The sequence below is a fragment of the Burkholderia sp. ABCPW 11 genome (assembly GCF_001523445.1).
Classification (GTDB): Bacteria; Pseudomonadota; Gammaproteobacteria; order Burkholderiales; family Burkholderiaceae; genus Burkholderia.
The window spans coordinates 1-56863 of record NZ_LOVM01000088.1; the positions used below are offsets into that span (position 1 = coordinate 1).

The 56863-nt window shown below is 68.3% G+C and carries 49 protein-coding genes (1 of these 49 cut by a window edge); 37 read left to right on the plus strand and 12 right to left on the minus strand.

The features are described 5' to 3' along the window. Window positions 1-77: 77 nt before the first annotated feature. From WS61_RS28640 to WS61_RS28655, 4 genes are read left to right on the plus strand one after another with little or no spacing between them, the layout of a single operon-like run. Window positions 78-530, plus strand: a complete 453-nt coding sequence (locus WS61_RS28640) for a DoxX family protein (RefSeq protein ID WP_059505597.1) — start codon at window positions 78-80, stop codon at window positions 528-530. Window positions 531-556: 26 nt separating this feature from the next. Further along, complete coding sequence (locus WS61_RS28645; RefSeq protein ID WP_059505599.1) at window positions 557-1471, plus strand: VOC family protein; 915 nt, start codon at window positions 557-559, stop codon at window positions 1469-1471. Then, window positions 1468-2166 carry a YoaK family protein gene (locus WS61_RS28650; protein ID WP_059505600.1) on the plus strand — a complete coding sequence of 233 codons (699 nt, stop codon included), beginning with the start codon at window positions 1468-1470 and terminating at the stop codon, window positions 2164-2166. Before WS61_RS28645 ends, WS61_RS28650 begins: the two co-directional genes overlap by 4 nt. After that, window positions 2163-3701, plus strand: a complete 1539-nt coding sequence (locus WS61_RS28655; protein ID WP_059505696.1) for an alginate export family protein — start codon at window positions 2163-2165, stop codon at window positions 3699-3701. Before WS61_RS28650 ends, WS61_RS28655 begins: the two co-directional genes overlap by 4 nt. A 102-nt stretch (window positions 3702-3803) precedes the next feature. Here the strand turns inward: WS61_RS28655 and WS61_RS28660 are convergent, their stop codons facing one another. Continuing rightward, the gene (locus WS61_RS28660; RefSeq protein WP_059505602.1) at window positions 3804-5390 is read right to left on the minus strand and encodes an acid phosphatase; all 1587 of its coding nucleotides are present in this window, start codon (window positions 5388-5390) and stop codon (window positions 3804-3806) included. A 223-nt stretch (window positions 5391-5613) separates the two neighbouring features. On the opposite strand from WS61_RS28660, the gene WS61_RS28665 reads away from it, so the two are divergent. From WS61_RS28665 to WS61_RS28675, 3 genes are all read left to right on the plus strand, one after another. Further along, window positions 5614-6963, plus strand: a complete 1350-nt coding sequence (locus tag WS61_RS28665; protein ID WP_059505604.1) for a cytochrome-c peroxidase — start codon at window positions 5614-5616, stop codon at window positions 6961-6963. 125 nt (window positions 6964-7088) lie between these two features. After that, window positions 7089-7475: a hypothetical protein gene (locus WS61_RS28670; RefSeq protein ID WP_059505606.1), complete on the plus strand. Its 387-nt coding sequence runs from the start codon at window positions 7089-7091 to the stop codon at window positions 7473-7475. Between the two features lie 11 nt (window positions 7476-7486). Beyond that, window positions 7487-7957 (plus strand): NUDIX hydrolase, encoded by a 471-nt coding sequence (locus WS61_RS28675; RefSeq protein WP_059505608.1) that lies wholly within the window; start codon window positions 7487-7489, stop codon window positions 7955-7957. Between the two features lie 137 nt (window positions 7958-8094). Here the strand turns inward: WS61_RS28675 and WS61_RS28680 are convergent, their stop codons facing one another. After that, the gene (locus tag WS61_RS28680) at window positions 8095-9804 is read right to left on the minus strand and encodes a glutamine--tRNA ligase/YqeY domain fusion protein (protein WP_059505610.1); all 1710 of its coding nucleotides are present in this window, start codon (window positions 9802-9804) and stop codon (window positions 8095-8097) included. 254 nt (window positions 9805-10058) lie between these two features. Between WS61_RS28680 and WS61_RS28685 the strand changes: the two genes are divergently transcribed. Further along, window positions 10059-10268, plus strand: a complete 210-nt coding sequence (locus WS61_RS28685) for an ornithine acetyltransferase (protein WP_006497729.1) — start codon at window positions 10059-10061, stop codon at window positions 10266-10268. A 185-nt stretch (window positions 10269-10453) separates the two neighbouring features. Then, on the plus strand, window positions 10454-11002 hold the full coding sequence (locus WS61_RS28690) for an alpha/beta hydrolase (protein WP_059505612.1): 549 nt from the start codon (window positions 10454-10456) through the stop codon (window positions 11000-11002). Window positions 11003-11095: 93 nt separating this feature from the next. Here WS61_RS28690 and WS61_RS28695 read toward each other — a convergent pair whose 3' ends face one another. Next, the gene (locus WS61_RS28695; protein ID WP_059505614.1) at window positions 11096-12316 is read right to left on the minus strand and encodes a CaiB/BaiF CoA-transferase family protein; all 1221 of its coding nucleotides are present in this window, start codon (window positions 12314-12316) and stop codon (window positions 11096-11098) included. Between the two features lie 243 nt (window positions 12317-12559). On the opposite strand from WS61_RS28695, the gene alaS reads away from it, so the two are divergent. Beyond that, window positions 12560-15184, plus strand: coding sequence for an alanine--tRNA ligase (alaS, locus tag WS61_RS28700; protein WP_059505616.1), 2625 nt, complete (start codon window positions 12560-12562; stop codon window positions 15182-15184). Between the two features lie 141 nt (window positions 15185-15325). On the opposite strand, the gene WS61_RS28705 is transcribed toward alaS, so the two are convergent. Then, window positions 15326-16240 (minus strand): LysR family transcriptional regulator, encoded by a 915-nt coding sequence (locus WS61_RS28705; protein ID WP_059505618.1) that lies wholly within the window; start codon window positions 16238-16240, stop codon window positions 15326-15328. A gap of 123 nt (window positions 16241-16363) precedes the next feature. Here WS61_RS28705 and WS61_RS28710 point away from each other — a divergent pair, with 123 nt between their 5' ends. The 10 genes from WS61_RS28710 (at window position 16364) to WS61_RS28755 (ending at window position 25369) form a co-directional block, all read left to right on the plus strand. Beyond that, a complete protein-coding gene (locus WS61_RS28710; RefSeq protein ID WP_059505698.1) occupies window positions 16364-17611 on the plus strand; it encodes a YbfB/YjiJ family MFS transporter in 1248 nt (415 codons plus the stop codon). A gap of 121 nt (window positions 17612-17732) precedes the next feature. After that, window positions 17733-18269, plus strand: a complete 537-nt coding sequence (locus WS61_RS28715) for an NUDIX domain-containing protein (RefSeq protein WP_059505619.1) — start codon at window positions 17733-17735, stop codon at window positions 18267-18269. 148 nt (window positions 18270-18417) lie between these two features. Further along, window positions 18418-18855 (plus strand): thioesterase family protein, encoded by a 438-nt coding sequence (locus WS61_RS28720; protein ID WP_059505621.1) that lies wholly within the window; start codon window positions 18418-18420, stop codon window positions 18853-18855. A 9-nt stretch (window positions 18856-18864) separates the two neighbouring features. Next, window positions 18865-19800 (plus strand): branched-chain amino acid ABC transporter permease, encoded by a 936-nt coding sequence (locus WS61_RS28725; protein ID WP_059505623.1) that lies wholly within the window; start codon window positions 18865-18867, stop codon window positions 19798-19800. Next, complete coding sequence (locus WS61_RS28730; RefSeq protein WP_059505625.1) at window positions 19793-21022, plus strand: branched-chain amino acid ABC transporter permease; 1230 nt, start codon at window positions 19793-19795, stop codon at window positions 21020-21022. Before WS61_RS28725 ends, WS61_RS28730 begins: the two co-directional genes overlap by 8 nt. Then, complete coding sequence (locus WS61_RS28735; RefSeq protein WP_059505627.1) at window positions 21019-21771, plus strand: ABC transporter ATP-binding protein; 753 nt, start codon at window positions 21019-21021, stop codon at window positions 21769-21771. Before WS61_RS28730 ends, WS61_RS28735 begins: the two co-directional genes overlap by 4 nt. Next, window positions 21768-22472 carry an ABC transporter ATP-binding protein gene (locus WS61_RS28740; RefSeq protein ID WP_059505629.1) on the plus strand — a complete coding sequence of 235 codons (705 nt, stop codon included), beginning with the start codon at window positions 21768-21770 and terminating at the stop codon, window positions 22470-22472. Before WS61_RS28735 ends, WS61_RS28740 begins: the two co-directional genes overlap by 4 nt. A 200-nt stretch (window positions 22473-22672) precedes the next feature. Further along, window positions 22673-23419, plus strand: a complete 747-nt coding sequence (locus WS61_RS28745; RefSeq protein WP_059505631.1) for an SDR family NAD(P)-dependent oxidoreductase — start codon at window positions 22673-22675, stop codon at window positions 23417-23419. Between the two features lie 262 nt (window positions 23420-23681). Continuing rightward, window positions 23682-24908: a beta-ketoacyl synthase N-terminal-like domain-containing protein gene (locus tag WS61_RS28750; protein WP_059505632.1), complete on the plus strand. Its 1227-nt coding sequence runs from the start codon at window positions 23682-23684 to the stop codon at window positions 24906-24908. A 53-nt stretch (window positions 24909-24961) separates the two neighbouring features. Then, complete coding sequence (locus tag WS61_RS28755; RefSeq protein WP_059505634.1) at window positions 24962-25369, plus strand: YbgC/FadM family acyl-CoA thioesterase; 408 nt, start codon at window positions 24962-24964, stop codon at window positions 25367-25369. Between the two features lie 61 nt (window positions 25370-25430). Here WS61_RS28755 and WS61_RS28760 read toward each other — a convergent pair whose 3' ends face one another. The 5 genes from WS61_RS28760 to iolC all read right to left on the minus strand — a co-directional run bounded on the left by WS61_RS28760 (window position 25431) and on the right by iolC (window position 31788). After that, entirely contained in the window at window positions 25431-25925 is a 495-nt protein-coding gene (locus WS61_RS28760) for a heme-degrading domain-containing protein (protein WP_059505636.1), read from the minus strand. Window positions 25926-26028: 103 nt separating this feature from the next. Beyond that, the gene (iolB, locus tag WS61_RS28765; RefSeq protein WP_059505638.1) at window positions 26029-26847 is read right to left on the minus strand and encodes a 5-deoxy-glucuronate isomerase; all 819 of its coding nucleotides are present in this window, start codon (window positions 26845-26847) and stop codon (window positions 26029-26031) included. Window positions 26848-26903: 56 nt separating this feature from the next. Next, on the minus strand, window positions 26904-27833 hold the full coding sequence (gene iolE / locus WS61_RS28770; protein WP_034207061.1) for a myo-inosose-2 dehydratase: 930 nt from the start codon (window positions 27831-27833) through the stop codon (window positions 26904-26906). 66 nt (window positions 27834-27899) lie between these two features. Continuing rightward, window positions 27900-29783: a 3D-(3,5/4)-trihydroxycyclohexane-1,2-dione acylhydrolase (decyclizing) gene (gene iolD / locus WS61_RS28775; protein ID WP_059505639.1), complete on the minus strand. Its 1884-nt coding sequence runs from the start codon at window positions 29781-29783 to the stop codon at window positions 27900-27902. Window positions 29784-29829: 46 nt separating this feature from the next. Continuing rightward, complete coding sequence (gene iolC / locus WS61_RS28780; RefSeq protein ID WP_059505640.1) at window positions 29830-31788, minus strand: 5-dehydro-2-deoxygluconokinase; 1959 nt, start codon at window positions 31786-31788, stop codon at window positions 29830-29832. A gap of 315 nt (window positions 31789-32103) precedes the next feature. Between iolC and WS61_RS28785 the strand changes: the two genes are divergently transcribed. From WS61_RS28785 to WS61_RS28820, 8 genes are all read left to right on the plus strand, one after another. Further along, window positions 32104-33030, plus strand: coding sequence for a sugar ABC transporter substrate-binding protein (locus WS61_RS28785; RefSeq protein ID WP_059505642.1), 927 nt, complete (start codon window positions 32104-32106; stop codon window positions 33028-33030). A gap of 68 nt (window positions 33031-33098) precedes the next feature. Continuing rightward, window positions 33099-34673 carry a sugar ABC transporter ATP-binding protein gene (locus WS61_RS28790; RefSeq protein ID WP_059505644.1) on the plus strand — a complete coding sequence of 525 codons (1575 nt, stop codon included), beginning with the start codon at window positions 33099-33101 and terminating at the stop codon, window positions 34671-34673. A 27-nt stretch (window positions 34674-34700) separates the two neighbouring features. Further along, window positions 34701-35726, plus strand: a complete 1026-nt coding sequence (locus tag WS61_RS28795; RefSeq protein ID WP_034207066.1) for an ABC transporter permease — start codon at window positions 34701-34703, stop codon at window positions 35724-35726. 44 nt (window positions 35727-35770) lie between these two features. Continuing rightward, window positions 35771-36685: a sugar phosphate isomerase/epimerase family protein gene (locus WS61_RS28800; RefSeq protein ID WP_059505646.1), complete on the plus strand. Its 915-nt coding sequence runs from the start codon at window positions 35771-35773 to the stop codon at window positions 36683-36685. A 74-nt stretch (window positions 36686-36759) separates the two neighbouring features. Continuing rightward, window positions 36760-37773, plus strand: a complete 1014-nt coding sequence (locus WS61_RS28805; RefSeq protein ID WP_059505647.1) for a Gfo/Idh/MocA family protein — start codon at window positions 36760-36762, stop codon at window positions 37771-37773. 73 nt (window positions 37774-37846) lie between these two features. Further along, the gene (locus WS61_RS28810; RefSeq protein WP_059505649.1) at window positions 37847-38773 is read left to right on the plus strand and encodes a TIM barrel protein; all 927 of its coding nucleotides are present in this window, start codon (window positions 37847-37849) and stop codon (window positions 38771-38773) included. 65 nt (window positions 38774-38838) lie between these two features. After that, window positions 38839-40011, plus strand: a complete 1173-nt coding sequence (locus tag WS61_RS28815; RefSeq protein WP_059505651.1) for a Gfo/Idh/MocA family protein — start codon at window positions 38839-38841, stop codon at window positions 40009-40011. A gap of 284 nt (window positions 40012-40295) precedes the next feature. Further along, window positions 40296-41180, plus strand: a complete 885-nt coding sequence (locus tag WS61_RS28820) for a MurR/RpiR family transcriptional regulator (RefSeq protein WP_059505653.1) — start codon at window positions 40296-40298, stop codon at window positions 41178-41180. A gap of 57 nt (window positions 41181-41237) precedes the next feature. Here WS61_RS28820 and WS61_RS28825 read toward each other — a convergent pair whose 3' ends face one another. After that, on the minus strand, window positions 41238-42758 hold the full coding sequence (locus WS61_RS28825) for a CoA-acylating methylmalonate-semialdehyde dehydrogenase (RefSeq protein ID WP_059505655.1): 1521 nt from the start codon (window positions 42756-42758) through the stop codon (window positions 41238-41240). Window positions 42759-42866: 108 nt separating this feature from the next. Between WS61_RS28825 and WS61_RS28830 the strand changes: the two genes are divergently transcribed. The 7 genes from WS61_RS28830 (at window position 42867) to WS61_RS28860 (ending at window position 50289) form a co-directional block, all read left to right on the plus strand. After that, window positions 42867-43802 carry a LysR family transcriptional regulator gene (locus tag WS61_RS28830; protein WP_059505658.1) on the plus strand — a complete coding sequence of 312 codons (936 nt, stop codon included), beginning with the start codon at window positions 42867-42869 and terminating at the stop codon, window positions 43800-43802. A 114-nt stretch (window positions 43803-43916) separates the two neighbouring features. Further along, window positions 43917-44144, plus strand: a complete 228-nt coding sequence (locus tag WS61_RS28835) for a sulfurtransferase TusA family protein (RefSeq protein ID WP_059505660.1) — start codon at window positions 43917-43919, stop codon at window positions 44142-44144. Window positions 44145-44463: 319 nt separating this feature from the next. Beyond that, a complete protein-coding gene (locus WS61_RS28840; protein WP_059505661.1) occupies window positions 44464-44898 on the plus strand; it encodes a hypothetical protein in 435 nt (144 codons plus the stop codon). A gap of 266 nt (window positions 44899-45164) precedes the next feature. Then, window positions 45165-45869: a response regulator transcription factor gene (locus tag WS61_RS28845; RefSeq protein ID WP_006490421.1), complete on the plus strand. Its 705-nt coding sequence runs from the start codon at window positions 45165-45167 to the stop codon at window positions 45867-45869. Then, the gene (locus tag WS61_RS28850; RefSeq protein WP_059505662.1) at window positions 45866-47239 is read left to right on the plus strand and encodes a FecR domain-containing protein; all 1374 of its coding nucleotides are present in this window, start codon (window positions 45866-45868) and stop codon (window positions 47237-47239) included. The genes WS61_RS28845 and WS61_RS28850 overlap by 4 nt, the downstream gene beginning before the upstream one ends. Before the next feature lie 10 nt (window positions 47240-47249). Further along, window positions 47250-49637 (plus strand): CHASE2 domain-containing protein, encoded by a 2388-nt coding sequence (locus WS61_RS28855; protein WP_059505663.1) that lies wholly within the window; start codon window positions 47250-47252, stop codon window positions 49635-49637. 37 nt (window positions 49638-49674) lie between these two features. Then, the gene (locus tag WS61_RS28860; RefSeq protein ID WP_059505664.1) at window positions 49675-50289 is read left to right on the plus strand and encodes a DUF4136 domain-containing protein; all 615 of its coding nucleotides are present in this window, start codon (window positions 49675-49677) and stop codon (window positions 50287-50289) included. A gap of 51 nt (window positions 50290-50340) precedes the next feature. Here the strand turns inward: WS61_RS28860 and galU are convergent, their stop codons facing one another. Both galU and WS61_RS28870 read right to left on the minus strand, forming a co-directional pair. Beyond that, window positions 50341-51225 carry a UTP--glucose-1-phosphate uridylyltransferase GalU gene (gene galU / locus WS61_RS28865; protein ID WP_059505665.1) on the minus strand — a complete coding sequence of 295 codons (885 nt, stop codon included), beginning with the start codon at window positions 51223-51225 and terminating at the stop codon, window positions 50341-50343. Window positions 51226-51312: 87 nt separating this feature from the next. Then, complete coding sequence (locus WS61_RS28870; protein ID WP_059505666.1) at window positions 51313-54180, minus strand: valine--tRNA ligase; 2868 nt, start codon at window positions 54178-54180, stop codon at window positions 51313-51315. Window positions 54181-54405: 225 nt separating this feature from the next. Here WS61_RS28870 and WS61_RS28875 point away from each other — a divergent pair, with 225 nt between their 5' ends. Both WS61_RS28875 and WS61_RS28880 read left to right on the plus strand, forming a co-directional pair. Then, complete coding sequence (locus WS61_RS28875) at window positions 54406-56769, plus strand: UvrD-helicase domain-containing protein (protein ID WP_059505700.1); 2364 nt, start codon at window positions 54406-54408, stop codon at window positions 56767-56769. After that, window positions 56769-56863, plus strand: the start of a protein-coding gene (locus tag WS61_RS28880; RefSeq protein ID WP_373557139.1) for a 5'-methylthioadenosine/adenosylhomocysteine nucleosidase. The gene runs 700 nt beyond the window's last position; only the first 95 of its 795 coding nucleotides appear in the window; the start codon lies at window positions 56769-56771; its stop codon lies off the right edge, out of view. The genes WS61_RS28875 and WS61_RS28880 overlap by 1 nt, the downstream gene beginning before the upstream one ends.

Genomic DNA, 56863 nt, shown 5'->3' on the forward strand with positions numbered 1-56863 from the left:
ATGGGCAAGTGCGTTGCCGACGTCGGACGCGAAGGGCTTCTGGGGCGCGTTCGGCTGTTCGTGCTGGGCGGTCTGACATGACGACGCGTACTGCTTACGGCACCCCCGCGTGGATCGGCGTGCTGCTGTCGCAGCCGTGGGTTCTGCCGCTCGCGCGCCTCGCGCTGGTGTCCGCCTATCTGCTCGGCGGCGTCGCGAAGGCGCTCGATTTCGACGGCGCGGTCGCGGAACAGGCGCATTTCGGCCTGCAGCCGGCCGCGCTGTGGGCAGCGCTCGCGATAGCGGTTGAGATCGTCGGCTCGCTGTGCGTGGTGTTTCGCCGCTTCACGTGGCTCGGCGCCGGCAGCCTCGGCATGCTGACGCTCGTTGCGATGTGTGTGGCGAACGATTTCTGGAACCGTTCGGGCGCCGAGCACTTCATGGCGCTCAACAGTTTTTTCGAGCATCTCGGGCTGATCGCGGCACTCGTGCTCGCGACCGTGCTCGACGATGCGCGGCAACCGGCCGATGATGGCCGTTCCATTCGATGACGATGCAACAATCAGGACATCCCGTGATGAAATCCCTTCGTTCCGTGCTGCTCGCCGCGATGCTCGCGGGCGGCCTCGCCGCTGCCCCCGCGACGTTCGCGAAACCGCCGGCGCCGCCTGCGGCGGTGCCGACGGTGGCGGTCGGCCCGCAGTACGACACGACGCACGTGTGCGTCGCGCCCGAAGACTTCGACCGCTTCACCGACAGCTTCGTCGCGACCTTCGGCGGCAAGAAGTCGAAGCAGGGCGTGTTCCAGGTCACGCCGACGCCGAGCCAGACGATGTCGCAGCTCGTGCTGACGCCGGTCGGCACGATCTCGGTATTCGGTTTCAAGACGCCGATCCCGTATCCGTTCTGCTCGGAGCGCACCGGCTATCTCGTGACCGACATGGACGTTGCCGTGAAGTCGGCGCGCGAGCACGGTGCCGACGTGATCGTCGACACGTTTGCCGATCCGATCGGCCGCGACGCGATCGTCACGTGGGCGGGCGGCGTGAACATGCAGCTGTACTGGCACACGCAGGCGCCGCATTACGACGCGCTGCAGACCATCCCCGAGAACCGTGTGTACGTATCGCCGCAAAGCGCGCGCAAGTTCGTGCACGACTTCGTCAAGTTCTCGAAAGGCAAGGTGGTGTCCGACGACCTGAAGGCGCCGGGCATCGAGATCGGCCGGCCGGACGATACCTACCGCCGCATTCGCATCGAATCGGGCTTCGGCAGGATGACCGTGCTGGTGACGGACGGCCATCTGCCTTATCCATTCGGGCGCGAGATGACCGGCTACGAAGTGTCCGATCTCGCCGCGACGCTGAAGCAGGCCGAAGCCGCGGGCGTGACCGTACTCGTGCCGCCGTTCAAGTCGGACGGCCGCGATGCGGCGCTCGTGCAGTTCCCGGGCGGCTACGTCGCCGAAATCCACGCGAGCGCGGCGCGATGAAGCACGAGGACACGATCCTTGCCGCGGTGGCCGGCTTCGTCGACACGCTGAGCTTCGTCGCGCTGTTCGGGCTGTTCACCGCGCACGTGACCGGCAACTTCGTGCTGATCGGTGCGGGCATCGCAGGCTTCGGCCAGGGTGTCGTGCTGAAGCTCAGCGTGTTTCCGGCGTTCGTGTGCGGCGTGATCGCGAGCAGCCTGATCGCGCGGTCGATGTCCGCGCGGCCGGCGTGGCAGGGCGCGCGCATGCTGCATGCGGTGCAGGCCGTGCTGCTGCTGGGCTTCTGCGCGGCAGGCGTGTGGGCGACGCCCGTCACGCAGCCCGACAGCCTCGCCGCGCTGGTGGCCGGCATCGTGGGCACGTTCGCGATGGGCGTGCAGAACGCGCATCCGCGGGTGATCGCTCGCGCGGGCGGCGTGCCGAATACGGTGATGACCGGCAACGTCACGCAGGCGATCCTGGATGCCGTCGACATGCTGTCGCCCGGCACGGCGGACAGCGTGCGCGCGACCGCGCGCGCACGCTTCGCGAAGATGCTGCCGGCGATCGTCGCGTTCGCGCTCGGCGCGGCGGCCGGTGCGCTCGGGTTCCGCTACGTCGGGTTCCTGGCGTTGCTGGTTCCCGTCGGCGCGCTCGCGACGCTTGCGCTGTGCGCGGCGCAATCGGCCGGCGCAACCACGCAGGAGCGCGCATGATCGAGCGACGGGGCAGACGCCGCGGCCACCGCTTCGAGCGGGCCGCGCGCGTGTCCGTCGTCGCGGGACTGCTGTTCGCTGGGGCCGACGCTGCGTGTGCGGAAACGGCAGGCGCGTCGCCCTCGATCATCACGCCGGCTTCGACGCAAGAACCGGCGCCGATGTCGACTGCGTCATCGGCTTCGGCGCCGGCGTCGACGTCCGCAGCCGCGTCGACGTGCACCGCCAAGCGGCCGACGGTGCTGTTCAACCGCTGGCAGGAAGACTGGTCGGTGTTCGCGAATCCCTGCGTGCCGCATGCGCCGCTCGACGGGTTGAAATACCTCCCGCTCGGCAACGATCCGGCCTCCTATCTGTCGCTCGGCGTGAACCTGCGCGAACGCCTGGAGACCAACGACGCGCCGCTGTTCGGCATCGGCTCCGCGCAATCGGATACGTACCTGATCCAGCGCATCGAAGTGCACGCCGATGCGCACCTCGGCCGGCACTGGCAGTTCTTCGCGCAATTGCAGGACGCACGCGCGTTCGGCAAGAACGCGGTGTCGCCGGTCGACAGGAACCCGCTCGATCTCGAACAGGCGTTCGCGACCTACACGGGTGCGCTCGGCGGCGGCACGGTCAAGTTCCGCGTCGGCCGTCAGGAGATGGCGTTCGACCTGCAGCGCTTCATCGCCGCGCGCGACGGCCCGAACGTGCGGCTGGCGTTCGATGCGGTCTGGGCCGATTACGAATACGGAAAGTGGCGCTTCATCGGCTATGCGACGCAGCCGGTGCAGAACCGCAACGCGTCCGATTTCGACGACGTGTCGAATCGCGATCTCACGTTCAGCGGCGTGCGCTTCGAGCGGCAGTCGGTCGGGCCAGGCGATCTGTCGGGCTACTGGTCGCGCTACAACCGCCGCGGCGCGCGTTTCCTCGATGCGAGCGGCCCTGAGCATCGCGACGTATGGGACGTGCGCTACACGGGCACGCAGGGCCGCTTCGACTGGGATCTCGAAACGATGCTGCAGACCGGCACGGTCGGCAACGCGACGATCGGCGCGTGGGCCGTCGGTTCGATTGCCGGCTACAAGCTCGACGCGCCGTGGTCGCCGCGCATCGCGCTGCAGGTCGACGCGGCATCGGGCGACCGGCATCCGCACGACGGCCGCGTCGGCACCTTCAATCCGCTGTTTCCGAACGGCTATTACTTCACGCTGGCCGGTTATACGAGTTACGCGAACCTGATTCACGTGAAGCCGTCCGTGACGCTGAAACCGTCGCCGAACCTGTCGCTGCTCGGCGCGCTGGGCTTCCAGTGGCGCGAGACGACCGGCGATGCCGTCTATCAGCAGCCGAACATCCCGGTGCCGGGCACGGCGGGCAAGGGCGGGTCGTGGACGGGCATGTACGTGCAGTTGCGCGCGGACTGGACGATTGCGGCGAACCTGATCGGCGCGGTCGAGGCCGTGCATTTCCGGGTCGGCGACGCGATCCGGCAGGCGGGCGGGCACAACGCCGACTACGTCGGCGTCGAGCTGAAGTACGGATGGTGACGCCGCCGCGCGGCATCGTGCGCCCATGAAAAAAAGCGGCCCCGAGGGGCCGCTCTCCGTTCGAGCGAGCCGGCGGCGTGCCCGGCCCGTTCGCGATCGCGATTACAGGTTCGGCGACAGCGTGAGCGCGTTCGTCAGGTCGCCCATCGGCTGCGCGCCGTTCGCCTTCAGCGCGTCGTCGCGCTGCTGCAGGCCCGCGAGGCGCGGCAGCGAGAAGCGGCGCGTGATGAAGCGCAGGATCGAACCCGTGTCGTACTGCGTGTGGTCCACGAAACCCTTCTTCGCATACGGCGACACGATCAGCGCCGGAATGCGGGTGCCCGGGCCCCAGCGGTCGGCATTCGGCGGCGTGGCGTGATCCCAGAAGCCGCCGTTTTCGTCGTACGTGACGACCACGACCATGTTCTTCCACTGCGGGCTGGCCTGCAGGTGCGCGATCACGTCGGCGATGTGCTGGTCGCCGGAGGTGACGTCCGTGTAGCCCGGGTGCTCGTTCAGGTTCCCTTGCGGCTTGTAGAACGCGACCTGCGGCAGCGTGCCCGCATCGATCGCCTTGATGAACTCGGCGCCGTTCGCGCCGCCGTCGAGCAGGTGTTGCGCGCGGCTCGCGGTGCCCGGCGCCTGGTTCGCGAAGTAGTTGAACGGCTGGTGGTGCGGCTGGAAGTTCGGTGTCGACAGGTCGGCGCCGTAGATCACGTTTGACGTGCCGTTCTGGCTCGCCTGCAGCGCCTGGCCCCATGCGCCGCCGTACCACGCCCACGACACGCCCGCATTGGTCAGCAGGTCGCCGATGTTGGTCGCCGTCTGCGGCGGCATCGTCGACGGATTGGCCGGATCGGCGAGCAGCGGGTCGCCGCCCGTGGCCGCCTTGTTGCCGCTCGGCTGATACGCCGGCTGCATCGTGTTGACGCCGTAGAAGTCGGGCGTGAGCGCGCCGTCGTTGACGAACTTCGGCGGGCCGCTCAGCGCGGAAGCCGGCGAGTTCGTGGCCACCTTCAGCGACTTGCCGTCGGCGTTCAGCACGGCGATCTTGCCGGCCGCCGGGCTCTTGTCGGCGTTCGGGTAGTACGGTGCGCACGCGCAGATCAGGTACTGGTGGTTCAGGAACGACCCGCCGAACGCGCCCATGAAGAAGTTGTCCGCAAGCACGTACTGCTGCGCGATCTTCCACAGCGGCAGCTTCGACGGATCGGCCGTGTAGTGGCCCATCGTCAGGCCGCCGGCGTCGGTCCAGGCGGCGTACATGTCGTTCTTGCCGCCGTTGATCTGCATCTGGTCCTGGTAGAAGCGGTGCACGATGTCACGCGTCGCGATGCTCATCGACTGGTTGAAGCCTTTCGGATCGTCGATCGCGAACGGCGCGTTCGGCAGGTTCGCCGTCATCGCTTCGGTCACCGCCGGCGTGATGCCGGTCGCGGTCAGGCCGCCCCAGACCTTCGGCAGCGTCGCCATCGTCGAGCCGTCGCGATCCTTCTGCACCGAGTTCGCGGCCGTCACGTTCTGCAGACCGTTCGCGCCCGGGAAATTGCCGTACAGGTTGTCGAAGCTGCGGTTTTCGGCGTAGATCACGACGACGTTCTTGACGGCCGACAGGCCCTGCTGCGTGACGTCGTCGCCGCCGCAGGCGGTCAGGCTGAGCGCGGCCGCAAGGGCGATCGGCGTATAGCGAATCCAGGCGTGCTTCTTCATGCGATGTTCTCTCTCATTCGTCGTTGGTCGCGTGTGGGAACCGGGTGGCGGGAGGGCCGGCGCACGAACCTCGCGGTACCGCCCGGCTGCGCGCATTATCTGGAACCGATTTGACAGCCGGGTGTAGGGGCGCTTTCAATTGACTGTCGGTCGAACGTCATTCAACGGTCACGGAACTGACATAAGCTCCGGCCGATTGCCCACCGCTACTAGAACAACGACGATGCACACCCTTCTGAAATCCTTCGCGTCCGCGCGATCGCTGATTCCCGCCGCGGCGGCGCTCGCGGTGGCCGGCACGCTCGCGGCGCTCGCCGGTTGCGACGCACGGCCCGGCACGAATGCGTCGGCCGCGTCCGTCGTCCCGGCGGCTCAGGCCGCCCCGGCCGCCCCGGCGGTCGCGCCGGCCGGCCAGCCGCAGACGCGTGCACAGGTGTTCGAGGGTGTGAAGCAGATGACGGCACTCGGCAAGCAGCTGTTCTTCGATCCGTCGCTGTCCGGCTCGGGCAAGCTCGCCTGCGCGTCGTGCCATAGCGCCGAGCATGCGTTCGGGCCGCCGAACGCGCTGTCGGTACAGCTCGGCGGCGACGACATGCACCGTACCGGCTTTCGCGCGGTGCCGTCGCTGAAGTACCTGCGCGGCATCCCGCCGTTCAGCGAGCACTTCCACGATTCGCCAGACGAAGGCGACGAAAGCATCGACGCGGGTCCGACCGGCGGGCTGACCTGGGACGGTCGCGTCGATACGCGCGATGCGCAGGCGCGCATTCCGCTCACGTCGCCGTTCGAGATGAGCAGTTCGCCCGCGCGAGTCGCGAAGGCGGTTCGCGCCGCACCGTATGCCGACGCGTTCCGCAAGGCGTTCGGCGACAAGGTTCTCGGCGACGACCAGGCGACGTTCGATGCGGTGCTGCGCGCGCTCGACGCATTCCAGCAGCAGCCGGCGCTGTTCGATCCGTACACGAGCAAATACGACGCGTATCTGGCCGGCCGCGCGCAGCTCACGCCAGCGGAGTTGCATGGGCTGCAGTTGTTCAACGACGAGAAGAAGGGCAACTGCGCGAGCTGCCACGTCAGCCAGCGCACGCTCGAAGGCGGCCCGCCGCAGTTCAGCGATTTCGGGCTGATCGCGATCGCGGTGCCGCGCAACCGCGCGCTGCCCGTCAATCGCGACCCGCGCTTTTACGATCTCGGCGCGTGCGGCCCCGAACGCACCGACCTGAAGGGGCGCGACGAATTCTGCGGGTTGTTCCGCACGCCGTCGCTGCGCAACGTCGCGCTGCGCAAGACGTTCTTCCACAACGGCGTGTATCACTCGCTCGAGGACGTGATGCGCTTCTACGTCGAACGCGACATTCATCCGGAGAAGTTCTACCCGGTCGTGCACGGCAAGGTGCAGATCTACGACGATTTGCCGAAGCGCTACTGGCAGAACATCAACCGGGAGCCGCCGTTCGACCGCAAGCGCGGCGAGCAGCCGGCGCTGAACGCGGCCGAGATCAAGGACGTGATCGCGTTCCTCGGCACGCTGACTGACGGATATCGGCAAACGGCCGCGCCGGCCAAGCCCTAGAAGGCAATCATTACAGCACGCATGCTATGCTCGCTCGCTGACGGGCGTGGCGCATGCCGGAGGGCCGGTTGCCGGTTCGCCGGCATGCGCCGCGCCGTTCGATCGAACATCCAAGGAGAAAAAACATGTCGATGCGTGCATCCCTTTCCGTCGTCACGCGTGTGCTGGCCGGCGCCGCGTGCGCAGCCGCGATGCTGCCCGCCCATGCGCAGAACAACCTGAATTTCCTGAACGACACGCCGATCAGCTATTTCAGCAAGGCCGACCGCGCGTCGCTCACCAAGGCGGTCGTGCAGGCGCGCGACGAAGGCAAGGACGGCGAAACCACGACGTGGCAGAGCAGCGGCCGCGGCACGCAGATCGATGCGAAGCTCACGCCGAGCACGACCGAGGCGGACGGCAAGACCTGCCGCGAAGTCGCGACCGAAATCACCGCGAAGGGCCAGACGATGACGCTCAAGCCCGTCTACTGCAAGACGGCCGCGGGCAAGTGGCAACTGCAGAAGCGCTGAGCACGCGCGTGATGAAGCGGGGCGGCGCGCCGCGCACGGTGTCGTGCGGCGTCGTGATTCTCGATGCGGCCGGCCGCGTGTTTCTCGCGCACGCGACGGACACCACGCACTGGGATATTCCGAAGGGGCAGGGCGAACCGGGCGAGACGCCGGCCGACGCCGCGCTGCGCGAACTGCTGGAGGAAACCGGCATCGAGTTCGCGCCGGCACGGTTGCTCGATCTCGGCCGCTTCGCATACCGGCACGACAAGGACCTGCACCTGTTCGCGGTGCAGGTGGCCGAAGGCGAGATCGATCCCGAGCGCTGCACGTGTACTTCGCTGTTTCCGAGCCGCCGCGACGGCTCGATGATCCCCGAGATGGATGCGTACCGCTGGACCGTGCCGGGCGACATCGACGCCTATGCGAGCCGCAGTCTCGCGCGGCTGTTTCGCACGAAGCTGTCGCTGGCGGAGCTGCATCGGCGGTTGTCGGGCGCGTGAACGAGCGCCGCGGCTTGCGCTGCCGCCCGCCGCCGTTCGGCGCACGCCCATGAAAAAACCGGCCCTGGAGCCGGTTTTTTCATGGGCAGGCAACGGCGGCTTGCGAAGCCGCACGCCACCCGCGCGGAGCAGGGCGGTCAGGCCGGCTTGCCCCAGCTGTCGCGCAGCCCGACGATCCGGTTGAACACCGGCTTGCCCGGCTTCGAATCGACACGGTCGGCAACAAAGTAGCCGTGGCGCTCGAATTGCAGGCGCGTTTCCGGTGCGACGTCGCCGTTGCCCGGCTCGAGGTACGCCTGCACGATCTTCTTCGAATCGGGGTTCAGCGCTTCGAGGAAGTTCGCGCCGCCCGCGTCCGGGTGCGGTTCCTTGAACAGGCGATCGTAAATCCGCACTTCGGCCGGCTGCGCGTGCTTCGCGCTGACCCAGTGGATGTTGCCCTTGACCTTGTAGGTGTTCGCGCCTTCGGTGCCCGATTTGCTGTCCGGGAAGTAGTTGCAGTGCACGGCCGTCACGTTGCCGTCGGCGTCCTTGTCGAAGCCCGTGCATTCGATCACGTAGCCGTAGCGCAGGCGCACCTTGTTGCCCGGGAACAGGCGGAAATAGCCCTTCGGCGGATTCTCGACGAAATCCTCGCGCTCGATCCACAGTTCGCGCGAGATCGGGAACGTGCGCACGCCGCGGTCCGGATGATGCGGATGCACGGGCGCCGTGCAGGGTTCCTCGAGGTCTTCCGGATAGTTGTCGATCACGAGCTTCAGCGGATCGAGCACCGCGACCGTCCGCGCGGCCTTTTCGTCGAGGTCGTCGCGCAGCGCGCCTTCGAAGATGCTCATGTCGATCCACGAATCGATCTTCGTCACGCCGATCCGCTCGCAGAACAGGCGAATGCTCTCCGGCGTGAAACCGCGACGGCGAATGCCGACGATCGTCGGCATGCGCGGGTCGTCCCAGCCGTCGACGTGGCCTTCGGTGACGAGTTGCAGCAGCTTGCGCTTGCTGGTGATCGCGTACGTGAGGTTCAGCCGCGAGAATTCGATCTGTTGCGGCAGCGGGCGCGTGAACACGCCGGCTTCCGCGAGCTCGTTCAGCACCCAGTCGTACAGCGGGCGGTGATCCTCGAACTCGAGCGTGCACAGCGAATGCGTGATGCCTTCGAGCGCATCGGAAATGCAGTGCGTGTAGTCGTACATCGGATACACGCACCATGCGTCGCCGGTGCGGTAGTGGTGCGCGTAGCGGATCCGGTAGATCACCGGGTCGCGCATGTTCATGTTCGGCGAAGCCATGTCGATTTTCGCGCGCAGCACGTGCTCGCCTTCCTTGAACTCGCCGGCCTTCATGCGGCGGAACAGGTCGAGGTTTTCCTCGGGCGAGCGGTCGCGGAACGGCGACGGCTTGCCGCCTTCGGTCAGCGAGCCGCGGTTCGCGCGCATTTCGTCGGCGCTCTGGCTGTCGACGTACGCCTTGCCGCGCTGGATCAGCAACTCGGCGAATTCGTACAGCTTGTCGTAGTAGTCGCTCGCGAAATACTGATGATCGACCGCGTCCTTGCGCCAGTCGAAGCCGAGCCAGCGCACCGCGTCGACGATCGAGTCGACGTATTCGACGCTTTCCTTTTCCGGGTTCGTGTCGTCGAAGCGCAGGTGGCACACGCCGCCGTAGTCGCGCGCGACGGTGAAGTTCAGGCAGATGCTCTTCGCATGACCGATGTGCAGATAGCCGTTCGGCTCGGGCGGGAAGCGCGTCTCGACGCGGCCGCCCCATTTGCCGGTGCGGTTGTCGTCGTCGATGATGTTGCGGATGAAATTGGAAGCCGCGGGGGCGTCGTTGCGTTCGGTGCTCATGCGGTTGGCGTCAGGGTTGTGTCGGCGCGTCGCGCCGGTTTAATCCTGTAATTCTACCTGACCGGGGTCCGTCCCGCGCGGCCTGCCGGTCGGGTGGCCTGCGTTCGCGATGCGTACCGCAATATATCGAGTGTGTGTCGGCTGTAACACGACGTAAATCGGATTGCCGGGGCCGTTCGGCTTTTCCTATGATGGCTTCACCGATTCAATGCCGCCATTCGCAATTTTTGCGTGGCGGGAGGAAGCCAATAATCATGATGAAGAAGACCACTTTTCTCGTTCGTACCGCGGTGATCGTCGCGGCTCTTTCGCAACTCGGCGCATGCGCGATGACGCATACGCAGCGCAATGCCGGTATCGGCGCGGCCGCGGGCGGCGCGCTCGGCTACCTGATCACGGGCGGGCCGGTCGGCACGGTCGCCGGGGCGGCGGCAGGCGGCCTGGTCGGCGCAGGCGTGCGCTGATCCACGCCGGCGTGCGCGGGCCTGAGCGTGCTCGCGCGATGCCGGCCGGGCGTGACGCCGTTCCGTACGCGTAACGGCCCGCCCGCACACCTCTTCCATTTTTCGACAGGCAGCATCAGGGAGGAATGGGTGTGCGACACTTCGTCGACGCCACATAACGACTTCATTCGTCGACGAATCCTTTCATGAGCGACCCCCTCGTATTCGTGCTGCCGGGCTACGGCAACTCCGGTCCGTTCCACTGGCAAAGCCGCTGGGAGCGCGCCGACGCGCGTTTCGTGCGCGTCGCGATGCCCGACTGGGAGCGGGCATTCCGCAACGGCTGGTGTCTCGCGCTCGACCGGGCGATCGAAGCCGCGCGCGGGCCGGTGCTGATCGCCGGCCACAGTCTCGGCACGCTGACCGCCGCATGGTGGGCGACCCGCTACGCGCGGCCGGCCGCGCTCGCGAAAGTGCGCGGCGCGCTGCTGGTCGCGCTGCCCGATCCTGCCGGGCCGGCGTTTCCGGCCGACGCGCACGGCTTCGGCCCGGTGCCGCACGAGCGGTTGCCGTTTCCGACCTGCGTCGTCGCAAGCAGCGACGATCCGTATGGTTCGCTCGCGTTCGCGCACGGCTGCGCGAACGCGTGGGGCAGCACGTTCCACGAGCTCGGCCCGCGCGGCCACATCAACGCGGATAGCGAGCTCGGCGACTGGCCGCAAGCGCGCGGCTGGCTCGATGCGCTCGCACGTTAGTTCGTCTGCGCGTCGCGCGCGAGTCGCGGCTGTTCGATTCGACCGTTGTCGTCGCGTGCGCCTGGCGCCGCGACGCCGTCGCCCCGAACCGCGTCAGATCGCCTGTTTCGCCTTCAACGCGGCGATCCGCGCGTCGTCGTAGCCGAGCATGTCGCGCAGCACGTCGTCCGTCTGCGCGCCGAGCAGCGGCGGGGCCGTGCGCGCGTCGGGCGGTGTCGCGCTCATCCGGATCGGGTTGCGCACGAGCTTCACGTCCGCGCCGCACGGGTGCGGCAGCGACACCTGCATCCCGCGCGCGACCACCTGCTCGTTGTCGAACACCTCGTCGAGATCGTTGATCGGCCCGCACGGCACGCCGGCCGCTTCGAGCGCGCCGATCCAGTCGGCCTTGTCGCGCGCCTTCACCATCTCCGCGAGGATCGGCACCAGCGTGTCGCGATGGCGCACGCGCGACGGATTCGTCGCGAAGCGCTCGTCGTCAGCCAGCTCGGGCCGTCCGCCGGCCTCGACGAACTTGCGGAACTGCCCGTCGTTGCCGACCGCGACGATGATCCAGCCGTCGCGCGTCTGGAACGTCTGGTACGGCACGATGTTCGGATGCGCGTTGCCCCAGCGCACCGGCGGCTTGCCGCTCGCGAGGAAGTTGGTGTTCATGTTCGCGAGCAGCGCGACCTGCACGTCGAGCAGGGCCATGTCGATGTACTGGCCTTCGCCCGTGCGGTCGCGGTGCGCGAGCGCGGCGAGCACGGCGATCGTCGAATAGAGGCCGGTCGCGAGATCGGCGATCGCGACGCCGGCCTTCTGCGGGCCGCCGCCCGGTTCGCCGTCGCGTTCGCCGGTGATGCTCATGAAGCCGCCGATCCCCTGCACGATGAAATCGTAGCCCGCGCGATGCGCGTACGGGCCGGTCTGGCCGAAGCCGGTGACCGAGCAGTAGACGAGATCGGGCTTCACCGCGCGCAGCGAATCGTAATCGAGCCCGTATTTCTTCAACTGGCCGACCTTGTAGTTCTCGAGCACGACGTCGCTTTGCGCGGCGAGCTCGCGCACGATCTGCTGGCCCTCCGGCGTCGCGATGTCGATCGTCACCGAGCGCTTGTTGCGATTCGCCGCGAGGTAGTACGCGGCCTCGGCGGTATCCGCGCCGTCCGCGTCCTTCAGGTACGGCGGGCCCCAGTGGCGCGTGTCGTCGCCGGCGCCCGGGCGCTCGACCTTGATCACGTCCGCGCCGAAATCGGCAAGGGTCTGCGCGCACCACGGGCCCGCGAGTACGCGGGTGAGATCCAGCACGCGGATATGGCTCAGGGCACCCATCGTCGAAACGTCTCCTTTCATGGCTGGCCTGCCTTGCCGGGCACGGCCGATTGGCATGCCGAGCATCTTAAGGCGAATCGGCCGCGCCGGTGGCCCAGGCCGGTCGTCCGGCGCAGCGGGCCGCTGCCGCTTGGGCGGGCGGTCTGTATCGTATAATCGATCGTTTCCGAATCCATGCCGCCGCGCGCCCCGCCTGGGGCGCCGGCGTTTGAAGCCGTCTTTGCCAGACTGTCCCCGCACGCCATGAAAGCTGCCGAAATCCGCGAGAAATTCCTCAAATTCTTCGAATCGAAGGGCCACACGATCGTCCGCTCGTCGAGCCTCGTGCCCGGTAACGATCCCACGCTGATGTTCACGAACTCGGGCATGGTCCAGTTCAAGGACGTCTTCCTCGGCACGGACCCGCGCCCGTACTCGCGCGCCACCACCGCGCAGCGCAGCGTGCGCGCGGGCGGCAAGCACAACGACCTCGAGAACGTCGGCTACACGGCGCGCCATCACACGTTCTTCGAGATGCTCGGCAACTTCTCGTTCGGCGACTACTTCAAGCACGACGCGATCAAGTTCGCGTGGGAGCTGCTGACCACGGTCTACCAGCTGCCGAAGGAAAAACTGTGGGTCACCGTCTACCAGGAAGACGACGAAGCGTACGACATCTGGGCGAAGGAAGTCGGCGTGCCGACCGAGCGGATCATCCGGATCGGCGACAACAAGGGCGCGCGCTACGCGTCGGACAACTTCTGGACGATGGGCGACACGGGCCCGTGCGGCCCGTGTACCGAAATCTTCTACGACCACGGCCCGGACGTGTGGGGCGGGCCGCCGGGGTCGCCTGAAGAAGACGGCGACCGCTACATCGAGATCTGGAACCTCGTGTTCATGCAGTTCAACCGCGACGCGCAGGGCAACATGACGCGCCTGCCGAAGCAGTCGGTCGACACCGGCATGGGCCTCGAGCGTCTCGCCGCGGTGCTGCAGCACGTGCACAGCAACTACGAGATCGACCTGTTCCAGAACCTGATCAAGGCCGCCGCGCGCGTGACCGAGATCGACGACCTCACGAACAACTCGCTGAAGGTGATCGCCGATCACATCCGCGCGTGTTCGTTCCTGATCGTCGATGGCGTGATCCCCGGCAACGAAGGCCGCGGCTACGTGCTGCGCCGGATCGTGCGCCGCGCGATCCGCCACGGCTACAAGCTGGGCCGCAAGGGTGCGTTCTTCCACAAGCTGGTGGCCGACCTCGTCGCCGAGATGGGCACGGCCTATCCGGAGCTGAAGGAAGCCGAGCAGCGCGTGACCGACGTGCTGCGCCAGGAAGAGGAGCGCTTCTTCGAAACCATCGAGCACGGCATGTCGATTCTCGAAGCCGCGCTCGCCGACGTCGACGCGAAGGGCGGCAAGGTGCTCGACGGCGAGCTCGCGTTCAAGCTGCACGACACCTACGGCTTCCCGCTGGATCTGACGGCCGACGTGTGCCGCGAGCGCGGGATGACGGTCGACGAGCCGGCATTCGACGACGCGATGGCGCGCCAGCGCGAGCAGGCGCGCGCGGCCGGCAAGTTCAAGGCGACGCAGGGCCTCGAATACACGGGCGCGAAGACCACGTTCCACGGTTACGAGGAAATCGCATTCGACGACGCGAAGGTCGTCGCGCTGTACGTCGACGGTTCGGCCGTCAATGAAGTGAAGGCCGGCCAGGATGCGGTGGTCGTGCTCGACCACACGCCGTTCTACGCGGAATCGGGCGGCCAGGTCGGCGACCAGGGCGTGCTCGCGAACGCCGCGACGCGCTTCGCGGTGGCCGACACGCTGAAGGTGCAGGCCGACGTGATCGGCCACCACGGCACGCTGGAGCAGGGCACGCTCAAGGTCGGCGACGTGCTGCGCGCGGAAATCGACGCGCAGCGCCGCGCCCGCACGCAGCGCAACCACTCGGCGACGCACCTGATGCACAAGGCGCTGCGCGAAGTGCTCGGCGCGCACGTGCAGCAGAAGGGTTCGCTCGTCGACGCGGAAAAGACCCGTTTCGACTTCGCGCACAACGCGCCGATGACCGACGACGAAATCCGTCGCGTCGAGCAGATCGTCAACGCCGAAATCCTCGCGAACGCGCCGGGCATCGTGCGCGTGATGCCGTACGACGAAGCGGTGAAGGGCGGCGCGATGGCGCTGTTCGGCGAGAAGTACGGCGACGAAGTGCGCGTGCTCGACCTCGGCTTCTCGCGCGAACTGTGCGGCGGCACGCACGTGCACCGCACCGGCGACATCGGCCTGTTCAAGATCGTCGTCGAAGGCGGCGTCGCGGCCGGCATCCGCCGCGTCGAGGCGATCACCGGCGATAACGCGCTGCGCTACGTGCAGGAGCTCGACGCGCGCGTGAACGAAGCGGCGGCGGCGCTGAAGGCGCAGCCGTCGGAACTCACGCAGCGCATCGCGCAGGTGCAGGACCAGGTGAAGTCGCTCGAAAAGGAACTGGGCGCGCTGAAGTCGAAGCTCGCGTCGAGCCAGGGCGACGAGCTCGCGCAGCAGGCCGTCGAAGTCGGCGGCGTGTACGTGCTGGCCGCGACGCTCGACGGCGCCGACGCGAAGACGCTGCGGGAGACGGTCGACAAGCTGAAGGACAAGCTGAAGAACGCGGCGATCGTGCTGGCGGCCGTCGAAGGCGGCAAGGTCAGCCTGATCGCGGGCGTCACGCCGGATGCGAGCAAGAAGGTCAAGGCCGGCGAGCTCGTGAACTTCGTCGCGCAGCAGGTCGGCGGCAAGGGCGGCGGCCGTCCGGACATGGCGCAGGCAGGCGGCACCGAGCCGGCGAACCTGCCCGGCGCGCTGGCCGGCGTGAAGGGCTGGGTCGAAGAACGGCTCTGATCGTTGCACGACCGATGCGATGTCGTCGTACCGACGGCATCGCGTCAAGCGAAAAACGACCCGATCGGCAGATGTGCCGGTCGGGTCGTTTCGTTTGTGCCGTACCGGCGCGTCGCTCGATGCGGCGACGCGCGAGCCCGGTCAGGCCGGCACGGTCACGGTCGGCTTCGCCGCGTCGCCGGGCTGTCGCGCGGCGTCGGTGAGCGCATCGCGCAGCGCGGCGAGTGCCGCCGACGCATAACCCTGCCGCCACGCGAGCAGCGTGTCGATACCTTCCAGTTCGGGAATCGTGTGCGCGGCGATGTTGCCGGGCTCGGGCTGCAGATTCAGCACCGAACGCGGCGCGACCGCGATGCCCGCGCCGGCCGCGACGCACGCGACGATCGCGTGATACGAGCCGAGCTCGAGCACGCGCGCCGGCTTCGCACCGTGCGCCGCGTACCACTGCTCGACGTACTTGCGATACGCGCAGCCGCGCTCGAACGCGATCAGCGTCGGCAGGAGCACGTCGCGCGGCGTGCGTACCGGCGGATGGCCGCGCGGGGTGAGCAGCACGAGATCCTCGCGGAAGATCGGCACCGTCTCGAACGTGTCGGGCAGCATGTCCGGCTCGGGCGGGCGCGCGAACAGCGCGGCGTCGATTTCGAAATCGCGCACGCGGTCGATCAGGCAGCCCGTCGTGCCCGTCAGCAGTTCGAGCGATACGTCGGGCCATGCATGGTGGTAGCGCGCGAGGAGGGTCGGCAGCCGGCTCGCGGCCGTGCTTTCCATCGTGCCGAGCCGCAGCCGGCCGCGCGGCGTGTCCTCGCGCACCGCGTCGCGCGCCTCGTCGGCGAGCGCGAGCAGGCGCTCCGCATACGGCAGCAGCGTATGCCCGGCCGGCGTCAGCACGAGCCGGCGGCCGTCGCGCACGAACAGCGCCGCGCCGAGCTCCTCCTCCAACTGCTTGATGCGCGTCGTGACGTTCGACTGCACGCGATTGAGCTTGGCCGCTGCGCGCGTTACGCCGTTCTCGCGCACGACCGCCCGGAAGATCGCCAGCGCCGCCAGGTCCATGATTCTCTCCACGGGATGACTTGATTCTCAATTATTCATTTTTAGAGAACGTTTGGTCAAGCTAGGATGGACACGTTCCGATTCCCGATCCGGCCGGCGTGCGACGCGTCGGCCCATGCCGCCATGTCTCGCTTCGATGCTCCGACCGCCGCCACGCGCGTGCTTTCGTCCGACCACGCCGACCGTCGCGCCCGCGCGGCCGCGCTCGCCTGCATGATCGGTCTGGCCGTCGTGCTCGGCGTCGGCCGTTTCGCGTTCACGCCGCTGTTGCCGCTGATGCTCGCGGACGGCTCGATCGGCCTGAAAGCCGGCGGCTGGCTCGCGTCGGCGAATTACGCGGGCTACTTCGTCGGTGCGGTCAGTTGCGCGGCGCTGCGCGTCGCGTCTGCGCGGATGGTGCGTGTCGGGCTCGTCGCGACCGTGCTGCTGACCGCCGCGATGGGTGCCGGCCACTGGCTGCCGGCGTGGCTCGTCGTGCGTTTCGTCGCGGGCGTCGTCAGCGCATGGACGTTCGTGTTCATGTCGCAATGGGGATTGCGGCGCCTGGCCGAGCTGAGTGCGCCCGAATGGAGCGGGGTGATCTACGCGGGGCCGGGCGTCGGCATCGTCGTGACGGGGCTGATCGGCAGTGCGCTGGCCGGGCAGCGTGCGGCGGTGGGCTGGCTCGGTTTCGCGGTGCTGTCGGCCGTCCTGTCGGCAGCGATCTGGCGCACGTTCGGTGCGGCGTCGGCCTCGGCGCACGCGCAGGCGGCGCCGCATCCGGCCGCAGGGGCGCTCGCCGCCCCGGCGGCGCGGGCCGCCACGCGAAGCCGTCGCGCGGACGCCGCGTGGCTCGTCGTGCTGTACGGCGCGCCGGGCTTCGGTTACATCGTCACCGCGACGTTCCTGCCGGTGATCGCCCGCGCCGCGCTGCCGGCCGGTTCGCCGTGGCCCGACCTGTTCTGGCCGATGTTCGGCGCGGCGCTGATCGTCGGCGCGATCACCGCCGCGCGGCTGCCCGCACACTGGGACAACCGGCTGCTGCTCGCGGCCGGCTGCGCGACGCAGGCGCTCGGCATCGCGGCCGGAATCGTGTGGCCGAACGCGGCCGGCTTCTCGATCGGCAGCGCGCTGCTCGGCCTGCCGTTCACCGCGATCACGCTGTTCGCGATGCGCGAGGCGCGGCGCCTGCACGGCGAGCGTGCGGCCGGGCTGATGGGCTATGCGACCGCGTCCTACGGCGTCGGGCAGATACTCGGGCCGCTCGTCGCGGCGCCGCTCGCCGCGCGCTTCGGGTCGTTTACGCCTGCGCTGTGGGTCGCGGCGGCCGCGCTGCTGATCGGCGCCGCAGGCTTCGCGGCGAGCGCCGCACACGGGCGCCGGTCATCCTGAAGCCGGTGGGGCCGGATCGTCTCGGGCGCGGGCAAACTCGCTAGAATGAAGCCTTTCCCGCGCCGAGCGGGTGCGCGGGCAGCCGGCAGACGGCCGTCCGGCGCTCGCCAGATTTCCATCGATGACCACCGCCGACTATCGCTTTTGCCCGCGCTGCGCGAGCCCGCTGACCGAGCGGGCCGATCCCGACCATGAGGGCGGCCGCATCCGCCAGGCCTGCCCCGATGAATCCTGCGGCTACGTGCACTGGAACAACCCGCTGCCCGTCGTCGCCGCGATCGTCGAACTCGACGGCAAGATCCTGCTCGCGCGCAACGCGGCGTGGCCCGAAGGGATGTTCGCGCTGATCACCGGCTTCCTCGAAAACGGCGAGACGCCCGAGGACGGCATCGCGCGCGAGGTATTCGAGGAAACCGCGCTGAAGGCCGAGCACGTATCGCTCGTCGGCGTGTACGAATTCATGCGCAAGAACGAGCTGATCATCGCGTACCACGTGCGGGCGTCGGGCACGGTGTCGCTGTCGCCGGAACTGCTCGAATACAAGCTCGTCGATCCGCCGCTGCTGCGCCCGTGGCGCGCCGGCACGGGCGTCGCGCTCGCCGACTGGATGCGTGCGCGCGGCCTCGATTTCGAATTCGTCGACCGGCCGGGGCAGTGACGCACCGGCCTGCCCGCAGCATGCCGTCCGCCGTGGCGCGCGCGATCGCGTCGCGGCGCTTCGTCGCCGGCCGGCGCGCCGCGTCGTGCGGCCGTCACGCGTCGTCCCCGTCGTTTCCTCCGCTTCCATCGTCCTGACCGCCATCGCCATGTCCGACAAGCCGCAGCCGCGTCCGCGCGACGCCTATCGCCACTTCCTGCCGATCACGACCCGCTGGATGGACAACGACGTCTACGGGCACGTGAACAACGTCGTCTACTACAGCTACTTCGACACCGTCGTGAACGAGTACCTGATCCGCGCGGGCGTGCTCGACGTCGAGCACGGGCAGACGATCGGGCTGGTCGTCGAGACGCAGTGCAACTACTTCGCGCCGCTCGTGTTCCCGCAATCGGTCGACGCGGGCCTGCGCGTCGTGAAGCTCGGCACGTCGAGCGTGCGCTATGAAGTCGGGCTGTTCGCACAAGGCGATGCGTTGCCCGCCGCGCAGGGGCATTTCGTGCACGTGTACGTCGATCGCGGCACGCGTCGCCCGGTGCCGCTGCCCGATGCGCTGCGCGCCGCGCTCGAACCGCTTGCCGCCTGACGATACGCGGTGCACGCGTTCGCGCTCCAGGCCTTCAACGGCCTCAGCTACGGCTTGCTGCTGTTCATGCTGTCGGCCGGCCTCACGCTGATCTTCAGCGTGCAGGGCGTGCTCAACTTCGCACATGCGAGCTTCTACATGCTCGGGGCGTATGTCGGCTACGGCATCGCGGCCTCGGCGGGCTTCTGGCCCGCGCTCGTGCTCGCGCCGCTGGCCGTCGGGCTGCTCGGCGCCGGCTGCGAACGCGCGCTGCTGCGCCGCGTGCAGTCGCGCGGCCATACGAGCGAACTGCTGCTGACCTTCGGTCTCGCGTACCTGATCGGCGAGGGCACGAAACTCGCATGGGGTCTCGCGCCGCTGCCGGCGCCCGTGCCGCCGCTGTTCGACGGCGCGCCCGTGACCGTGTTCGGTCTCGCGTTGCCGCGTTACCGGCTGTTCATGATGGCGATGTCCGCGACGATGCTGGTCGCGCTCGGCGGGCTGCTGCGCGCATCGCGCATCGGGCTCGTCGTGCGCGCGGCGCTCACGCATCGCGCGGCCGTCGAGGCGCTCGGCTACGACGTGCCGCGCGTGATGACGGCGCTGTTCGGTGCGGGCACCGCGCTCGCGGCGCTGGCCGGCGTGATCGGCGCGCCGCTCGCGGTGATCGAGCCCGCGCTCGCCGAGACGGTCGGGTCGGTCGTGTTCGCGGTCGTCGTGATCGGCGGCCTGGGCTCGCTCGGCGGCGCGTTCGTCGCGTCGCTCGCGGTCGGCTTCGCGCAGACCTTCGCGGCCGCGAGCGACACGTCGCTGCGCGACCTCGCGCAATGGACGGGCATCGCGCTGCCCGACAGCGTCGCCGCGGTGTCGATCGCGCAACTGGCGCCGCTGGTGCCGTACCTGCTGCTCGTCGCGGTCCTGGTCGCGCGGCCGCGCGGGCTGTTCGGCGAGCGTGCCGATGCCTAGCCGCGCACTGGCCGGATGCGTGCGCTGGGCGCTGTTCGCCGCGTGCGTCGCGCTGCCCGCCTGGCTGTGGCCGCATGGCGCGGTGCTCGGCTATCTCGCGCAGACGGCCGCGCTCGTCGTGCTCGCGCTGTCGTACAACCTGCAGCTCGGCACGACCGGGCTGCTGTCGTTCGGGCATGCGGCATTCGCGGGCCTCGGCGCGTTCGCGGCCGCCCACTGGTTCAACCACATCGGCGGCCCGCTGCCGCTGTTGCCGCTCGTCGGCGGCATGGCCGGCGCGGGCTTCGGATTCGTCGCCGGGCTGCTGGCGACGCGCCGTTCCGGCACCGCGTTCGCGATGATCACGCTCGGCCTCGGCGAATGCGTCGCGGCCGCCGCGTGGAGCGTGCCCGCGTGGTTCGGCGGCCTCGGCGGCGTGCCGATCGATCGCGCGAGCGGTGCGCCGTGGGGCAACGCGCATTTCGGTGCGCCGGCGCACGCGTATGCGTTGATCGCCGCGTGGTGCATCGTGTCGGCGTGGGCGATGCATGCGCTGACGCGCACGCCGCTCGCGCGGCTCGCGAACGCAGTGCGCGACAACCCGGCGCGCGTCGCCGCGCTCGGCACCGATCCGCGCCGTGTGCGGCTCGCGATGGTCACCTGCGCATCGTTCTTTGCCGGCATCGCCGGCACGCTGACGCTGATCGACGTCGAGATCGCGACGCCCGACAGCGTGTCGATGGCGCGCTCGGCGACCGTGCTGATCGCCGCGGTGATCGGCGGCACCGGCGCATGCTTCGGGCCGGCGGCCGGCGCGGCCGTGCTGACCGCGCTGAGTATCGTCGTCGCGGGCGTGTCGCGCGCGTGGGCGCTGTATCTCGGCGTGCTGTTCGTCGCGATCGTCGTGGCCGCGCCCGGCGGGATCGCGGGCATTGTCCGGGCGCTCGCGCATGCGCTGCGGCGCGGCGCGCCGGCCGTCGAGCGATGGCGCGTGCTGTGCGCCGTCGGTGCGTGCGCGTTCTGGGGCGTCGCGATCGTCTGCGCGGCCGAGCTCGGCTATGCATGGCGCTTCGCGCAGGACGACGGCACGGGCCTCGCGTTCGGCGCGTGGGGCATCGACGCCGATACGCCGGCCGGCTGGGCCGTCGCGTGCTCGGCGGCCGGCATCGGCACGCTGCTGTGGAGCTGGCGCGCGCGGCTCGGGCATGGCGCGGCGGTGGCCACGCAGGAGGACGCGCGATGAACGGCAACGCAATCGCGCTTCACGGCGTCGTGCAGCGCTTCGGCGCGCAGACCGTGCTCGACGGTGTCGACTTGAGCATCGCGGCCGGCGAGCGCCATGCGCTGATCGGGCCGAACGGCGCGGGCAAATCGACGCTGTTCGGCGTGATCGCCGGGGCGACGCGGCCGACGCGCGGGCGCGTCGTGCTGCACGGCGTCGAGTTGCGCGGACGCGGGCCGGTTGTCGCGAGCCGCCTCGGCATCGGCCGCAGTTTCCAGCAGACGAGCGCGTTCGCGCGCCTGACCGTGTTCGACAACCTGCGCTGCGCGGCGCTGCATGCGCCGGCCGAGCGGCGGCGCTGGTGGAACCGGCTGCGCGAATCGGCGTCGGTCGATCTCGCGGCGGCACGCGTGCTGCACGACATCGGCCTCGACGCGCGGCGCGACACGCCGGCCGCCGAGCTGAGCTATGCGGAGCAGCGCGCGCTGGATCTCGGGATCGCGCTCGCGAGCGGCGCGCGTACGCTGTTGCTCGACGAACCGACGGCCGGCATGAGCCGCGCGCAGGCGGCGCGGATGATCGCGCTGATCCGCGCGACGACGCAGGGCCGCACCGTGCTGATGATCGAGCACGACATGGACGCGGTGTTCGGTTTCGCCGAACGCATCACCGTGCTCGTGCGCGGCACGGTGGTCGCGACCGGCGCGCCCGACGCGATCCGCGCCGATTCGCGTGTGCGGGCCGCCTACCTGGGCGAGGGCGCGGCATGAGCGCCGTGCTCGATATTCGCGGGCTGCGTGCGTGGTACGGGTTGCAACCCGTGCTCGACGGCGTCGATCTCGCGCTCGCGCCGGGCGAGACGCTCGCGCTGCTCGGCCGCAACGGCTCGGGGCGCTCGACGCTCGCGAAGGCCGTGATGGGGCTCGTGCGCACGGCCGGCTCGGTGCGCATCGCCGGCGCCGAATGCGCGGGTGCGCGGACGTTCGAGATCGCGCGGCGCGGCGTCGCTTACGTGGCCGAAAGCCGCGACGTGTTTCCGCTGCTGACCGTGCGCGATAACCTGCGGCTCGGTTTGCGCGGCGCGAGCGGCGCAACCGAACGCGCGGCGCTCGACCGCCTGTTCGAGCGTTTTCCGCTGCTGGCCGCGCGCGCGGGCGTGAAAGCCGGGCGGCTGTCGGGCGGCGAGCAGCAGGTGCTCGCGCTGGTGCGCGCACTCGCCGGCCGGCCGCGCGTGCTGATCGTCGACGAACCGGCCGAAGGGCTCGCGCCGCTCGCGGTCGACGAAGTCGGTGCGTGCCTCGCCGCGCTGCAGGCCGACGGCGTGTCGATCGTGCTGATCGAGCAGCGGTTGCAGCTTGCGCCGCGGCTCGCGCGGCGCGCGGCGGTAATGGGGCGCGGACGGATCGTCTACGACGGTGGGCTCGACGGGCTGGGCGGCGAGGTTGCTCACGCGTGGCTGAGCGCCGGCTGACGGCATCCAGTCGATTGTTCGGCAAACTCCGCCAGTCAATTCGCTTTGGGCCGCTTTATCGCCGCGGTGCCGCACCGTACATTGCCTGTCAGGCCGGTCGTCATCGCAACGCATCGATGCAACGACGCATCGACGCATCGACGCGTCGTCTCGGCAACCGGCGCCATCCATCGAACGTCTTCTGACTGAGGAATGAAATCATGAGCAAGCTGGCAGGCAAGGTAGCGATCGTCACGGGCGCATCGAAGGGCATCGGCGCGGCAATCGCGAAGGCACTGGCGGGCGAAGGTGCATCGGTCGTCGTCAACTACGCGAGCAGCAAGGCAGGCGCGGATGCGGTCGTGAGCGCGATCGCGGAAGCGGGCGGCCGCGCGGTCGCGGTCGGCGGCGATGTGTCGAAGGCCGCCGACGCGCAACGCATCGTCGATACCGCCATCGAAACGTATGGTCGTCTCGACGTGCTCGTCAACAACTCCGGCGTGTACGAATTCGCGCCGATCGAAGCGATCACCGAAGAACACTACCGCCGGCAGTTCGACACGAACGTGTTCGGCGTGCTGCTGACCACGCAGGCGGCGGTCAAGCATCTCGGCGAAGGCGCGAGCATCATCAACATCAGCTCGGTGGTGACCAGCATCACGCCGCCCGCCAGCGCCGTGTACAGCGGCACGAAGGGCGCGGTCGACGCGATCACCGGCGTGCTCGCGCTCGAACTCGGCCCGCGCAAGATCCGCGTGAACGCGATCAACCCGGGGATGATCGTGACCGAAGGCACGCACAGCGCGGGCATCATCGGTTCCGATCTCGAAGCGCAGGTGCTCGGCCAGACGCCGCTCGGCCGCCTCGGCGAGCCGAACGACATCGCGTCGGTCGCCGTGTTCCTCGCATCGGACGATGCACGCTGGATGACCGGCGAACACCTTGTCGTGAGCGGCGGGTTGAACTGAGTCGACATTAGGGGGCCGTGCGCGCGGCAACGTGCCCCCGCGACTGCAGCGTCGCAGGCCCTGCTGCCCCGCACCTCCGCTGCGCGGATTCGGTCGGGTTTGCGAAAACGCGAATTTCGATATTTAATTCCTCTGAACTGATCCGGCGGATTCGAATCCGGACGCAGACGGCACACATCGCTGGCCGGCCGGGTGCACATCGGCGGCGCGACCGTCGGCACGCTGCCGACGCCGACATGGTTCGTCTTTGGGGAAGCGGGGCATGAGACGTGCGGTCATCACGGGGATCGGCATTGCGTCCAGCATCGGCAGCGATGTCCCGACCGTGCGCGAAGCGTTGCGCACGGGTCGCAGCGGTGTCGTGTTTTCCGAATCGTTCAGGGACGCGGGATTGCGCAGCCACGTCTGGGCACCTGTCGAGGTGCCCGCTGCCGACCGAGTCGATCGCCGGCATCTCCGATGGATGACCCCTGCCGCGCTGCAGGCGTTCGCATGCATGCAACAGGCGATCGACGACGCGCGGCTGCCTCCGCGTCTGGTATCGAACGAGCGCACCGGCGTGATCGTCGGCAACGCGTGCGGGATGTCGCTCGGATACGTCCATGCGGTCGATGCCATGCGTACGCGCGGAGTGCGCGGCGTCGGCGCGTACGACATCGTGCATTCGATGCCGTCCGTGCATGCCGCGTGCCTTGCCGTCGCGTTCGGCGTACGCGGCGTGAGCTATGCGATCTGTGGCGCGTGCGCCGCATCCGCACAGTGCATAGGCCATGCCGTCGAATTGATCCGGGCGGGCACGCAGGACATCGTGTTCGCCGGCGGCGCTGAAGAACTGGGCTGGGAAATCGCATGCCAGTACGATGCGATCGGCGCACTGTCCACCCGCTTCAACGATACGCCGATGCGTGCGTCGCGCACCTATGATGCGGCTCGCGACGGCTTCGTGATCTCGGGCGGCGCAGGGATCGTCGTGGTCGAGGAAATGAACCATGCCATCGAGCGCGGCGCGCGCGTGCATGCGGAAGGGATCGGCTACGGCACGACGACCGACGGCATCGACATGGTCCTGCCGTCCGGCGAAGGCGCCGAGCGCAGCATGAGGCTCGCGTTGCTCGGTATCGATTTGCCGATCGACTATCTGAACACGCACGGCACGTCTACGCCCGTCGGCGACATCCGCGAACTCCGCGCGATTCGGAATGTGTTCGGCGAGGCCGCGCCGCCGTTGTCGTCGACCAAGTCGACGACCGGCCACGCGCAGGGTGCGGCCGGCGTGCACGAATTTATCTATGCACTGCTCATGATGAGCGGGGGATTCATTGCACCGAGCATGAACATCGAGCAGCTCGACGACGGCGCACGTGGCTTCGACATCGTCACTGCGACCACGCAGCGGAAACTGACGACCGTGATGACGAACAGTTTCGGTTTCGGCGGCGTCAATGCGACCCTCGTCATGACGAACGCCTACTGTGCGCAGACGCAATAGCACGCTGCCGCATGCCTTTTTCCGAACTGCCGATTTCTCCTGGAGGTCTCGACATGGACGCTGCTCCCTGCCATCGCAGTCATCATCTTTCGCTGCGCGTGCCGTTCGCGGATGTCGATCTCGGCGGCGTCGTCTATCACGCGAACTACCTGCGCTGGTTCGATCAGGCCAGGATGGAATGGTATCGCGCCAACGGCATCGATCTCGCGCACATGATGGCCGAGCTGCGAACCGGACTTATCGTCTGCCGTATCGAGACGGAGTTCCTGTCGCCGGCACATCACGACGAACCGTTGACGATCCGCACGACACTCGCCGAGTTCACTCGCGTACGTCTCGCGTTCCAGCAGGAGGTCTATCGCGACGATACGCTGCTGGCAAAGGGGCGAACAGGGCTCGCCGGCGTGAATCTCGACACGCTGCGGCCCGTTCGGGTTCCGTTTGCGTTTCGCGTCGAATGAAAGAGGGATGCCGAGGGGCTGCGCGATCCGCTGCCCATCGGCCGCGAGCGGGGGCGACGCGCTACGCGCTCATCGCCAGCGCATTCGCGCCGACGTGCCACCGCAAGCATTCGACGACGAGCGCGTGATCGCGTTCGGAGCCGAGGCCCGCGATCGCCATTGCGCCGACGAGGCCGGCGCCGGCGATCCGCAACGGCACGCCGCCGCCGTCGAGCGCGTAGTCGTCGTCCGACAGGCCCTGCGACCGCAGCGACCAGCCTGCACGCCGAAAGCGCGCGCCGACCGCGAGCGAACTCTGGCCGAAACGCAGGACCGTGTTTTGCCGTCGGCGGATCGCATCGCCGTCGTGCGCGCCGCTACCGTCGAGCGCGCAGTAGAACAGCAGCGCCTGCTCGCCGACGATGCCGACCGCAATCGGCAGCCCGCGTCGCGACGCGAGGTTGACCGCGATTTCTCCCATGCGGCGCGCGACGGCTGCATCGAAGTGCGGCAGCGCCGGAGTCGACGCATCGTCGTCGAAGGCGTGGGGTTCGAGGCGAAAGGGGGACGTCACCATGGCGGGCTCCGTGGCGTTGCCGGCTCGATACGCGGGCCGGGCGTCGCATCGTCACGGGCCGCGTGGGCCCGTCTTCCGTTCAGTGCTTCGGCGCTTCGGTACTTCAGCGTTTCGGCGCCGCGTCGAGCATCCATTCGTGCGCGGGGTCGTTCTTGAACGCCCACGCGCGGCTCGGCCCGGCCATCACGTTCAGGTAGTACAGGTTGTAGCCGTGAGGAGCCACGACCGGGTGGTAGCCGCGCGGCACCATCACGACGTCGTGGTTCTCGACCGCGCACGCCTCGTCGAGGCTGCGGTCGTCGGTGTACACGCGCTGGAACGCGAAACCCTGCGGCGGATCGATCCGGTGATAGTAGGTTTCCTCGAGCGAGGTTTCGTCGGGCGCCGCGTCGCGGTCGTGCTTGTGCGGCGGATAGCTGCTCGAATGGCTGGCCGGCGTGACGACTTCGACGACGAGGAGGCGCTCGGCGGCCGGGTTGTCGCCCATCAGGATGTCGCATACGTAGCGCGTGTTGGTGCCTTGCCCGCGCACCGAGCGGCGCATCCGTTCGCCGTCGAGGCGCCGCACGGGCTTGTCGCCGCTCGCGTACGGCGCGGTGCACAGCGCGACTTCCGCATCGCGCGTCGCGACCAGCGTGACGCGCTTGCCGCCCGGCACGTACAGCGCGTCAGGCGATACGTCTTCGAATACGCTGTCGCGCTTGCCGAGCGCGTCGTAGGTTTCGCCGTCGACGTCCGCGCGCACCGTGCCGGTCAGCACGACGACGCACAGTTCGCGCGTGCCCGTGTCGAGCGTCTCGGCGTCGCCGGCCTTCAGGCGCAGCGCGCGAAAGCCGACGTGCTTCCAGCCGGCCGATTCGGGCGTGACGTTGCAGATTTCGCGGTCGGCGGATGCCTTGACCAGCAGGGGAGAAATCGTCATGAGATGGGTCTCCGCAATAGGGTGGGGCGCGAATGCCCGGGCGCTTGCGCGCGGGTTCACGCGCTCAACCGGTCGACGATCGCGCGCAGCGATTCATAGCCCTTCTTCGCATACGCATAGCTCGGCGCGACGGCCGGATCCTGCTCGGCCTCGACGACGAGCCAGCCTTCGTAGCCGGCGTCCTTCAGCGTGCGCAGCGTCGCGTCGTAGTCGAGCGCGCCGTCGCCCGGCACCGTGAAGGTGCCGTTGATCACGCCGTTCAGGAAGCTCCAGCCGTCGTTGCGCGCCTGGTTGACGACCTGCGGCCGCACGTCCTTGCAATGCACGTGCGCCACGCGCGATACGTGTTTCTTCAGCAGCGCGACCGGGTCGGCCGCGCCGCCGAAATACGCGTGACCGGTGTCGAACAGCAGGAACACCTTCGCGGGGTCGGTCAGCGCCATCAGCCGGTCGACGTCGTCCGGCGATTCGACGTACGCGCCCATGTGGTGATGGTAGGCGAGCCGGATCCCGTAGGTGTCGAGCAGATGCGCGCCGAACGCGTCGAGGCGCGCCGCGTAGCGCCGCCACGCTTCGTCGTCGACGAAACGCGGCCGCTTCGCGACCGGCGTGTCGATGCTGCCCTGGATCGTGCCCGCGCATTCGCCGTACACGACGACCGTCACGTCGTTGAATTGCAGCTTCGTCATGTGCGCGCGGCAGCGCTCGATTTCCGCCGCGACGGCATCGGCGTCGGTCATGCCCGGCGCGACTTCCGCGAGAAAGCCCGAGTACCAGCCCGACACGCACACGAGCCCGAATTCGGCGAGCTTCGCCTTCAGTTCGGGGCCCGTCTTCGGAAACTTGTTGCCGAGCTCGAAGCCCGCATAGCCGATTTCGGCGCCTTCCTTCAGCGCCGTCTCGAGCGGCGTCTCGCCGCCGAGCGACGGCAGGTCGTCGTTCATCCACGACAGGGGATTGATGCCGATGCGGACGTTCCAGCTCATGTCTTGCTTCCTCGATTCGATTCGGATGATGGGGGGCGGGGCATGTTCGTGGCGCAGCGTGCGCAATCAGCGCCGCTGCCGGGTTTTCGCGTCGAGATACGCCTGGTGCGCGCGTTCGACACCGGCGCGTGCGGAGACCTGCGGCACCGCGACTTCCCACCACGCGCCGCCGTCGTCGGTGGTGCGGCGGTGCGTGGTGTCGATCACGAGCACCTGGCTCTTCGTCGCCGCCCGTGCGCGTTTCATTTCGCGGCGCAACTCGCCGACGTCGCGCACGTGCACGGCTTCCGCGCCCATTGCGCGCGCATGCATCGCGAAGTCGATCGTCGAGCGTTCGCCGCCTTCGGGCACGCAGTCGTCGAGCATGTTGTTGAAGCTCGCGCCGCCGCAGTTGAGTTGCAACCGCTCGATGCAGCCGTAGCCGCGGTTGTCGAGGATCACGACGATCAGCTTGCGGCCGAGCATCACGGAGGTCGCGAGCTCCGCGTTGAGCATCATGTACGAGCCGTCGCCGACGATCACGATCACTTCGCGCCCGGGGCGTGCAAGCTTCGCGCCGAGACCGCCCGCGACCTCGTAGCCCATGCACGAATACGCATAGTCCATGTGGTAGTTGCCCGGCACGCCGCTGCGCCACAGCTTGTGCAGTTCGGCCGGCAGCGTGCCGGCCGCGCAGACGACGAGGTCGTCGCGCGCGCTGTCGCGCCCCGCGTCGGCCGCGGAATCGCGCACCGCGCCGATCACTTCCGCGTCGTACGGCAGCGTGTCCGTCGGAATCCGGGTGGTCAGCGCCGTCACGCGCGCGTTCCATGCGGCGGCCTGGTCGCGGTTCGCGGCCGTCCACGCCGCGTCGGCGCGCCAGCCGGCCAGCGCGGCCGACAGCTGGCCGAGGCCCGTACGCGCGTCGGCAACCAGTTGCCGGCCGCGTTTCTTGCCCGCGTCGAACGGCTGCACGTTCAGGCTCAACAACGTTGCGTCGCCGTAAAGCGCGTGCGAGCCGGTCGTGAAATCCTGCAGCCGCGTGCCGACCGCGAACACGACGTCGGCCTGTGCGGCCGCGCGATTGGCGGCGGGGGAGCCCGTCACGCCGATCGATCCGAGGTTCAGCGGGTGGTCCCACGCAAGGCTGCCCTTGCCGGCCTGCGATTCGGCCACCGGCACGCCATGCGTGTCGGCGAACGTGCGCAGCGCGTCCCACGCCTGGCTGTACAGCACGCCGCCGCCGGCGACGATCAGCGGCTTCTTCGCGGCCTTCAGCACGTCGAGCGCATCGGCGAGTTCGAGCGGGTCGGCCGGCGGCCGGCGCATCCGGATCACCGGCGGCGCGAAGAAATCCTCGGGCCAGTCGTACGCGAAGGTCTGCACGTCCTGCGGCAGCGCGAGGCACACGGGGCCGCACTGCGCGGGATCGGTCATCACCTGGATCGCGCGCGGCAGCGCGACGAGCAGTTGCTCGGGCGACGCGATGCGGTCGAAGTAGCGCGTCACCGGCCGGAAGCAGTCGTTCGCGCTGACGTCGCCCTGTTCGAAATCCTCGACTTGCTGCAGTACCGGGTCGGGCAGCCGCGACACGAACACGTCGCCGGGCAGCAGCAGCAGCGGCAAGCGGCCGACGTGCGCGAGCGCGGCGGACGTGAGCATGTTGGTCGCGCCGGGGCCGATGCTCGACGTCGCGGCCATCATCCGCTGGCGGAAATTCGCTTTCGCGAACGCGACGGCCGCGTTGGCCATCCCTTGCTCGTTGTGCGCGCGAAACGTCGGCAGCCGGTCCTTCTCGGCATGCAGCGCCTCGCCGAGCCCGGCCACGTTGCCGTGGCCGAAGATCGCGAACACGCCGCCGCAGTACGGCAGGATCTCGGTGCGGCCGTCGGGCTGGACGACTTCGGCGCGCAGGGCGGCCAGGTAGCGCACGAGCGCCTGGCTGACGGTCAGTCTTACGGTGGTGGTCATCGTCGGTCGATAGAGAGAAGTCGGGTGGTCGTCGCGAACACGGGCATCAGGCTGCGGCGGCGGCGCGCGCGGCGGCCCGGCGGCCCAGCCACGCGTCGACCAGTTGCGCGAAGTTGCCGGCCACTTCGTCGATCAGCGCCTGATCGTCGATCCGGCCCGCGAACCAGTTCAGCGATGCATCGGCCCACAGCGTGCGCCCGACCATGAAGCCCTTGACGATCGGGTTGGTCGCCGAGCGGAAGCTGTCGACGAGGTATTGCAGCGGCTGGTTCAGCCCGAGGATCACCGCGCCGCGGCAGTACGGGTCGCGCTCGGCGATCAGCGCGGCGAGCCGTGCCCAGCCGTCGGCGCTCAGCGGCGTGAGCTTCCACCATTCGGGCTTCACGCCGAGGTTGTAGAAGCGCGCGACCGTGCGCAGCACCGCGTCGTCCTCGGTGCCGGCCGGCGTGACCGCGCGCGGCGGAATCATTTCCAGCAGCAGCTCGTTGCCGCTCGCGCGCGTGGCTTCCCACAGTTCGAGCACGCGCTGCTCCTGCTCGACGCGCAGATCGACGGGGTCGTCGGGGTGATAGTGAACGAGGCACTTCACGACCTGTTCGGTCGGCCAGTGCGTGAGCGACGAGCCGACCGAACGTGTCTCGTCGAACCGCAGCGGCCGCGAGCCCGGCAGCTCGACCGGCCGGCCGACCCACCAGCCGCGCCCGGTGGCCGATGCGAGTGCGTCGCCGCCGTACGCGCCGCCGTCGATCAGCACGCCGACGTGGCCGGCGATGCCGCGATCGCGTTCGACCTGTTCGACCGCGCGCACGAGCAGGCGCTTCAACGTGCTGATCCGCGCTTCGTCCGCGCCGGCCTGCACCGCGAGCTCGTAGAACTGGCTGCGATGGTCGAACGCCATCACGCACAGGTCGTCCCATTCGCGGCGCGGCACCGTCACGCGATGCAGGTGCGCGAGCGTACGGTCGGCATCGACCGCCGGATTGCGGCTGCCGCCGAACCAGTGCGCGAGCTCGGCCGGCGTCGGCATCGCGGCCGAGCACGCGTGGCGCGACACGACGATCGCGCCGCATGCGTTCGCGATGCGCGTCGATTCGGCCCAGTCGCGCCCGCGCAGCAGCCCCGACAGCAGGCCCGACAGGAACGCGTCGCCCGCGCCGAGCACGTTGAGCACCTCGACGCGTTCGCCGACGAAGGTCGGCGCGGCGTCGATGCGCGCGGGAACGTCGCCTTCGATCACGCAGCAGCCGAGCGCGCCGCGCTTGACGACCAGCGTCGCGTTCGTGATCGCGCGCACCGCCTGCAACGACGCGATCAGATCGTGCGGCACGCCGCCCGCGATCAGGAATTCCTCTTCGGTGCCGACCAGCAGATCGAATTCGTCGAGCACCTGCTGCAGTTGCCGCGTTACCTGCGCGTTGGGTACGTAACGGTTCTCGCCGGCGCCGCGCGCGGTCAGCCCCCACAGCACCGGCCGGTAGTCGATGTCGAGGATGCGCACCGCGCCGTGGCGGCGCGCGTAACCGAGCGCGGTCAGCGATGCCTCGCGCGTGCCCGGCGTCGACAGATGCGTGCCGGTGATCGCCAGCGCGCGGCAACCGGCGATGAAGTTCTCGCTGATCTCGTCGGCGCGCACGGCCATGTCCGCGCAGTTCTCGCGCACGAACAGCAGCGGGAACGTATCGCGATCCTTCAGCCCGAGCAGCACGAGCGCGGTGAGGCGCTCGCGATCGGTCTGCAGCTGGCTCGTGTCGCAGCCTTCGCGCTCGAGCGTCTCGCGCAGGAAGCGGCCCATCTGCTCGTCGCCGACGCGCGAAATCATCGCGGTCTTCAGCCCGAGCCGCGCGACGCCGAACGCGACGTTGCCCGACGAGCCGCCGAGATACATCTGGAAGCTGCGCGCGTCTTCGAGGCGGCTGCCGTACTGCTGCGCATAGAGATCCACGGCCACACGGCCGAGGCAGGCGAGATCGATGGGGCGGTCACTCGGAAAGTTCAGCAGGCTCATATCACGTGTCACGCTCGCGGCCGGCGTTCGGCGCTGCCGGCGGATTAGGGGACCGATCCGGCGGCGGCTGTCCGCGGCATGTGCCGCACGACGCGAGGCTACCTGCCGCCGGGATTCGGGCTACGGACGCAGTCTAGACTTTTTGGAAATCCAGTTCCCTAGGTGAAATCACGTAGAAATAAATTTCCAAATTCTCGAGGAAGTGATCTACAGTTTCATCCGGATGCTTCAGTCCCGATCGGACAGATCGGACTCGGCCCGGCGGCGCGCAATGCGCCGTCTTCCGCCCCCCGGAGATGAGGAGACAGATTGATCATGAAGACCAAGCTGATGGCCGTCGCGGCCGCCGCGATCCTGGCTGCGCCGCTCGCGCATGCGGAGAAGATCGGCGTGACGATGGCATCGTTCGACGACACGTTCCTGACCATCCTGCGCAACAGCATTGCCGATTCGGCGAAGAAGGACGGCGCGACGGTGCAGATCGAGGACGGCGGCAATGACGTCGGCAAGCAGTTGAGCCAGGTCCAGAACATGATCGCGCAGAAAGTCGACGCGATCATCGTGAACGCGGTCGATACCGACGCGACGCCGAAGATCACGAAGATGGTGACCGCGGCGAAGATCCCGCTCGTCTACGTGAACCGCAAGCCGGTCGATTTCGACAAACTGCCGGCCGGCGTCGCGGTCGTCGCCTCCGACGAAAAGCAGTCGGGCACGCTGCAGGCGCGCCAGGTGTGCAAGCTGCTTGGCGGCAAGGGCGACATCCTCGTGCTGATGGGCGAGCTGTCCAACGAATCGGCGCGCGCCCGCACCAAGGACATCGAGGACGTGATCGCGACGAAGGATTGCGCGGGCATGAAGATCGTCGACAAGCGCGAAGGCAAGTGGAGTCGCACGCAGGGCCAGGACATCACGATGAACTGGCTGAGCTCCGGGACCAAGTTCGACGCGATCGTGTCGAACAACGACGAAATGGCGATCGGCGCGATCAACGCGCTGAAGGCCGCGCGCAAGCTGACGCCGAAAACGGTCGTCGCAGGCATCGACGCGACGCCGGACGGCCTCGCGGCGATGAAGGCCGGCGAGTTGAAGGTGTCCGTGTACCAGAACGCGACCGGGCAGGGCGCGCAGGCCGTCGCCACCGCGCTGAAGCTCGCGAAGAAGCAGCCCGTCGATCGCTACGTGAACGTGCCTTTCGAGCTCGTGACGCCGGAGAACATGAACCAGTACGCGAAGCACTGACCGGTTTTTCCGCTGAACTGCGCGGGCCCGGCACGGCCGGGTTCGCGCGCGACTTTCGAGGAACGTCCATGTTTACAGCCAGGATCGCGCGCTCGATGGCCAGCGAAAGCGCGCCTGCCGCCTCGTCCGCCGCGCCCGGCTCGTCCGGTGCGGCCATGGCCGACTGCGTGCTCGAGGTGCGCGGCGTCGGCAAGTCCTTTCCCGGCGTCGTCGCGCTCGACGGCGTGCAGTTCCGCGTGCGGCGCGGCACCGTTCATGCGCTGATGGGCGAGAACGGCGCAGGCAAGTCCACGCTGATGAAGATCATCGCCGGCGTCTACACGCCCGACCAGGGCGAAATCCTGATCAACGGCGAGGCGGTCGTGCTGAACGGCCCGCTCGATGCGCTCGACCGCGGCATCGCGATGATCCATCAGGAGCTCAACCTGATGCCGTACATGACGGTCGCGGAGAACATCTGGATCCGCCGCGAACCGAAGAACCGCTTCGGCCTGATCGATCACGCCGAGTTGCGCCGCCGCACGGCCGCGCTGTTCGAGCGGCTGTCGATCGACATCGACCCGGAAACCGACGTGCGCACGCTGACGGTCGCGAGCCGCCAGATGGTCGAGATCGCGAAGGCCGTGTCGTTCGACTCGGACGTGCTGATCATGGACGAGCCGACCTCCGCGCTGACCGAGAAGGAAGTCACGCACCTGTTCCGGATCATTCGTCAGCTGCGCGAACAGGGCAAGGGCATCGTCTACATCACGCACAAGATGAACGAGCTGTTCGAGATCGCTGACGAGTTCTCGGTGTTCCGCGACGGCAAGTACATCGGCACGCATGCGTCGAGCGACGTCACGCGCGACGACATCATCCGCATGATGGTCGGGCGCGAGATCACGCAGATGTTCCCGAAGGAAGAGGTGCCGATCGGCGACGTCGTGCTGTCGGTGAAAGATCTCTGCGTCGACGGCGTGTTCCGCGACGTGAGCTTCGAGCTGCGCGCGGGCGAGATCCTCGGCGTCGCGGGCCTCGTCGGCTCGGGGCGCTCGAACGTCGCGGAGGCGCTGTTCGGCGTCGTGCCGGCCACGTCGGGCGAGATCCGCATCGACGGCAAGCCGGTGCGGATCGCGACGCCCGCGCAGGCGATGAAACACGGGATGGCGTTCCTCACCGAGGACCGCAAGGACTCCGGCTGCTTCCTGAATCTCGACCTGCTCGCGAACATGGAAGCGGCGGTGCTCAGCCGCCGCTACGTGAAGTTCAATTTCGTGCAGCAGGCGCAGTTGAAGCGCGACTGCGAGGAAATGAGCCGGATGCTGCGCGTGAAGTCGCCCGGGCTGCACGAGGAAATCCAGAACCTGTCGGGCGGCAACCAGCAGAAGGTGCTGATCGGTCGCTGGCTGCTCACGCAGCCGCGCATCCTGATCCTCGACGAACCGACGCGCGGCATCGACGTCGGCGCGAAGGCCGAGATCCACCGGCTCGTCAGCGCGCTTGCCGCCAAGGGCGTCGCGGTGCTGATGATCTCGTCGGAAATGCCGGAAGTGCTGGGCATGAGCGATCGCGTGATGGTGATGCACGAAGGGCGCATGACCGGCATCGTCGATCGCAAGGACGCCGACCAGGTCCGCATCATGGATCTCGCGTCGCGCTGAGCCGAAACAAGATTGGAGACAACTGAAATGGGCAACCTGAACCCGGTCGCGGATGCGCAGACCATGACACTCAAGTCGCGGCATACGAAGTGGCCGCCCGAACTGAGCATCTTCCTCGTGCTGGTCGGCATCAGCCTGTTCTTCGAGATCCTCGGCTGGATCGTCGTCGGCCAGAGCTTCCTGTTCAATGCCGAGCGGCTCGAAATCATCGTGCTGCAAATGGCCGTGATCGGCATCATCGCGGTCGGCGTGAACCTCGTGATCATCACCAGCGGGATCGATCTCTCGTCGGGGTCGGTGGTCGCGGCGGCCGCCGTCGTGTCGGCGAGCCTCGCGCAGGTGTCCGACTTCCCGCGCGCGGTGTTTCCGCACCTGACCGACTTGCCGGTGATCTGGCCGGTGCTCGCCGGCGTGTGCGTCGGGCTGCTGGTCGGCCTGCTGAACGGTACGCTGATCGCGATGACGGGCATCCCGCCGTTCATCGCAACGCTCGGCACGATGGTCGCCGCGCGCGGCTTCGCGAAGTGGTTCACCAACGGGATGCCGGTGTCGATGCTGACCGACTCGTTCGCGGCGATCGGCGCGGGCGCCAATCCGGTGATCGTCTTTCTCGTGATCGCCGCGATCTTCCACGTCGTGCTGCGCTACACGCGCTTCGGCAAGTACACGTATGCGATCGGCGCGAACCGCCACGCGGCCGTCGTATCGGGCATCAACGTCACGCGACACCTGATCTTCGTCTATGCGATCGCGGGCCTCCTGAGCGGGATCGCCGGCACCGTGACGGCCGCGCGCGCGATTTCCGGCCAGTCGGGCATGGGCGTGATGTACGAGCTCGATGCGATCGCGGCCGTCGTGATCGGCGGCACGTCGCTGTCGGGCGGCCTCGGGCGCGTGACGGGCACCGTGATCGGCGTGCTGATCCTCGGCGTGATGACGTCGGGCTTCACGTTCATCCGCATCGACGCGTATTACCAGGAGATGGTGAAGGGCGCGATCATCGTCGCGGCCGTGATCGCCGATCAGTACCGCAACAAGAAGTCGCGTCGCTGACCGATTCCGACGCGGCCGACACCACGCAACTTTCCAGGAAGAAGATGAAGATCGCTCTGGACCCCTACATGATTCGCCACCTGCCGCTCGACCGGCTGCCGCACGCGGTCGCCGAACTCGGCTACGACCAGATCGAGCTGTCGCCGCGCAGCGACTTTCTCGACTGGTGGGTGATGCCGCGCGCGACGCGCGAGCGCATGGCCGCGTTCCGCCAGGCGATGCGCGCGAGCGGCGTCGGTCTCGCGTCGCTGCAGCCGATGTACCGCTGGGCGAGCCCGTTCGAGGACGAGCGGCAATGGGCCGTGCGCTGCTGGCAGAAGGCGATCGAGGTCGCAGTGGAGATGGAGTGCCCGCTGATGGTGTCCGAGTTCGGGCGCGGCGCGTCGCCGGAGCGTTCGGTCGGCGAGCGGCCGGGCGCGAACCCGAAGGAGCTGTGCGAAGCCGCGTGGTTCCGTTCGATGGACGCGCTGCTGCCGATCCTCGAGCGCGAACGCATCGTGCTGTCGGTCGAGCCGCATCCGGAAGACTGGATCGAGCAGCTGCAGCCGGCGATCGACATCGTCACGAACATCGGCTCGCCGTCGCTGAAGCTGTCGTACATCGCGCCGCACACGTTCTACTACGGCGACGACATGGCCGCGATGATCGCGGCCGCCGCGCCGATTCTCGCGCACGTGCGCGTGGCCGACACCTTCGACCACCGCAAGAGCAGCCAATTGCGCTACATCGTGAACCCGCCGGGCTCGAATCAGATCCGCGTGCACCAGCATCTCGACATCGGGCAGGGCGAGATCGACTGGGACGTGTTTTTCGGCGCGCTCGGCAGCGCCGGCTTCGACGGCGTGATGTCGTCGTGCGTGTTCGCGTGGGAGGACCGCGCGGAAGCGTCGTCGCGCTACATGCGCGACACGATCCAGCGCTACGTCGATCGCCATTTCGAGCGGGCGGCTGCGCGCTGAGCCGTTTGGGAACCATTGTTGACCGGCGCGGCACGGGCCGCGCCGCTGATGAACGAACGACTGGAGATATTCGGATGACGTTGCAAATCGGTGTGATCGGCTGCGGCGCGATCGGCCAGGACCATATCCGCAGGCTTACGCGTACGCTGTCCGGCGCACGCGTGGTAGCCGTCAACGACATCGACCCGCAGCAGGCGCGCGATGCGGTGACGAAGTACGGGCTCGACGCGGAAATCTACGGCGACGGTCACGACGTGGTCGCGGCCGTCGACGTGCAGGCCGTGCTCGTCACGTCGTGGGGGCCGACGCACGAAGCGTTCGTGCTCGACGCGATCGCGCACGGCAAGCCGGTGTTCTGCGAGAAGCCGCTGGCGGTCACTGCCGACGGTTGCATGCGCATCGTCGAGGCCGAGATCGCGCACGGCAAGCGGCTCGTGCAGGTCGGCTTCATGCGTCCGTACGACGAAGGCTATCGTGCGCTCAAGCGCGTGATCGACAGCGGAGAAATTGGCGCGCCGCTGATGCTGCATTGCGCGCACCGCAACCAGTCGGTCGGCGAGCGCTATACGACCGACATGGCGATCACCGACACGCTGATCCACGAGCTCGACGTGCTGCGCTGGCTGCTCGGCGAGGACTACACGAGCGCGCAGGTCGTCTACCCGAAGAAGACGCGCCATGCGAGCGCGCATCTCGCCGATCCGCAGATCGTGCTGCTCGAAACCGCGAGCGGCGTGCGTATCGACGTCGAGATCTTCGTGAACTGCCAGTACGGCTACGACATCCAGTGCGAGGTGGTCGGCGAGAACGGCATCGCGAAGCTGCCCGATCCGCCCGCGGTCGGGCTCAAGCATGCGGCGCGGCAGTCGGTCGAGATCATGACCGACTGGAAGGAGCGCTTCATCGCGTCGTACGACGTCGAGCTGCAGGCGTTCGTCGACGGCGTGCGGCAGGGCGCGCTGACCGGCCCGTCCGCGTGGGACGGCTATGCGGCGGCGGTCGCGGCCGATGCGTGCGTGCGCGCGCAGAAGAGCGGGGCGGTCGAGCCGATCGCGATGGCCGAACGCCCGGCGTTCTATCGCGGCTGAACAGGCCGGACACGTTGACATCGGGCCGCGTGACCACGCGGCCACGCACCGCTTTCCTGATGGACTGACCGACATGACGATGAAGATTGGCTGCGCGCCGTGCTGCTGGGGCGTCGACGACGTGAAGAATCCGCACCTGCCGCCGTGGCGGCACGTGCTCGCCGAAGCCGCACTGGCCGGCTATTCGGGCATCGAGCTCGGCCCGTACGGCTATATCCCGCTCGAGCTCGACGTGGTGAGCGCGGAGCTCGAGCGTCAGCGCTTGAGCATCACTGCCGGCACGATCTTCGACGACCTGGTGTCGCCGGAGAACCTGCCGAACCTGCTGCGCCAGACGCGCGACATCTGCGCGCTGATCACGCGCTTGCCGAAGCTGCCGACGCAGCCGGGCCAGCGCCATGCGGCGCCGTACCTGGTCGTGATGGACTGGGGCCACGAGGAGCGCGACTATGCGGCCGGTCACGGCGATCGCGCGCCGCGGCTGTCCGACGAGCGCTGGGCGCGGATGGTGGACCATATCCGGCAGATCGCGACGCTCGCGCGCGACGAGTTCGGCGTGCGCGCGGTGATCCATCCGCATGCGGGCGGCTACATCGAATTCGCGGATGAGATCGACCGGATCGTCGCCGACATTCCGGCCGAGACGGCGGGCCTGTGTCTCGACACCGGCCACCTGCATTACTCGGGCATGGACCCGCAAACGTGGCTGCGCCGCCATGCGGCGCGGCTCGACTACGTGCATTTCAAGGATATCGACGCGGCCGTGTACGACGCGGTGATGGGCGAGCACATCGCATTCTTCGCGGCCTGCGCGCGCGGCGTGATGTGCCCGATCGGCACCGGCGTGCTCGACTACCGCGCGATTCGCCACGCGCTCGACGAGATCGGCTACGCCGGCTACATCACGATCGAGCAGGAGCGCGACCCGCGCAATGCCGGCACGAGCCTGCGCGACGTTGCCGCGAGCCGCGCGTTTCTCGCATCGGCCGGGTTCGCGTGATCGGCCGTCGGCCCGACCCCTTGCACACACTCTGAACACTGAACACGGACAGGAACACGACAATCATGATCGACGGACAGATTCTGCTCGGACATTCGATTCGCTGGGGCATGGTCGGCGGCGGGCTCGGCAGCCAGATCGGCTACAGCCACCGGTCGGCCGCGTTGCGCGACGGCAGCTTCCAGCTCGTTGCCGGCGCGTTCGACATCGATGCCGAGCGCGGGCGGCAGTTCGGCGTGAAGCTCGGCGTCGCGGCGGACCGCTGCTATCCCGACTACCGGACGATGTTCGACGCCGAGGCGAAGCGTGCCGACGGCATCCGCGCGGTGTCGATCGCGACGCCGAACAACACGCACTTCGAGATCTGCCGCGCGGCGCTGAACGCGGGGCTGCACGTGGTCTGCGAGAAGCCGCTGTGCTTCACGACCGAGGAGGCCGAGGCGCTGCAGCGTCTGTCGGTCGAGAAGAACCGCATCGTCGGCGTCGCGTACGGCTATTCGGGACACCAGATGATCGAGCAGGCGCGCGAAATGATCGCGCGCGGCGATCTCGGCGAAATTCGCATCGTGCAGATGCAGTTCGCGCACGGCTTTCACAGCGACGGCGTCGAAGCCGCGAGCGCCGCCGCGCGCTGGCGCGTCGACCCGAAGTTCGCGGGGCCGAGCTACGTGCTCGGCGATATCGGCACGCACCCGCTGTACATCTCCGAAGTGATGGCGCCGGACCTGAAGATCAAACGGCTGATGTGTTCGCGGCAGAGCTTCGTGAAGAGCCGCGCGCCGCTCGAGGACAACGCGTTCACGATCATGGAATACGACACGGGTGCGATCGGCTACGTGTGGTCGAGCGCGGTGAACGCCGGCTCGATGCACGGGCAGAAGGTGCGCGTGATCGGCTCGAAGGCGAGCGTCGAATGGTGGGACGAACATCCGAACCAGTTGCGCTACGAGATCCAGGGGCAGCCCGCGCAGGTGCTCGATCGCGGGATGCCGTACCTGCACCCGAACGCGACGCGCGAAGACCGCATCGGCGCCGGGCATCCGGAGGGGCTGTTCGAAGCGTGGTCGAACCTGTACGCGCGCTTCGCGCTCGCGATGGATGCGGCCGATCGCGGCGACGTGCAGACGTTGAAGCAGATCCGCTTTCCGGACGTCCATGCGGGCGTCGAAGGCGTGCGGTGGGTCGAGAACTGCGTGCGGTCCGCCGATGCGGGCGGCGTGTGGGTCGACTATCGTTGAGCGAGGGGGCGGGCCGGCTGCGCCGCGGATCGTCGCGCTCGGTCGCGACGGCCGGCTTGGTAGACACCCTGATCTTTACGACGCCGCGAGTGCGTTGGACAATCGCTCCCAGTCTTGCCGTGGAGCGTATGCAAGCGATGATCGAGCGCGTGGGAGCGAGCAGGCGGCGCGGGCCGCGCCGCAAACGTGATTAAATTCGCCCTTCATGCATGTATCCAGTCGAGCCCCGGGCCGCGTCCGCCAGCATCGCGCGCGCATCGGGGCCGTCAACTTCGCGCTATCCGATGAGTTCATCCGAGAAACCTCCCGCCACCGTCGAGCAGTTCCTGCAGCATCTGACGCAGGAGTACGACGGTCTCAGCAATCGCCTGAAGGTGATTGCGCGTCATGTGGAAACGCATCGGGACCAGCTTGGGCTGGAAGGCATCCAGTCGCTCGCGGAGGCTTGCGGCGTCCAGCCGTCGGCCGTCGTGCGCTTCGCGAAGCACTTCGGCTTCTCCGGGTTCTCCGAGATGCAGCGGCTGTTCCGCGAGGGGCTCGCGCAGCAGATCGCGCCGGGGCGCGCGTACAGCTTGCGGCTGCGCGACGTGATCGAAGCCGGCTCGTCGAGCCTGCAGCCCGAGCAGATCGCCGACGAATTCATCAAGGGCAGCATTGCCGGGATGCAGCAGTTGCGGCAGACGCTCGATTCGCAGGCGCTCGCGCAGGCCGTGGATTTGCTCGCCGATACGCAGGCGATCTGGATCGCAGGGTCGCGGCGCGCGTTTCCGATCGCCGCATACCTCGACTATGCGCTGCAGCACACCGACAAGCGGATCGGCCTGTTCAGCGCGCTCGGCAGCATGCATCTCGGCCAGATCCGGTCGGTGCGCGCGGGCGACGTGATGATCGCGATCTCGTTCATGCCGTATGCGGACGAGACCGTGCAGGTCGCGCAGCAGGCCGCGCAGCGCGGCGCGCGGCTGATCGCGATCACCGACAGCCGGATGAGCCCGCTCGCGCGGGAGGCGGAAGTGACGCTGATGGTGCAGGAGAGCGCGACGTTCGGCTTTCGTGCGCTGACCGCCACGATGGGCCTCGCGCAGAGCCTGTTCGTCGCGCTCGCGTACCGGCTCGAGTTGTCCTATATGCCGACCGCCGACGGCGCGCACGGCACGAAAGCCGGTTGATGCCGACTGCCGGTGCGCCGCCCGCCGGACGGATCGGCGGATGGCGCACCGGCCGGCTTACTTCGCGGTCGGCATCGCGAATTCGGCGCCCTTGCCGATGCTCGACGACCAGCGCTGCATCACCGACTTCTGGCGCGTGTAGAAGCGCACGCCTTCCTCGCCGTACGCGTGCATGTCGCCGAACAGGCTCTTCTTCCAGCCGCCGAAGCCGTGCCATGCCATCGGCACCGGGATCGGCACGTTGATACCGACCATGCCGACCTGGATGCGCCGCGCGAATTCGCGCGCGATGCCGCCGTCGCTCGTGAAGCACGACACGCCGTTGCCGAACTCGTGCGCGTTGATCAGGTCGACCGCTTCGCCGAAATCCTTCACGCGCACGCAGCCGAGCACCGGCCCGAAGATCTCTTCCTTGTAGATCCGCATGTCGGGGCGCACGTGATCGAACAGCGTGCCGCCGGTGAAGAAGCCGGCTTCGCGGCCCGGCACGCGCAGACCGCGGCCGTCGACCACCAGTTGCGCGCCTTCGTTTACGCCTTGCTCGATATAGCCTTCGATGCGCTTGAGCGCTTCGCCGGTGACGATCGGCCCCATCTCGACTTCCGGCGACATCCCGTCGCCGATCACCAGCTTGCGTGCGCGTTCGGCGAGCGCCGGCACGATCTTGTCGGCCACGTCGCCGACCAGCACCGCGATGCTGATCGCCATGCAGCGCTCGCCGGCGGAACCGTATGCGGCGCCGATCAGCGCGTCGACGGCCTGCTCGATGTCCGCATCGGGCATCACGACGAGGTGGTTCTTCGCGCCGCCGAGCGCCTGTACGCGCTTGCCCGACTGCACCGCGCGCTGCTGCACGTAGGCTGCGATCGGCGTCGAGCCGACGAAGCTGACGGCCTGCACGTCCGGGTGGTCGAGGAGGGCATCGACCGCGCCCTTGTCGCCCTGGACGACGTTGAACACGCCGGCGGGCAGGCCAGCCTGCGTGAGCAGGTCGGCGATGAACAGCGCGGCCGACGGGTCGCGCTCGCTCGGCTTCAGCACGAACGTGTTGCCCGTCGCGATCGCCACCGGGAACATCCAGCACGGCACCATGCACGGGAAGTTGAACGGCGTGATGCCCGCGACGACGCCGAGCGGCTGGCGCATCGTCCAGTTGTCGATGCCGGTGCTGACCTGGTCGGTGAAGTCGCCCTTCAGCAGTTGCGGCACGCCGCACGCGAATTCGATGATGTCGATGCCGCGCGCGACTTCGCCCTGCGCGTCCGAGAACACCTTGCCGTGTTCGGCCGTGATGATCGCCGCCAGCGTGTCGCGGTGCTCGTTCATCAGTTGCAGGAAGCGGTGCAGCACGCGCGCACGGCGGATCGGCGGCGTCGCGGCCCAGGCCGGGAACGCGGCGTGGGCGGAGGCGACGGCCTGCCGCACTTCGCCGTCGTCGGCCAGCGCCACGCGGCGCACCGCGCGACCGAGCGCCGGATTGAGGACGTCCTGGAAACGGCCGCTGCGGCCGGCGACGGGCGCGCCGTCGACATAGTGGCCGACGTCTGCGTCGGACGTGTACGCGGGAACCGGATTCATCGTGTCTCCTGAGGATGAGGGGGAACAGCACCTAGTCTAGGGAAACCGGCACGGCCGGAGAAGGCCGCGAAACTTGATTCACTGTTCAGAATTCTGAATAATCAATGGATGAATCAGCAAAATGTCCAGGCGCTCTGGCCGCACATCCATTCGCTGACGGTGCTGGCCGCGGCGGGCAGTTTCACGGCCGCCGCGCAGCGGCTCGGCATCAGCAAGGCCGCGATGAGCCAGCGCATCGCCGATCTCGAAAAGGCGGCCGGCGTGCCGCTCGTGCGGCGCACCACGCGCAGCGTGCGGCTCACCGATGCGGGCCAGACGCTCGTCGACAGCACGCGCGACGCGTTCGAGTCGATCGGCCAGCATTTCGCACGGGTGAAGGATCTCGCCGGCGAGCCGCGCGGGCTGCTCCGCCTGACGGTGCCGGTCGCGCTCGGGCGCCAGCAGATCGTGCCGCATCTGCCTGATTTTCTGCGCCAGCATCCGGGCGTACAGATCGAGCTTGACCTGTCCGACCGCCTGCATTCGCTGACGCAGGAAGGCTTCGATCTCGCGATCCGCCATACGACCACCGCGCCGCAGACCCATGTCGCATGGAAGCTGTGCGACACGCGTTCGCTGCTGGTCGCGAGCCGCGACTATCTCGACGCGCGCGGCGCGCCGCGCCACCCGAGCGAACTCGTCGATCACAGCTGCCTGTGCTACCTGCGCGAGCACGAGCCGGCCGCGTGGAGCTTCGAGCCGGACGGCCGCCGGCGCCAGCGCGTGAGCGTGCCGGTGCGCGGCAGTTTCGCGGCGAACAACAGCGAGGCGATGCGCGAGGCCGCGCTCGGCGGGCTCGGCATCGCGCTGCTGCCCGATTTCAGCGCGCGGCGCGACCTCGACGCCGGCCGGCTCGTCACGCTACTCGACGGCTGGCGGCCGTCGGGCGCGTTCGGCGACCACATTTTCGCGATCCGCCCGTACAGCCCGGTCGTGCCGAGCGCGGTGCGCGCGCTCGTGCGGCACCTGCGCGAGCGGCTCGCGGGCGGTTTCTCCGGCGCGTGAGCCGGGCGGCGGGCGTCGGGCCGCGGGCGGGCCGGGCAGGCGCGGCGGCGCTGCGGTAAAATCGCGGCTTCCATCCGCGCCGTGTGCGGCGCGTCATTCGAAGGTCGACAGCCGATGCAGATTCACAAGGAAGTGGACGCGCGCGGGCTCAATTGCCCGTTGCCGATCCTGCGTGCCAAGAAAGCGCTTGCCGATATGGAGAGCGGGCAGATCCTCAAGGTGCTCGCGACCGATCCGGGCTCGCAGCGCGATTTCGCCGCGTTCGCGAAGCAGACGGGCAACGAGATCGTCGAGTCGACGACCCAGGACAAGATCTTCGTGTTCCTGATGCGCCGCCGCTGAAGGCGCGCATCGCACGTTCCGCCGCGCCACGCTCCCGGCCGGCCGCGTCTGGCCGGCCAGGGCCGACAACGGGCTCATTTGCATTGGAAACGCGCCAAAAGCGCAACACCGGAGCCGGCGCAGGCCCTCGCTCAGGCTCGTGGTCCATTGGAAAGCGCTTGCCGCGCCTGTCTGACAATTCTTAAACCTCGTTGCGTGACCGGCTGCGTATACTGACGCGGCCGGTCGTCCGCTCCCAGCGGAGGCGCCGGCCACGGTACGTCGCACGGCGGGCTCGGGGGCCATGCCTGACGCTACCGTCGTACAACGGGGAGAGGACATGTCCTTCAGACCAGGGACCCTTCGAAGTCCGTCCGGAGCGGAAAGCATTGCGCCCGTGCGCACCTCGGAATTGAACCGGATCGAGCTCGATCCGCAACAGGACCGCCACGCGCGTGCCGCGCTGGAAGCCTATGCGGATTCGGCAGCGGCCGAGATGCCGTGGCTGGCCGAGTGGCTCGACGAACGGCTGCGCGATGCCGCGCGGGACGACGGCGCGGGCCCGACCTACTGCGGTGCGACGATCGAACGCGTGTTCGATCTGGCGCAGGCGTGGGCGGCAGGCCAGCCCGACTATGCGGCCGGCGCATGGGAGCGCGTGCGCGACCAGTTGCAGCGGATGCTTGCGCAACGGCCGCTGTCGGAGCGGCCCTCGCCGGGCGTGCCGACAGACGATTTTGCCGAGCCGGTGGCCGGCATCGCGGGCGCCAAATAGGCGTCCGGTTGCGCAGCAGAAAGGATTATTCGAAGAAAGGGCGATAGTCCGCGCAATTTCTTGGCGAATTTCATACTACTATGATGAAATCGCCGGTTCGTCCGTGCCCCGTTTTTGAGATATTTGGCCGGGGTCGCCAATTTGCGCAGGAGGCGCGAGCGGCGAACGACGGCTCGCCGGCCGGTATCCGGCGCCGCGCGCAGGCTGCGCGGCCGGGGCAGGTGCGGGAGCCGAATGGACGGATCGACTTCGATTTGCGGGGTGCTATGAGAATTGCTGTACTGGATGACGATCCGGCCCAGACGGATTTCGTCAGTCAAACGCTGACGGCCGTCGGCCACACGTGCTATGCGTTCAAGGAAGGCAAGGCCCTGAAGAAGCGCCTGCAGCGCGAGACGTTCGACCTGCTGGTGCTCGACTGGAACGTGCCCGACATGTCCGGCGAGGAAGTGCTCAAGTGGGTGCGCGCCAACCAGACCGAGCACAGCCTGCCGATCATCTTCATGACGAGCCGTGACGACGAGGCGGGGATCACGCAGATCCTCAACGCCGGCGCCGACGATTACGTGGTCAAGCCCGTGTCGGGCCCGATCCTGCGCGCGCGCATCGGCTCGCTGCTGCGCCGCGCGTATCCGGTCAACGCCGAGGCGACCGTCCGCGAATTCGATCAGTTCCGTTTCGACGTGAACCTGAAGCAGGCGTACGTCGGCGACAAGGCCGTGAGCCTCACGCAAAAGGAATTCGAGCTCGCGCTGCTGCTGTTCCAGCATCTCGACCGGCCGCTGTCGCGCGCGCACATTCTCGACCTCGTGTGGAAGCAGGCGACCGACATTCCGTCGCGCACGATGGATACGCACATTTCGATGCTGCGCACGAAGCTCGGCCTGCGGCCCGAAAACGGCTACCGTCTCGCGCCGATCTACGGGTACGGCTACCGGCTCGAACGGGTCGGCCAGGGGGAACCGGAGTGACCGCGCGAATCACGCAGCGCACGGCCAGCCTGTGCACGGCGGCACTGCGCGCGGCCTGCGCGGTCGCGTTCGCGTTCGCCGCGCAGCAGGCCACGGCGCAGCCGCCCGCCGCCGCGGGCAAGACGGTCGTCTATCGCACGCAGGCGGGCGACACGCTGTACGACGTCGCCGCGCGTTACCTGCAAGGCGCGGACGACTGGCAACTGCTCCAGCAGATCAACGGCGTGCCGGCGCCGAAGCGCCTGCAGCCCGGCGTCGCGCTGAAGCTGCCGGTCGCGCGGCTGCGCAAGGAAAAGCTCACCGCACGCGTGATCGCGGTGCAGGGCACGGCCGAGCGCGCGTCGGGCGCCACGTCCGGCACCCCGTTCGCGCCGCTCGCGAACGATGCGACGCTCGCCGAAGGCGACCGCGTGCGCACCGGCCCGAACGGCTTCGTGACGATCGAGCTGGCCGACGGCACGCACATGAGCCTGCCGCCCGACAGCCAGCTCGACCTGAAGTCGCTGCGTCGCACGGTGCTGACCGGCACGCTCGATCGCGAGTTCGAACTCACGCGCGGCTCGGTCGACAGCGAAGTCACCCACCTGAGGAAACGCGACGATCGCTTCCAGATCCGCTCGCCGTCGGTCGTCGCCGGCGTGCGCGGCACGCGCTTTCGCGTGAACTACGACGCGGCCGGCACCGCGTCGACGCGCGTCGAAGTGCTCGACGGCACCGTCGGCGTCGCGGGCGCCCGGCAGCCGGCCGGCGCGACGCTCGTGCATGCGAACTTCGGCAGCGTCGCGACATCGTCCGGCGCGGTCGGCGCACCGGTCGAACTGCTGGGCGCGCCCACGCTCGCGCATCCCGACAAGGTGCAGGACGAGCCCGACGTCGCATTCGACGTCACGCCGCTCGCGCAGGCGCATGCGTATCGCGTGCAGCTCGCGCACGACGCGGGGCTGCTCGACCTGTTCCGCGAAACGCGCACCGATTCGCCGCGCGCGGTATTCCGCGACGTGCCGAACGGGAATTACTTCGTGCGGATCGCCGCGATCGATGCGAACGGCCTCGAGGGGCAGCCGCGCACCTATGCGTTCGAACGCCGCGTGATGGGGCTCGACGCGAGCGCGTCGCAGGGCGCGGGCGGTTACGAGTTCCGCTGGTCGCCGAACGGGTCGGGCAAGAATGCCCGTTACCGGTTCGTGCTGTCGCGTTCGAAGGACCTGAGCGCGCCGGTCGTCGACCAGGTCGGCCTGCACGCGCGCCAGATCACCGTCGCGCACCTGCCGGCGGGCGAGTATTTCTGGGCCGTGACCGTCGAGGAATTCGAAGGCGGCAAGTTCTACGAGAAGACCAGTCCGGTCAGCGCGTTCACGTTGTCGCGCTGACCCGCGGCGCATGAAACTCGACTCCGTTTCCCCGCGGCGGCGCCTCGGCCGCCGCTTCCTGATCGAATGGATCGCGATCGGCTGCCTCGGGATCGCGGTGATCCTTGCGTGCGCGCTCGGCCGCCTGTCGTCGAGCGTCGACGGGTTGATCTACGACCGGCTGCTGATGCTGCGCAGCCTGCCGCTGTCGCCCGACGTGGTGGTGGTCGACATCGACAACCAGAGCGTGTCCGCGCTCGGCCGCTGGCCGTGGCCGCGCGACGTGCATGCGCGGCTGCTCGACACGCTCGCGCGCGCACAGCCGGCCGCCGTCGTCTACGACGTGCTGTTTACCGAACCGTCGCCCGAGGATCGCACGTTCGCGAACGCGATGAGCCGCGTGCCGACTTTCCTGCCGGTGCTGCTGAGTCCCGAGCAGGCGGACGGCACGCGGTCGGTCGATCCGCCGGTCGCCGCGCTCGCCGCGCGCGCGACGGGGCTCGGCCATATCAATCTCGAAGTCGATCGCGACGGCATCGTGCGCAGCGTCGCGCTGTTCGAAAGCGACGGCCGCGTGCGCTGGCCGCAACTGATGGTGCCCGTGTACCGCGCGATCCAGGCCGGCCGGCTGCACCCGGTCGGCGGCGTGCCCGGTGCGAACGCGCACGACCTGTCGCGCGATGCGGCGGGCGACGGCCGCTACCTGATTCCGTTCAGCCGCAACACGCCCGCGTATCCGACGCTGTCGTTCGACGACGTGCTCGAAGGGCGCGTGAAGCCCGACGCGCTGCGCGGCAAGATCGTCGTCGTCGGCGTGACGGCATCGGGGCTGTACGATCGCTTCGCGACGCCGGTGTCCGGCGAGTTCGGCCCGCTGGCCGGCGTGTATATCCATGCGAACGTGCTCGACATGCTGGCGACCGGCAGCGCGATCTCGCCCGCGTCGCGCGTGGGATTGTTCGTCGCGTCGCTGCTGCCGCTCGCCGTGTTGCTGGGCGGCTTCCTGATGCTGTCGCCGTGGCGCGCGCTGCTGCTGACGCTGAGCCTTGCCGCGCTCGCCGTGGTCGCGAGCATGGCGCTGCTGTTCGAGGCGCGCATCTGGCTGACGCCGGCGCCCGCGATCTTCGGGCTGATCGCCGTCTACCCGATCTGGAACTGGCGGCGGCTGGAAATGACGATGTCGTATCTGCGCCGCGAGCTGCAGCGGCTCGCCGACGAGCCGCACCTGTTGCCCGAGGCACCGCGCACGCGCAGCGTCGGCGGCGACGTGCTGGAGCGGCAGATGGCGCTGATGGCGCAGGCCGCGCAGCGCGTGCAGGACATGAAGCGCTTCGTGTGGGACAGCCTCGACAGCATGCCCGAGCCGATCTTCGTGACCGACCTCGCCGGCACCGTGCTGATCGCGAACCACGCGGCGAAACGCTACGGGTCGCGGCTCGCGCTGCCGTTGCCGGAAGGGCGGCCGCTGCGCACCGCGCTCGGCGAGCTGACGTTCATGAAGACCGTCGACGGCAACGCCGAGCACGACGCGGCGATCCGCGAGCGCTGGCCGGCCGTGCTCGACCCGACGCTCGAGGCCGAGCACGACGCGATGGCGCGCGGCATCGAAGTGCGCGATCGCGACGGGCTCGACCATCTGCTACGCTACGCGGCATGTACGAACGCGCAAGGGCGCGTGACGGGCTGGATCGCCGGCCTCGTCGACGTGACCGACCTGCATGCGGCCGAACGGCATCGCGAGGAGGCGCTGCACCTCCTGTCGCACGACATGCGTTCGCCGCAGTCGTCGATCCTTGCGCTCGTCGAGATCGAGCGCGATCGCGTCGAGAGCGACGCGATGCGCAGCCTGCTCGCGCGGATCGAGCGCTATGCGCACCGCGCGCTGTCACTTGCCGACGAGTTCGTGCAACTGGCGCGCGCCGAGTCGCAGGCGTACCAGCTCGAGGTGACGAGCCTCGTCGACGTGCTGATCGATGCGAGCGACGAGGTGTGGCCGCAGGCGCAGGCGAAGCACATTCGCATCGAGTCCGACGTGGGCGCCGACATGTGCTGGGTGCGCGCGGATCGCTCGCTGATTACGCGCGCATTCGTGAATCTGTTGAACAATGCGGTCAAATACAGTCCGTCCGACACGGTGATCACGTGTACGCTGACGGTCGAGCACGCATCGAAGCGGATGTTCTGTACGATTCGCGATCAGGGGTACGGCATTGCGCCGGAAGATCAGCGGCATCTGTTCGAGCGTTTCAAGCGATTCCATGCCGGCGAGCGGCCCGACATCCCGGGTTCCGGGCTCGGCATGGCTTTCGTGAAGACGGTCGTCACGCGCCATGGGGGCAGCGTGTCGGTCGACAGCGAAGTGGGTGTCGGCACCGCGGTGACGGTGTCGCTGCCTGCGATCGACGAGCCGTCCGCCTGACAGGGCCGGGCGCGGCGGCAGGCATTTGGGGAAAGTCATGAGAAAGCAATGGGCGGCGACCGCGCTGGCGGCGTCGCTGTTGACGGGGTGCGCCGGCGTGACGAGCGGCGTGAGTGCGGTCGGGCAGCCGAATGCATTTGCATCCGGCGCGCACGGCTACGATTTCGTACGGACGGCCGCGCAGCGGGACGACGCCGAGTACCGGCAGATCGAGTCGCTCGTACGCGACGAACTCGCGCGCCGCGGCTTCGATGCGCAGCCGCTCAAGGACGCGCGTTACCGGCTGTCGATCGCGTATGCGACGCAGCCGGCGGCGGTCGCGACGAGCGCCGACCGGTGCGGCGCGGCCAGCAGCGCATGCGTGACGGTCGACGGGCCGGCGCCGTTCGCGCTGCCGTTCGCCGGCAAGGTATACCGCCACGTGCTGACGCTGCGTTTCGTCGATGCGCAATCGGGCGCCGACGTCTATCGCGTGTCGGCGTCGCTGCGCGATCGCGATCCGGGCACGCAGCAGGCCGCACCGGCGCTCGTCAAGAGCACGCTGGCGAAGCTGCCGTTCGGCGACGGCGGCGGCTGGCTCGTCAAGACGAAAAAAGACGACGCGGGCGGGATGCCGGGCGTCGTCTCGGTGAAGCCGGCCGACGCGCGCTGAAGCGGTGGCCGGGAGGTGAGGCGAGCCCGCCGGGGCACGCCCTTGCCGCATTCAGACGGCGGGTTGGGCGCCGTCGCGCGTGCGCAGGTACGCATCGAATTCCGCACCGACTTCCGGGTGACGCAGCGCGAATTCGACCGTCGCCTTCAGGTAGCCGAGCTTGCTGCCGCAGTCGTAGCGCGTGCCCTGGTACTTGTAGGCCAGCACCTGTTCGTCGGCGAGCAGTGCCTGGATCGCGTCGGTGAGCTGCAGTTCGCCGCCCGCCCCGGGCTTCAGCGCGCGCAGGTGCTCGAAGATCCGCGGCTTCAGGATGTAGCGGCCGACCACGCCGAGGTTCGACGGCGCGACTTCCGGCGCCGGCTTCTCGACGATCGCCGACATCTTGACGATCGACTCCTCCCATTCCTTGCCGTCGACGATCCCGTACGACTTCGTCTCCGACGGCGGGATCTCTTCGACGCCGATCACCGAGCTGTGATAGTGGTCGAACACGTCGACCATCTGCTTCATTACCGGCGGATTGCCGTCGAGCAGGTCGTCGGCGAGGATCACCGCGAACGGATTGTCGGCGACCAGCTTTTCCGCGCACAGCACCGCGTGGCCGAGGCCGAGCGCTTCCGGCTGGCGCACGTAGAAACAGTCGACATGGCTCGGCTTGATGCTGCGCACGAGTTCGAGCAGCTTTTCCTTGCCGCGTGCCTCGAGTTCGGCCTCGACTTCGTACGACTTGTCGAAGTGATCCTCGATCGCGCGCTTGCTGCGCCCGGTCACGAAGATCATCTCGGTGATGCCCGCGGCGATCGCTTCCTCAACCGCGTACTGGATCAGCGGCTTGTCGACGACCGGCAGCATTTCCTTCGGGCTCGCCTTCGTTGCCGGCAGGAACCGCGTGCCGAGGCCGGCAACGGGGAATACCGCCTTGGTGACTTTCAACATGATCGAACCTTTATTCCTGTAATCGACTTGTCAGACGGTCTATGTTCACGTTCGCATTATAGTGAACGCAAACGACCTTACCGTTTGTTACGCAGGCAACCGATCGAGCTGCGCGCGCAGTTTTTCGAGCGTGCTCTGGAATTCCGCGACGCGTTTCTGCTCCTGTTCGACCACGGCCGGCGGCGCTTTCGCGACGAAAGCCTCGTTGCCGAGCTTCGCGTTGCATTTCGCGATCTCGCCCGTCAGGCGCGCGATTTCCTTCGACAGGCGCTCGCGTTCGGCCGCGACGTCGATTTCCACCTTCAGCACCAGCTTGTTCGGGCCGACGATCGCGATCGGCGCGCCGTGCGCTTGCTGGTCGAGCGCCGCTTCGTCGGCGAGGATCTGCACTTCCGACAGGCGCGCGAGCGCCTGCACGTACGGCGCGAACGAGCGCAGGCGCTCGGCGTCGCCGGCGGCCAGCAGCGGCACCTTGGTGGCCGGCGACAGGTTCATCTCGCCGCGCAGGTTGCGGCATGCGTCGACGATCGCCTTCAGGTCGGCCGCCCACTGTTCGGACGCCTCGTCGATTTTCTGCAGGTTCGCGACCGGATACGCCTGCGTCATCAGCGACGCCTCGCCGTCGGCCTTGCCTTGCGGATAGCGGCCGGCGAGCGGCGCGACCTTCTGCCAGAGCGCTTCGGTGATGAACGGGATGACCGGGTGCGCGAGGCGCAGCACCGTTTCCAGCACGCGCAGCAGCGTGCGGCGCGTCGCGCGCTGCTGTTCCGGCGTGCCGTTCTGGATCTGGACCTTCGCGAGTTCGAGATACCAGTCGCAGTACTCGTCCCACACGAATTTGTAGATGCTCGTCGCGATGTTGTCGAAGCGGTAATCGGCGAAGCCCTTCGCGATGTCGGCCTCGGTGCGCTGCAGCAGCGACACGATCCAGCGGTCGGCCGCCGAGAAGTCGAGATAGCCGCCGGGGCCGCAGTCGCCCGCGCCGCACACGTCCGGCTTGTCGTTGCCGCAGTCGTGGCCTTCGCAGTTCATCAGCACGAAGCGCGTCGCGTTCCACAGCTTGTTGCAGAAGTTGCGATAGCCTTCGCAGCGCGCGAGGTCGAAGTTCACGTTGCGGCCGAGCGTCGCCATCGACGCCATCGTGAAGCGCAGTGCGTCGGTGCCGAACGCGGGGATGCCGTCCGGGAATTCCTTGCGCGTCTTCTTCTCGATGGTCGCGGCCTGCTTCGGGTTCATCAGGCCCGTCGTGCGCTTCGCGACCAGCGCTTCGAGGTCGATGCCGTCGACGATGTCGATCGGGTCGAGCGTGTTGCCCTTGCTCTTCGACATCTTCTGGCCTTCCGCGTCGCGCACGAGGCCGTGCACGTAGACGGTATGGAACGGCACCTTGCCCGTGAAGTGCGTGGTCATCATCACCATCCGGGCGACCCAGAAGAAGATGATGTCGAAGCCGGTGACGAGCACCGACGACGGCAGGAAGTGCTGCAGTTCGGGCGTTTCGTTCGGCCAGCCGAGCGACGAGAACGGCACGAGCGCCGACGAGAACCACGTGTCGAGCACGTCTTCGTCGCGCTTGAGCGCGCCCGTGTAACCCTTCGCGGCGGCCTGCGCGCGCGCGTCTTCCTCGTTGCGCGCGACGAACACCTCGCCGTTTTCGCCGTACCACGCCGGAATCTGGTGGCCCCACCACAGCTGGCGCGAGATGCACCAGTCCTGGATGTTCTCGAGCCACTGGTAGTAGGTGGTCGTCCAGTTCTCCGGCACGAACTTGATCCGGCCGTCGCGCACCACGTCGAGCGACGTCTCGGTGATCGACTTGCCCGGATTGAACGTGCCTTCCGGCGCCGGCTTCGTCATCGCGACGAACCACTGGTCGGTCAGCATCGGCTCGATCACGACGCCCGTGCGGTCGCCGCGCGGCACCATCAGCTTGTGCGGCTTCACCGAGTCGAGGAAGCCCTGCGCGTCGAGGTCGGCGACGATTGCCTTGCGCGCGTCGAAGCGGTCGAGGCCGCGATACTGCTCGGGGCCGTTGTCGTTGATCTTCGCATCGAGCGTCAGGATCTCGATCGGCGCGAGCTGGTGGCGCAGGCCGACCTGGTAGTCGTTGAAATCGTGCGCGGGCGTGACCTTCACGACGCCGGTGCCGAACTCGCGATCGACGTAGTCGTCGGCGATCACCGGGATCTCGCGGCCCGTCAGCGGCAGCGTGACGAGCTTGCCGATCAGGTGCGCGTAGCGCTCGTCTTCCGGGTGCACCATCACGGCGACGTCGCCGAGCATCGTCTCGGGGCGCGTGGTGGCGACCGTGAGCGAGCCCGACCCGTCGACGAGCGGGTAGCGGATGTGCCACAGGTGGCCGTTTTCCTCTTCGCTCGCGACTTCGAGATCCGACACCGCGGTGAGCAGCACCGGATCCCAGTTGACGAGGCGCTTGCCGCGGTAGATCAGGCCCTGTTCGTAGAGCGTGACGAACACGTCGCGCACGGCGGCCGACATCTTGTCGTCCATCGTGAAATATTCGCGCGACCAGTCGGTCGACGCGCCGAGGCGGCGGACCTGGCCGGTGATCGTCGAACCGGATTTCTGCTTCCATTCCCACACGCGCTCGACGAATTTCTCGCGGCCGAGGTCGTGGCGCGACACGCCCTGCGCGTCGAGCTGGCGTTCGACGACGATCTGGGTGGCGATGCCCGCGTGGTCGGTGCCGGGCACCCACAGCGTGTTCTCGCCGAGCATCCGGTGATAGCGCGCGAGGCCATCCATGATCGTCTGGTTGAACGCGTGGCCCATGTGCAGCGTGCCCGTCACGTTCGGCGGCGGCAACTGGATCGCGAAATCGGGGCGGGACGGATCGAATGCCGGGGCGGCATAGCCGCGTTTTTCCCACTCCGGCCCCCATTGGGACTCGATGGTATGGGGCTCGAAGCTCTTCGCAAGCGTGTTGTCGCTCATGTTGGAAATCTGCCGAAAAATGCGTGAATTGGATGCCGAATCTGACAATTATAAATGGATGCCCATCGGCCAGCCATCGCGCAGCCGGTGCAGGCCCGTCGGGGCGCGGCCGCGACGGGCCTGCGATGCGCGCGCGACGTGCGGCCGAACGGATCGGAAACGGTATCGCGCGGCCGACTTATAATGGCGGGTCCGCATTTTTTCTCGCCCGTCAGCTGCCGCTCCATGCCCGATCTGCTCGCCAATCTGAACCCCGAACAACTCGCCGCCGTCACGTTGCCGAACGAACCGGCGCTGATCCTCGCAGGGGCGGGCAGTGGCAAGACCCGCGTGCTGATCACGCGCATCGCATGGCTGATCCAGCAGGGCTATGCATCGCCGCCCACCGTGCTCGCCGTCACCTTCACGAACAAGGCCGCGCGCGAGATGATGGCGCGCCTGTCGGCGATGATGCCGATCGACACGCGCGGGATGTGGATCGGCACGTTCCACGGCCTGTGCAACCGGATGCTGCGCACGCACTGGCGCGATGCCGGCCTGCCGCAGACCTTCCAGATCCTCGACACGGCCGACCAGCTGTCCGCGATCAAGCGGCTGATGAAGGCGGCGAACGTCGACGACGAAAAGTACCCGCCGAAGAACGTCCAGTACTTCATCAACAACGCGAAGGAGCAGGGGCTGCGCCCGGACAAGGTCGACGCGACCGACAACTTCAACCGCAAGTTCGTCGAGCTGTACCAGGCGTACGACCAGCAGTGCCAGCGCGAAGGCGTCGTCGATTTCCCCGAGCTGCTGCTGCGTTGCTACGAGCTGCTCGCGTACAACGCGCCGTTGCGCGCGCACTATCAGGCGCGCTTCCGGCACATCCTCGTCGACGAGTTCCAGGACACCAACAAGCTGCAGTACGCGTGGCTCAAGATGCTCGCCGGCGGTGAGAACGCGATCTTCGCGGTCGGCGACGACGATCAATCGATCTACGCATTCCGCGGCGCGAACGTCGGCAACATGCGCGACTTCGAAGATGAATTCCGCGTGCGCAACCTGATCAAGCTCGAGCAGAACTACCGGTCGCACGGCAACATCCTCGACGCGGCGAACCAGCTGATCTCGAACAACGCGCACCGCCTCGGCAAGAACCTGCGCACCGATGCCGGCCACGGCGAGCCCGTGCGCGTGTACGAAGCCAGCACCGATTCGCAGGAGGCCGGCTGGATCGTCGAGGAGATCCGTTCGCTGATCAACACCGGGATGGCGCGCAGCGAAGTGGCCGTCCTGTACCGCAGCAACGCGCAGTCGCGCTCGATCGAGCACACGTTGATGTCGTCGGGCATTCCGTATCGCGTGTACGGTGGCCTGCGCTTTTTCGAGCGGCAGGAAGTGAAGCACGCGCTCGCCTACCTGCGCCTGATCGACAACCCGAACGACGACACGGCATTCGCGCGCGTCGTCAATTTTCCGACCCGCGGGATCGGCGCGCGCTCGGTCGAGCAACTGGCCGACGCCGCGCGCCTGTACGGCTGCTCGATGGCCGCCGCGATTCCGTACGTGACCGGCAAGGCCGGCACGAGCCTCGGCGGGTTCGCGAACCTGATCGCGAAGATGCGCGCCGACACGCAGCACATGAACCTGCCCGACACCGTCGAGCACATCGTGCGCGCGAGCGGCCTCGCCGATTTCTACCAGGGCGAGCGCGAAGGCCAGGATCGCCTCGAAAACCTGCAGGAACTCGTGAACGCGGCCACCGCGTTCATCGCCGAGGAAGGTTACGGACTCGACACGCCGGCCCGCTCGATTCCGCTGCGCGCGGGCGCGATCGCGGCGCCCGAGCTGAGCGCCGCGACGGACGATCCGGCGCTCGACGTGCTCGATCCGACTTCGCCCGCCGACCCCGCGCAGAACCCCGACACGATGACGCCGCTCGCGGGCTTCCTGTCGCACGCGTCGCTGGAGGCCGGCGACAACCAGGCGCAGGCCGGCCAGGACGCCGTGCAGCTGATGACGGTGCACGCGGCGAAGGGGCTCGAGTTCTCGGCCGTGTTCATCACGGGGCTCGAGGAGGGGCTGTTCCCGCACGAGAACAGCGTGCTCGAATCGGACGGCCTCGAGGAAGAGCGCCGGCTGATGTACGTCGCGATCACGCGCGCGAAGGAGCGGCTCTACCTGTCGTTCGCACAAAGCCGGATGCTGCACGGCCAGACCCGCTACAACGTGCGCTCGCGCTTCTTCGACGAACTGCCGGAGCACGTGCTGAAGTGGTTGACGCCGAAGGTCGAGGCCGGGTCGCGTTGGGGCGGCCGTTCGGACAATGCCGGTTACGGGCGCGACTGGTTCGCGCGGCCGGGCGGCGGCAGCCGCGAGCAGTTCGTCGATGCGGCCGTGTCCGCGCCGCTGCCGGCGTTCGCGGACAAGCAGCGCGCGGCCGACACCGGCTTCCGGGTCGGCCAGCAGGTGTTCCATACGAAATTCGGCGAAGGCACGGTGACCGCGCTCGAAGGCAACGGCACCGATGCGAAGGCGCAGGTGAAGTTCAAGCGCCACGGCGAGAAATGGCTCGCGCTCGCGGTCGCGAAACTGCAGGCGGTGGAATGATGGACGTCGACATGGCCGTTACGCTTGCCGCCCGGCCGCTCGGCATTCTGGCCGCGCTGCCCGAGGAACTCGGCGACCTGATCGCCGCGATGCG

What these genes read in the sequence shown, in the direction of transcription:
- WS61_RS28690 (WP_059505612.1), top strand. Translation starts at nt 10,454, where the DNA reads ATGAGCGACCCCCTCGTATTCGTGCTGCCGGGCTACGGCAACTCCGGT.
- WS61_RS28710 (WP_059505698.1), top strand. Translation starts at nt 16,364, where the DNA reads ATGTCTCGCTTCGATGCTCCGACCGCCGCCACGCGCGTGCTTTCGTCC.
- WS61_RS28840 (WP_059505661.1), top strand. Translation starts at nt 44,464, where the DNA reads ATGTCCTTCAGACCAGGGACCCTTCGAAGTCCGTCCGGAGCGGAAAGC.
- WS61_RS28660 (WP_059505602.1), bottom strand. Translation starts at nt 5,390, where the DNA reads ATGAAGAAGCACGCCTGGATTCGCTATACGCCGATCGCCCTTGCGGCC.
- WS61_RS28640 (WP_059505597.1), top strand. Translation starts at nt 78, where the DNA reads ATGACGACGCGTACTGCTTACGGCACCCCCGCGTGGATCGGCGTGCTG.
- WS61_RS28860 (WP_059505664.1), top strand. Translation starts at nt 49,675, where the DNA reads ATGAGAAAGCAATGGGCGGCGACCGCGCTGGCGGCGTCGCTGTTGACG.
- WS61_RS28800 (WP_059505646.1), top strand. Translation starts at nt 35,771, where the DNA reads ATGAAGATCGCTCTGGACCCCTACATGATTCGCCACCTGCCGCTCGAC.
- WS61_RS28820 (WP_059505653.1), top strand. Translation starts at nt 40,296, where the DNA reads ATGAGTTCATCCGAGAAACCTCCCGCCACCGTCGAGCAGTTCCTGCAG.
- WS61_RS28760 (WP_059505636.1), bottom strand. Translation starts at nt 25,925, where the DNA reads ATGGTGACGTCCCCCTTTCGCCTCGAACCCCACGCCTTCGACGACGAT.
- WS61_RS28670 (WP_059505606.1), top strand. Translation starts at nt 7,089, where the DNA reads ATGTCGATGCGTGCATCCCTTTCCGTCGTCACGCGTGTGCTGGCCGGC.
- WS61_RS28815 (WP_059505651.1), top strand. Translation starts at nt 38,839, where the DNA reads ATGATCGACGGACAGATTCTGCTCGGACATTCGATTCGCTGGGGCATG.
- WS61_RS28645 (WP_059505599.1), top strand. Translation starts at nt 557, where the DNA reads ATGAAATCCCTTCGTTCCGTGCTGCTCGCCGCGATGCTCGCGGGCGGC.
- iolE (WP_034207061.1), bottom strand. Translation starts at nt 27,833, where the DNA reads ATGAGCTGGAACGTCCGCATCGGCATCAATCCCCTGTCGTGGATGAAC.
- WS61_RS28740 (WP_059505629.1), top strand. Translation starts at nt 21,768, where the DNA reads ATGAGCGCCGTGCTCGATATTCGCGGGCTGCGTGCGTGGTACGGGTTG.
- WS61_RS28795 (WP_034207066.1), top strand. Translation starts at nt 34,701, where the DNA reads ATGGGCAACCTGAACCCGGTCGCGGATGCGCAGACCATGACACTCAAG.
- WS61_RS28790 (WP_059505644.1), top strand. Translation starts at nt 33,099, where the DNA reads ATGTTTACAGCCAGGATCGCGCGCTCGATGGCCAGCGAAAGCGCGCCT.
- WS61_RS28875 (WP_059505700.1), top strand. Translation starts at nt 54,406, where the DNA reads ATGCCCGATCTGCTCGCCAATCTGAACCCCGAACAACTCGCCGCCGTC.
- iolC (WP_059505640.1), bottom strand. Translation starts at nt 31,788, where the DNA reads ATGAGCCTGCTGAACTTTCCGAGTGACCGCCCCATCGATCTCGCCTGC.
- WS61_RS28685 (WP_006497729.1), top strand. Translation starts at nt 10,059, where the DNA reads ATGATGAAGAAGACCACTTTTCTCGTTCGTACCGCGGTGATCGTCGCG.
- WS61_RS28755 (WP_059505634.1), top strand. Translation starts at nt 24,962, where the DNA reads ATGGACGCTGCTCCCTGCCATCGCAGTCATCATCTTTCGCTGCGCGTG.
- iolD (WP_059505639.1), bottom strand. Translation starts at nt 29,783, where the DNA reads ATGACCACCACCGTAAGACTGACCGTCAGCCAGGCGCTCGTGCGCTAC.
- WS61_RS28745 (WP_059505631.1), top strand. Translation starts at nt 22,673, where the DNA reads ATGAGCAAGCTGGCAGGCAAGGTAGCGATCGTCACGGGCGCATCGAAG.
- WS61_RS28665 (WP_059505604.1), top strand. Translation starts at nt 5,614, where the DNA reads ATGCACACCCTTCTGAAATCCTTCGCGTCCGCGCGATCGCTGATTCCC.
- WS61_RS28805 (WP_059505647.1), top strand. Translation starts at nt 36,760, where the DNA reads ATGACGTTGCAAATCGGTGTGATCGGCTGCGGCGCGATCGGCCAGGAC.
- WS61_RS28695 (WP_059505614.1), bottom strand. Translation starts at nt 12,316, where the DNA reads ATGGGTGCCCTGAGCCATATCCGCGTGCTGGATCTCACCCGCGTACTC.
- alaS (WP_059505616.1), top strand. Translation starts at nt 12,560, where the DNA reads ATGAAAGCTGCCGAAATCCGCGAGAAATTCCTCAAATTCTTCGAATCG.
- WS61_RS28785 (WP_059505642.1), top strand. Translation starts at nt 32,104, where the DNA reads ATGAAGACCAAGCTGATGGCCGTCGCGGCCGCCGCGATCCTGGCTGCG.
- WS61_RS28730 (WP_059505625.1), top strand. Translation starts at nt 19,793, where the DNA reads ATGCCTAGCCGCGCACTGGCCGGATGCGTGCGCTGGGCGCTGTTCGCC.
- WS61_RS28825 (WP_059505655.1), bottom strand. Translation starts at nt 42,758, where the DNA reads ATGAATCCGGTTCCCGCGTACACGTCCGACGCAGACGTCGGCCACTAT.
- WS61_RS28680 (WP_059505610.1), bottom strand. Translation starts at nt 9,804, where the DNA reads ATGAGCACCGAACGCAACGACGCCCCCGCGGCTTCCAATTTCATCCGC.
- WS61_RS28835 (WP_059505660.1), top strand. Translation starts at nt 43,917, where the DNA reads ATGCAGATTCACAAGGAAGTGGACGCGCGCGGGCTCAATTGCCCGTTG.
- WS61_RS28855 (WP_059505663.1), top strand. Translation starts at nt 47,250, where the DNA reads ATGAAACTCGACTCCGTTTCCCCGCGGCGGCGCCTCGGCCGCCGCTTC.
- WS61_RS28655 (WP_059505696.1), top strand. Translation starts at nt 2,163, where the DNA reads ATGATCGAGCGACGGGGCAGACGCCGCGGCCACCGCTTCGAGCGGGCC.
- WS61_RS28735 (WP_059505627.1), top strand. Translation starts at nt 21,019, where the DNA reads ATGAACGGCAACGCAATCGCGCTTCACGGCGTCGTGCAGCGCTTCGGC.
- WS61_RS28715 (WP_059505619.1), top strand. Translation starts at nt 17,733, where the DNA reads ATGACCACCGCCGACTATCGCTTTTGCCCGCGCTGCGCGAGCCCGCTG.
- WS61_RS28705 (WP_059505618.1), bottom strand. Translation starts at nt 16,240, where the DNA reads ATGGACCTGGCGGCGCTGGCGATCTTCCGGGCGGTCGTGCGCGAGAAC.
- WS61_RS28675 (WP_059505608.1), top strand. Translation starts at nt 7,487, where the DNA reads ATGAAGCGGGGCGGCGCGCCGCGCACGGTGTCGTGCGGCGTCGTGATT.
- WS61_RS28830 (WP_059505658.1), top strand. Translation starts at nt 42,867, where the DNA reads ATGAATCAGCAAAATGTCCAGGCGCTCTGGCCGCACATCCATTCGCTG.
- iolB (WP_059505638.1), bottom strand. Translation starts at nt 26,847, where the DNA reads ATGACGATTTCTCCCCTGCTGGTCAAGGCATCCGCCGACCGCGAAATC.
- galU (WP_059505665.1), bottom strand. Translation starts at nt 51,225, where the DNA reads ATGTTGAAAGTCACCAAGGCGGTATTCCCCGTTGCCGGCCTCGGCACG.
- WS61_RS28845 (WP_006490421.1), top strand. Translation starts at nt 45,165, where the DNA reads ATGAGAATTGCTGTACTGGATGACGATCCGGCCCAGACGGATTTCGTC.
- WS61_RS28720 (WP_059505621.1), top strand. Translation starts at nt 18,418, where the DNA reads ATGTCCGACAAGCCGCAGCCGCGTCCGCGCGACGCCTATCGCCACTTC.
- WS61_RS28810 (WP_059505649.1), top strand. Translation starts at nt 37,847, where the DNA reads ATGACGATGAAGATTGGCTGCGCGCCGTGCTGCTGGGGCGTCGACGAC.
- WS61_RS28870 (WP_059505666.1), bottom strand. Translation starts at nt 54,180, where the DNA reads ATGAGCGACAACACGCTTGCGAAGAGCTTCGAGCCCCATACCATCGAG.
- WS61_RS28650 (WP_059505600.1), top strand. Translation starts at nt 1,468, where the DNA reads ATGAAGCACGAGGACACGATCCTTGCCGCGGTGGCCGGCTTCGTCGAC.
- WS61_RS28750 (WP_059505632.1), top strand. Translation starts at nt 23,682, where the DNA reads ATGAGACGTGCGGTCATCACGGGGATCGGCATTGCGTCCAGCATCGGC.